The organism is Enterobacter sp. HSTU-ASh6, assembly GCF_026319105.1.
GTDB classification, from domain to species: Bacteria; Pseudomonadota; Gammaproteobacteria; order Enterobacterales; family Enterobacteriaceae; genus Enterobacter; species Enterobacter sichuanensis.
Genome location: NZ_WSPD01000012.1, coordinates 1 through 54,737 on the forward strand (window position 1 = coordinate 1; position 54,737 = coordinate 54,737).

Genomic DNA, 54,737 nt, shown 5'->3' on the forward strand with positions numbered 1-54,737 from the left:
GGGCAATTCGCGCCTTCCATGAAGCAGGGCTGTGGAACCATTTCCAGGACGTGGCGTTTGACCTTAGCAACGTTCTCTCCACGCACTCGCTGACCGGCACCCTGCTCGAAGGTATCTTCGGTTACCAGGAAACGCCGAGCGTCAGCGAAGTGGCGATGTACTTTATTTATCTGGTTCCGGCGCTGGTGCTGTTTGCTCTGCCGCCGCGCACCGGCACGCAGGCGTCACGCGTTACGCCATAATTTTAGTTTTAGTTACAACATACTTTTAAAGGGAAGAGTCATGGCAATTCAGTTCCGTCGTAGTGCGTTATGCGCAGGCATTGCCGCGCTGTTCGCTTCTGCATTCTCCGCCTGGGGCGCGGATGTTCCTCAGGTTAAAGTGACCGTCAATGACAAACAGTGTGAGCCGATGACGCTCACGGTGAATAGCGGCAAAACCCAGTTCATTATTCAGAACCACAGCCAGAAAGCGCTGGAGTGGGAGATCCTGAAAGGGGTTCTGGTGGTGGAAGAGCGCGAAAACATCGCCCCTGGCTTCAGCCAGAAAATGACCGCTAACCTGCAGCCGGGCGAATATGAGATGACCTGCGGCCTGCTGACCAACCCGAAAGGAAAGCTCATCGTCAAAGGTGAAGCAACGGCCGATGCGGCGAAAGGCGCTGCGGTGCTGAGCCTGGGTGAGGCCATTACCGCGTATAAAGCGTATGTCACAAAAGAGACGGCGGACCTGGCGGCAGCAACCAAAGCCTTTACCGATGCGGTGAAAGCCGGTGACATCGAAAAAGCGAAATCCCTCTATGCGCCGACCCGTCAGCACTACGAGCGTATCGAACCGATTGCCGAGCTGTTCTCCGATCTGGATGGCAGCATTGATGCCCGCGAAGATGATTTCGAGCAGAAAGCCGCCGATCCAAAATTCACCGGTTTCCACCGTCTTGAGAAAGCCCTGTTCGGCGATAACACCACCAAAGGGATGGAGAAGTATGCCGACCAGCTGAACAGTGACGTGCTGGAGCTGCAAAAGCGCATCAGCGAGCTGGCCTTCCCACCGTCAAAAGTGGTGGGTGGCGCGGCCGGTCTGATTGAAGAAGTGGCCGCGAGCAAAATCAGCGGTGAAGAGGATCGCTACAGCCATACCGATCTGTGGGACTTCCAGGCTAACGTCGACGGCGCGCAGAAAATTGTTAACCTGCTGCGTCCTCAGCTGCAGAAAGAGAACGGCGAACTGCTGGCGAAAGTGGACGCCAACTTCAAAAAGGTCGACACCATTCTGGCGAAGTACCGTACCAAAGACGGCTTTGAAACCTACGACAAGCTGACCGATGCCGACCGTAACGCGCTGAAAGGCCCGATTACCGCCCTGGCGGAAGATCTCTCCCTGCTGCGCGGCGTACTGGGTCTGGACTAAGCACCATGAATAAGCATAACGAGAACGACGTGGCTGAGCCTTCCCGTCGTCGGTTGTTAAAAGGGGTCGGGGCGCTGGGTGGCGCCTTTGCCCTGGCAGGCGGCTGTCCGGTGGCGCATGCGGCGAAACCGCAAAGCGCGCCCGGCACGCTGCCACCCAATGCCCGCATGGAGACGCAGCCGTTTTATGGCGAGCATCAGGCTGGCATTCTGACTCCACAGCAGGCTTCCATGATGCTGGTGGCCTTTGATTCGCTGGCCAGCGATAAAGCTGACCTGGAGCGTCTGTTCCGCCTGCTGACCACGCGCATCGCGTTTCTCACGGCGGGGGGACCGGCTCCCGACACGCCGAACCCGCGGCTGCCGCCCATGGACTCCGGTATTCTGGGGCCGTTTATCGCCCCGGATAACCTGACCATTACCGTTTCGCTCGGGGAATCGCTGTTTGATGCGCGCTACGGGCTGGCAAAACAGAAGCCGAAAGCGCTGCAAAAAATGACGCGTTTCCCTAATGACTCGCTCGATGCCGCCCTCTGTCACGGCGATCTGCTCCTGCAGATCTGCGCCAATACGCAGGACACGGTGATCCACGCCCTGCGCGACATCATCAAGCACACGCCGGATCTGCTCAGCGTGCGCTGGAAGCGGGAAGGGTTTATCTCAGACCATGCCGCCCGCAGCAAAGGCAAGGAGACGCCTGTCAACCTGCTGGGCTTTAAGGACGGCACGGCTAACCCGGACAGCCAAAATGGTGCGCTGATGAAAGAGGTGGTGTGGGTGACTGCCGATCAGGGCGAGCCGGCATGGGCGGTCGGCGGAAGTTACCAGGCGGTGCGAATTATTCAGTTCCACGTTGAGTTCTGGGACCGTACGCCTCTCAAAGAGCAGCAGACGATCTTTGGTCGTGATAAGCAAAGCGGCGCACCGCTCGGCATGAAGAATGAGCATGACGTGCCCGACTACGCCAGCGATCCGAATGGCGATGTGATTGCGCTCGACAGCCATATTCGTCTGGCCAACCCGCGCACCAAAGAGACGCAGTCCAGCCTGATGATGCGCCGGGGATACAGCTACTCGCTCGGGGTGACCAACTCCGGTCAGCTCGATATGGGGCTGCTGTTCGTCTGCTACCAGCACGATCTCGAGAAGGGGTTCCTGACGGTACAGAAGCGCTTAAACGGCGAAGCGCTGGAAGAGTACATTAAACCTATCGGCGGCGGCTATTTCTTTGCTCTGCCAGGCGTGCGCGACCGCAACGCGTACCTCGCTCAGGGTCTGATTGAAGCCTGATAATTGTCCCCGCAACCGTTCGCGGGGACATTATTTTTTCATATGACTATCCTGCTGTTATATTTCTGTAATATTTCTGTATGAGACTGATTTCCACTGTAGGGACAGTCCTAAAAGTTGCATTCAGGTAAAATAAATGTTGCATTTATGATAACTCCTGATGTACTTAAGATAAGACAGCGGTAGTTCCCGGCAGTGATGCTGTATCACTATGGAGATCGCGAATGGTTGCGTCCTGTACTGGACAAGGTAAACATAACAACCGCAGCACCCGGCGCGGAGGCTCAGACTCCGGCAGCGATTTCCTCACCACTAAATTCTCCCCCATCCCTCAAGAATCTGATTCGACCGACGTGCAGAACGGTGCGCGTAGCTGTTCCGTATCGTCATCCGATAAAGCAAGCAATGGCTTACAAGGAAGCCAACCCTCTGATGTTCGTGCGCATAATCGTGCCGAAGCTGGCGCGTGTGATGAATACCAACAACTCAAGGTGCTATCCATGGGAAGACAAAAAGCAGTGATCAAAGCTCGTCGCGAAGCAAAACGTGTGCTGAGACGGGATTCACGTAGCCATAAACAGCGTGAAGAAGAATCGGTCACCTCGCTTGTGCAGATGAGTGGCGTAGAAGCAATTGGCATGGCCCGTGACAGCCGTGATAATTCTCCAATTGTGGCGCGCAATGAGGCTCAGGCGCACTACCTGAATGCTATCGAGAGTAAACAGCTCATCTTTGCAACCGGTGAAGCCGGATGCGGGAAAACCTGGATCAGTGCGGCCAAAGCGGCGGAAGCGCTGATCCATAAGGACGTGGAAAGAATCATTGTGACCCGTCCGGTACTGCAGGCTGATGAAGATCTCGGTTTCTTACCCGGAGATATTTCGGAGAAGTTTGCCCCGTACTTCAGGCCCGTCTATGACGTGCTGGTGAAACGTCTGGGCGCATCCTTTATGCAGTACTGCCTGCGACCAGAGATTGGCAAGGTGGAAATCGCGCCGTTCGCCTATATGCGCGGACGTACATTTGAAAATGCGGTCGTCATTCTTGACGAGGCTCAGAACGTGACCGCTGCGCAAATGAAGATGTTTTTAACGCGCCTCGGGGAGAACGTGACGGTTATCGTTAACGGCGATATTACCCAGTGTGACCTGCCGTCCGGCGTGAAATCCGGACTGAGCGACGCCATGTCACGTTTTGAGGAAGATGAAATGATTGGGGTGGTACGCTTTACCAAAGAGGATTGCGTGCGCTCGGCGCTCTGTCAGCGGACGCTGCAAGCGTATTACTGAATTTGCTGTTGTGTTCAAGGCCCGGGAAACCGGGCTTTGTTTTTTGTGCATTTATTCCCTCTCCCTTGGGGAGAGGGCCAGGGTGAGGGGCTCAGACCGCACCGAGCTGCATCTGGCTCCGGGGGGGATTGACTCGCTGCGCTCGCCCTGCGGGCAGCCTGTTCGCTGCGCTCTCAGTCTGTCCAACTGGCTGTCGCCAGTTGTCGAACCCCGGTCAGGGGTTCTCATCCCCCCAGAGGTGTGCAACATGCGAAAAAAAAGCCCGCATTTTCATGCGAGCTCTTCTTTAAAGATGGCGGTGAGGGGGGGATTCGAACCCCCGATACGTTGCCGTATACACACTTTCCAGGCGTGCTCCTTCAGCCACTCGGACACCTCACCATATTGTTTTGCTGCCTGACCGCTTGGGGGGCAACGGGGCGCTACTATAGGGAGTTGCGCTAACACGGTCAAGCAGATTTTCAGCTTTACAGCCTGTTCGGTTAAGCAATAATCAGCTCCACGGTTTTTACGCCGTGGAGCAGGGGATTAACGCTGTGAATCGAGCACTTCGCTGTTTTTAACCACTTCCTGTGCTTTGCCGTAGCTTTCGATCAGCAACTGATACGCCGGGAAGATATGGGTATACACTTCCGCCCACTCCGCTGCATCTTCGCGGTTCCATGTCCGCTGGATCTCTGAAGCTACCGCCGCCGTGTCCATCGGCACCACGCCAGCCTGTACCACACGCGCCAGGGTGATCTCTTGCGCCATTTTGCTGTAGGTACCGGAGGCATCAATTACCGCAAACACTTTATACCCGTCGGCAACCGCGCTGATTGACGGGAACGCCATGCAGACGCTGGTGATCGTGCCTGCAATAATCAACGTCTTGCGTCCCGTCGCTTTTACCGCCGCCACGAATTCCGGGTTATCCCAGGCGTTGATCTCACCTTTACGGGCAACATACTGCGCATGCGGCGCGTTGGCGTGGATCTCCGGGATCAGCGGCCCGTTCGGCCCTTGTGGGACAGACGCCGTGGTAATCACCGGGATCTTCGCCAGGGTAGCGATTTTTGCCAGCGCTGCCGCACGTGCACGCAGTTCCGGCATTGGCATATCCCCGACGGTCTGGAACAGACCACTCTGGTGGTCAATAAGCAACATCACCGCATCGTTAACATCAATGACCGGACGAGCGCCATTAAAATTGGCAGGTGTAGACATGTTCTTCTCCTATATTACGATCGGATCTGGCCGAAGCGGCCGGAATTGAAATCACGAATGGCTTCGTTGATTTCGGTTTTACTGTTCATCACAAACGGGCCATAGCCCACGATAGGTTCATTCAGTGGCTCACCCGCCATCAGCAGCACTTTGGCATCGCTGCTGGCTTCCAGGTGCAGCTTGTCGCCTTCCTGACTCAACACGACCAGCCGGGCTTCACCCGCCTGAGCGGTACCGTTCACCGAGATACTGCCTTCAAGTACGACCAGCGCTGTGCTCCAGCCTTCCGGCTGAGTGAACGTGACGTGACTGCCCTGATTCAGGGTGATGTCCCAGACGTTCAGCGGCGAAAAGGTGTGCGCCGGGCCGGTCACGTCGTTGTAATGACCGGCAATAACCCGCAGCGAGCCGCTGTTTTCGGGCAGCGTCACCACCGGAATATCGGCGTTGGTGATGCTCTGATAGCCTGGTGCGGCCATTTTGTCTTTCGCCGGCAGGTTGACCCAAAGCTGCATCATTTTCAGTTCCCCGCCTTTCTGCGCGAATGCGCTGGAGTGGAACTCCTCGTGCAGAATGCCTGCGCCTGCAGTCATCCACTGCACGTCGCCGGGGCCAATAACGCCGCCTTTCCCGGTGGAGTCGCGGTGCTCTACTTCGCCGGAATAGACGATGGTGACCGTTTCAAAACCCCGGTGTGGGTGCTGGCCGACGCCGCGCTTTGCGCCATCTGCCGGGAAGGTGTACGGGCCCGCGTAATCCAGCAGCAGGAACGGGCTGAGGGGCTCGCCGTGCGTTTGATAAGAGAACATTGAACGGACCGGGAAACCGTCGCCAACCCAGTGCTGACGAGGAGCGGTATAAACGCCTGTTACGTTTTTCATGATTTACTCCTGATGTTCTGTTGATGTAATTAGCTTATATTCAGCGTTAATATCCCGGTAGATAGTGAAAATGGCATTCACTGTTCTGAAATTGGAACGATGAGGATTTATGCAGGATCTCAATGACTTCGTCTGGTTTGTGAAAGTGGTCGACTACGGTGGCTTTGCGGCGGCGGGACGGGCGCTCGACCTGCCCAAGTCCAGGCTAAGCCGCCGGATAGCGCAGCTTGAAGAGCGGCTGGGCGTGCGGCTTATCCATCGCACAACCCGGCAGTTTACGGTGACCGAGGTCGGACAGACCTTCTATCAGCACTGTAAAGCGATGATGGTGGAGGCGGAGGCAGCGGAGGAAGCCGTGGCGGCGCTGCAGGCAGAACCGCGCGGTATCGTCAGGCTTACCTGTCCCGTCACCTTATTGCATGTGCATGTTGGCCCAATGCTGGCAAGATTTATGGCGCGCTATCCGGGGATCAACCTCCAGCTGGAAGCGACAAATCGGCGGGTCGATCTGGTAGGAGAGGGAATTGATGTGGCGATCCGCGTGCGTCCACGGCCGTTTGATGACAGCGATCTGGTGTTAAGGGTGCTGGCCGACAGGGGACATTGCCTGGTGGCAAGCCCGGCGCTGATTGCACGGCTGGGGAAACCGTCCATGCCGTCTGAACTCAGCGCCTGGCCTGGTTTAAGTATGGGTGAGGGTAAACACATCCATAAATGGACACTCTCCGGACCCGACGGGGCGAAAGCGGAGGTCCATTATTATCCCCGGTTGATCACCACGGACATGCTCGCGCTCCGTGAAGCCGCGATGGCAGGCATTGGCGTGGTGCAGTTGCCGATTTTGATGGTGAAGGATCAGCTGGCGTCCGGGGAGCTGGTTCGGGTACTTGAGGCATGGGAACCGCGACGGGAAGTGATTCATGCTGTTTATCCTTCCAGACGCGGGTTGCTGCCGTCTGTCAGGGCGCTGGTGGATTTTCTTACCGAAGAGTATGCGAAGATGGCGGAAGAGTAGCTTATTGTAGGTCGGGTAAGCGCAGCGCCACCCGACAAAAAGCGCGCAGGGAATTTCAAGGTTCGAATCCCCCCGTGGGGTGCAACATGCGAAAAAAAAGCCCGCATTTACATGCGAGCTCTTCTTTAAATATGGCGGTGAGGGGGGGATTCGAACCCCCGATACGTTGCCGTATACACACTTTCCAGGCGTGCTCCTTCAGCCACTCGGACACCTCACCATATTGTCATCCCGTTGTTGTCGGGACGGGCGCTAATGTAAGGAAAAGCTGAACTGCCGTCAACTCACTTTTTCAGTAATTTAGCGCGTTTAGACAAACTTCAGGCAACATGATTCTTAAATGTGCTGAAAGCGTCTTTTTTATCAGCAACACCCTCGTGCAATAAATTTGTTATGCTGACACTCCAGTTAAAAAGCAAAATAAATCAGCGCAATAAAAGGCAGGAATCACTATGGATATACTCTTTTATCACCCTACTTTTGATACGGCTTACTGGATCAAGGCGCTCACGGCGGCGATCCCCGGCGCACGCGTTCGCGAGTGGAAGCGGGGTGATAACGAACATGCAGACTATGCGCTGGTCTGGCATCCGCCGGTAGAAATGCTTCAGGGACGTAACCTGAAGGCCGTTTTTGCCCTGGGTGCCGGGGTGGATTCCATCCTGAGCAAACTGAAAGCGCACCCTGAAATGCTGCCGGAAGCCACACCTCTGTTCCGCCTGGAAGATACCGGAATGGGCCAGCAAATGCAGGAATACGCCGTGAGCCAGGTGCTGCACTGGTTCCGCCGCTTTGATGATTATCAGGTGTTTAAACAGCAAGCCCACTGGGAGCCGCTGCCGGAGTATCAGCGCGAGGATTTCACCATCGGCATTCTCGGTGCCGGTGTGCTGGGATCCAGAGTGGCTGAAGCCCTCGCCCCGTGGGGGTTCCCACTACGCTGCTGGAGCCGCAGCCGCAAGGATTATCCCGGCGTAGCGAGCTTTGCCGGAACCGATGAGCTCCCGGCTTTCCTGAAAGGCACACGAGTGCTCATCAATCTGCTGCCAAACACGGCGGAAACGGCAGGGATCATCAATGAAGCCTTGCTCAACCAGTTAGCTGATGAGAGCTACCTGATGAACCTGGCGCGCGGAGTGCATCTGGTCGAGCCGGATCTGCTGAAGGCGCTGGACAGCGGCAAGCTAAAAGGTGCCATGCTGGATGTCTACAGCCGTGAGCCGCTGCCGAAGGAGAGCCCGCTGTGGGCACATCCGCGTGTGGCGATGACCCCGCACGTGGCGGCCGTGACGCGCCCGGCTGAAGCGGTGGCCTATATATCCCATACCATCAGCGAACTGGAAAAAGGCAACGCGGTCACCGGCCAGGTCGACAGACAGCGTGGTTACTGAGAGAAACCCGGCGTTTGCCGGGTTTTTGCTAATATTCGCTGCTGATAACTGCTATCCTTTGGAAAAACCGCAGAGGAGAGAGAGATGTATCCCGTTGACCTGCATATGCACACCGTCGCCAGTACCCACGCGTATAGCAACCTCCATGATTATATCGCCCAGGCGAAGCTCAAAGGCATCACGCTTTTTGCGATCACCGATCATGGCCCGGATATGGCGGATGCGCCGCACTACTGGCATTTTGTGAATATGCGGATCTGGCCACGTCTGGTGGACGGCATCGGAATACTGCGCGGCATTGAGGCAAACATCAAAAACATCAACGGTGAAATCGACTGCACCGGCCCGATGCTGACCTCGCTTGATCTTATCCTTGCTGGTTTCCATGAACCGGTTTTTGCGCCTCAGGATAAAGAGACCAACACCGCGGCGATGATTGCCACCATTGCCAGCGGCAATGTGCATATTATCAGCCACCCGGGCAACCCGAAGTACCCGATTGATATTCAGGCTGTCGCACAGGCGGCAGCAGAACACCGCGTGGCGCTGGAAATTAACAACTCCTCCTTTGTTCACTCCCGTAAGGGCAGTGAAGCTAACTGTCGCGAAGTGGCGGCCGCCGTCCGTGATGCAGGTGGCATGGTGGCACTGGGTTCAGATTCCCATACCGCGTTCACGCTCGGTGACTTTAGCGAGTGCCTGAAAGTGCTGAATGACGTTGACTTCCCGGAAGCGCAAATCCTGAACGTCACCCCACGCCGCATGCTCGATTTCCTCGAGTCGCGCGGAATGCAGCCGATTGCCGAATTTGCCGATCTTTAATTGTGTAATGGAATAAAAAAATGAATGAGTTTTCCATCCTCTGCCGCGTGCTGGGTACGCTGTATTACCGTCAGCCACAAGACCCGCTGCTGGTTCCGCTCTTTACATTGATTCGTGAAGGGAAACTGGCGCAGAACTGGCCGCTGGAACAGGATGATCTACTGGAGCGTCTGCAAAAAAGCTGCGACATGCAGCAGATTGCGACGGATTATAATGCCCTTTTTGTGGGGGATGAGTGCCGCGTTTCGCCATACCGTTCTGCCTGGCAGGAAGGGGCAACGGAAGCGGAAGTCCGTGCTTTTCTCTCCACGCGTGGGATGCCTCTGACCGATACCCCTGCGGACCATATTGGTACGCTGCTGCTGGCCGCGTCCTGGATCGAGGACAACGCGGGGGATGATGAGAACGAAGCCATCGAAACCTTGTTCGAAACGTACCTGTTGCCGTGGGTCGGGACTTTCCTGGGTAAAGTCGAAGCGCATGCAACCTCGCCATTCTGGAGAGCGTTGGCACCGCTGACCCGCGATGCCATCGCGGCGATGTGGGATGAGCTGGAAGAAGAGAACGAAGAGTGATGCTCGTCACATAAATTCTGCAACTCTACATTTCAATTTGCACGTAATGTGCGGATGATCTCATTTCCATGGTGCGCTTCTGCTAAGATGCGCGCTATGAACATATTACTTTGTATCGCATTAACGACAGGCATTCTCTCCGGGCTGTGGGGGTGGGTGGCCGTGTCTCTCGGATTGCTCAGCTGGGCCGGGTTCCTCGGCTGTACGGCCTATTTCGCCTGCCCGCAGGGGGGCATAAAAGGGCTCTTTATCTCAGGTTGCACGCTGATGAGCGGTGTTATCTGGGCGTTGGTGATCATTAAAGGCAGCGCGCTGGCGCCGCATCTGGAGCTGCTGGGGTATATCATGACGGGTGTTGTCGCCTTCCTGATGTGCATCCAGGCTAAGCATCTGCTGCTTTCGTTCGTGCCGGGCACCTTTATGGGAGCGTGCGCGACGTTTGCAGGGCAGGGCGACTGGAAGCTGGTGGTCCCTTCGCTGCTGCTGGGGTTGCTGTTTGGCTATGCCATGAAAAACAGCGGACTTTGGCTGGCATCGAGGCGGGAAAAAGCGCAAAACGTCGCGACGGTGAGTGAATAAAAAAAGGCGAGATAATCATCTCGCCTTTTTTATTCGCTTCCTGTCAGGATTCCGGAGGTACTGACATATCGCGGTATTTCACCAGTATCGGGTTCTGGACGTCCGCTTTATTTTGCAGATCCCACAATCCGCGATCGATACCGTCGTTGATTAAGAAGATCACGCCGGTTTCAATGGCTGACATCAGGCACATCATGACCGGTTCGTTAGAGGTGTAGCCAATTTCACCTTCCAGCAAACGCTGGTAATCGATGAAGCGGAATACCCCTGCCTGCACTTCATAGGACAGGATGGTTTTGCTGGTATTCACCGAAGAGAGCACTTCACCCGTACTGACGTTGACCACACGCAGGTTAACGGCGATTTGGTCGAGCTGATACTGAGTATCCGCGCCGATACCGAAGTAACGCGCACCCGCACCACCTGATTTAACGTTACTTTCGTAACCAATAATCGATCCTTCAATCATTACGTTTGCCGCCGCCAGCGATTGCAGAGGCATACGGTTATTGTCCGCGACGGTGCCATTTTCCTGTGCGGCACGGATAATTTTGCGTTCATTTAACAGGTTCTGTAGCCCCTGGCGTTCCAGAGGAATAAACCAGTGTGAATCCTTGAGTGCGGTTACCAGCATCGCGGTGGCGCTTTGCGGCACAGCCGTGGAGAAGTTACTTGCCGGGTAAGGCTTGAACTGTCCGGTTTCATCCTGAATATTATATACGGAGACAAATATTTTCCCCGTCGGAGAAGGTAAATGCGTTAAATCACGATAACTCTGGGCCCGAGGCATTAAAGTGGGTTTTGCAGCTTCTTTAGGGGGAGCAGTTAAACAACCGCTCAATAAGCACACTGCAACAAATATCAGGAAGCGCTGCATGATCGTTGTCCTTATTTAGCTGTTGTTTAGAAGTCAGTTGAATTAGTTTGTAGACCGGAAACCTGAATGGTTGAGGTTTTACCGGTTTTACGATCGGTCACGTTCAACTGGAGCTGTCCATCCCTGTTCGCGATGTCGACAATAAAGTCGTTGGTCACCATTCGGCCGGGTTTGCCGGTATTGATGTTTGTCAGCAACCCGCCCAAAATCTGCGACTGGATAGCCTGCGTGAAGTTGTCCAGTGCGGACGGGGTATCCACGCCAAGATCCTTAAAGCTGGGATCTTTATAAGAGTTTTGCGCCTGAGCTTCATTCAACATGAACGCGCCGTTGTTAGGGTTACCCCCAAAGTTAGGGTTCCGGAACTGGAATGTCATGTTCCCGGCCCAGCTTAAGGGTGTTATTAGCATTATCGAAACAACTGCATATGCAATACGCATGACAGCCTCCGCATATCGGTTCGCTAGAACTCGTCTTTTGCTAAATCGCGGGTGCTTAATAGGGCTTTATCTATTTGCAGGCGATTAATAGCGTCTTCTGATTGGGCCAGCGCTAAGGCGACGTTTTTATCGAAGTCTATTTTCGTGGGGAATAAAAACGTTTGATAGATAACGGTCTGGTTCGCCGTTATTGTTATCCAACTTCCCCATCGTGCACTGGGCCGCTCGTTGATTGTTATATTTCCGGTGTAGGTACTGTCCCATTTATCACTGAAGGCGCGATAAAAATTGTGCCCGACAGAGGAAACAGTGTGGTCTGTTAACAATCCGGGAACTTCGACCTCGACGGCCTGAAGGTTCCCTGCAGCGAGGAGAAAGCCCGCTGCGGCAATCCAACTCACGGTGCGTTTCATGTGATTAACGCCTGAGGTTATCGTTTGCCCACGAAACAGCCTGAGTTCGGTTTTTAACAGCTATCTTCTTGAAAAGATTATAAAGGTGCGTCTTTACTGTATTTTCGCTGATAAATAACGAACGGGCGATTTCAATATTTGAAGCACCAATGCGTAATTTGTTCAGGATCTCTTTCTCACGGTGTGTGAGCAGTGCGGACTCTGAGCTGTTATAGCGATAATTGCCGGAATGCGTGATGAGATAGCTGGCAAGTTTTTGCGAAAAATAACATTCTCCGCGCAAAATACCCTGCAAGCCCTCTACCACCCGATCTTCTTCTTCAGTGACGTAGAACACGCCATTGATATGCGGCCAGCTTTCTATATCTCTGAAAGGATATTCATCAGGCGTATTCAACAATAGCACGCGGATATTGTTGTTTTTCCTGCTTAAAACATCCTGCCAGTAATGGATGAGCTTTTTATCAGCTTCCATCATATCAAACAGAATAATGCTGCCAGGGGCAATATCATCAAAAGAACGTTGAATATTATGCAATTTCCCGTTCAGTGATAACGATTGCTTTAAATGTTGTAATAACGCTGTCGCTTGCAAAGAAGGTTTTGTGATCAACAGTAATGTATGACCATGTAAACTATGGACTTCATTAAACATGATGAAACCCCGCTTTTTTTTTGGCACCTGGCAGCTGTCCTCCTGATTAAAAGAGGACTCCAGAAGTACTGACAGATGTTGCACTGCTGTGTGTAGAATCAAACCATAACCTCCACAGGGAGGTAAATATAAAACCAATTTCGTACATCTAATTTCAATCTAGCTTTTACGAAGTTTAAAGCAAGTGTTAAACGTGTAACAAAATGTAAAAATCAATATTAATTTGTTAAATCAGGATGTGTGAAATGATTCGATTTGATACAAAAGTTGTACATGTGAATATGGCTGCACAGATTTTAAAAATCATACAAATATTTTTATCTCATTGAATTTAGTCGTTATCTTTTATTTTTTGAATGCTGAGTTCAGGTATGAGTGACGGGATGTTTCTAATCCTTTAAATGAATGACTTTCCGACTTAAGAAAACACGTGTCGTGTCACGCACTATGACAAAATGTTCTTTTGCCGTTGCGTTTAAACAATGCGGGGGGCAGTGTGGAGAGCCTTCCTGCCGTTGTTCAATCGCCTCTGTAAAGGGAGTGAATAAAAAAATAAGCTGGCCTGTTTAAAGTGTTTTTTGCCGGAAATTACAACTTTGTGGTGATCTGATAAATAAAAATAAGCCGCGCGGGTGAGATATTTAAAATGTTTCAGCGGACATACTCTTCACCGTAACGACGCGTTAACACAAAACGAGTCGCTTTAACAAATATCCATGTTACATGGTTATGAAATGATTTAATAACCAGGTCCAGGGTGACAACATGAAAAACACATCGTTATTTATGATGTTTACATTACTGGGTGCGCCTGGATTTGTAACCGCAGCAAATTCAGATTTAGCCAGGGCTGAATATAACTTTGCGGTTAATGAATTAAGCCTTTCATCATTAAATCAGGCAGCCATTATTGGTCAGCGGGGCGTATCAAATGACGCTCAGGTTCGCCAGGACGGTTCAAAATTACTGTCCATTGTTTCCCAGGAAGGGGGAGGTAACAGGGCGCGGGTTGATCAATCAGGGACTTATAATTTTGCGTATATCGCTCAGAGCGGCTTCGCGAATGATGCTGATATTACGCAAGACGGATATGGTAATAGTGCGAAAATTATCCAGAAAGGGTCGGGTAATAGAGCAAGCATCACGCAGTACGGTACACAGAAAACCGCAGTTGTAGTGCAAAAACAGTCGCAAATGGCCATTCGCGTTATTCAACGTTAGTTATTCGCGGCGACTTAAATCAATCCGATGGGGGTTTTACCATGAAATTTATCAAAGTGGCAGCTCTTGCAGCAATCGTAGTTTCTGGTAGTGCTATGGCTGGTCTTATTGATCAAGGTGGCTGGGGTCACGGACACGGTCATGGTCACGGCGGTTATGGCCCAAATTCAACCCTGAATATTTACCAGAGCGGTGGCGGTAACTCAGCGGTCGCCTTGCAGACTAATGCCAGAAATTCAACTCTGTCTATTAGCCAGAGTGGTGGCGGTAATGGCGCGGATGTTGGACAAGGCTCTGACGACAGCACCATTTCCCTGACCCAGAATGGTTTTGCCAACAGCGCAACGCTTGATCAGTGGAACAGTCACGACTCAACAATGAATGTTAGCCAGTACGGTGGATTTAACGGCGCGCTTGTTGATCAGACTGCCTCTAATTCTACCGTCAATGTTACCCAGATTGGTTTAGGTAACCACGCATCAGCTTATCAGTATTAATACTGAAATCTGTGCTACAAAAAAACAGGGCGTGCGCCCTGTTTTTTTTCGGGAGTTCATCATGAATACCTTAATTCTTCTTGCCGCGCTTTCCAGCCAGATAACCTTTAAAACGTCTTTGCAGGACAATATGACCACCATTATTCCGCAGGTCATGCTGACGGAGTCGTGTGATTGTCAGGTTCAGATTATCGCCGTGCGGGAAGGGCAGGGGGGTCAGAGTACTTCCCGGCAGCAAAATACACTTTTTATACCCGCTAATCAGACGATTGATTTAACGCGGTTGAGTTTAAATATTAACGCAGGAGACACGGTCAACATTGTAGTCACCGTTTCTGATGGTAAATCGATTCATCTATCGCAGCAGTGGTCTCCCCCGGGGAGCGCGCTTTAATTATTTATAAAATCAATGCGTTGTGAATGTGGCGGGGCTGTGCCGTTGAGCTATGCTGATATCAGGAACCTGGCCGTTATGTTCCGTAACGTGAAACTTCGTTTGCCCTAACGAAGCGCGTTTGCCCCTCAAGGACGATTTTCATTGAGGAGTATTTATAATGCACAACGCTTTCGCTCAACTCGCGACAGGTCTGGGCCTGATCGTCTCTGCTTTTAGTCTTCCGGCTTATTCGACCACTATTGTTGATGGCGGTGTCATTCATTTTCGCGGGGCCATTGTGGCAGACCCCTGTGAAGTTACAGCGCAGCAGCGTCAATTTGCCATGTCATGTCCGGATAATAACCGGATGCAAACCCGGATGGTCAGCTATGAAGAGGCGCTTAATGGCAAGGTGGCCGATTCAAATCTGGCGACGCTCCATATGAAATACCTTAACCCTGAAAAAACGCTCGCCGTTGTTGAAATCCAGTATCGCTAATGCCTGCTATTTCGCTTTACCGCGAAAGAGGATTTTTTCTGATAGTTTTTTCTCCCGGACGCCTCTGCGATACACTTAAGAAAAAGGCGGGTTGCAGAGGGGCTTTATGAAACCGCAAATAGACGTTATTCATGGCGATATCACGACAATGCATGTCGATGTCATCGTCAATGCGGCCAACCCCTCCCTGATGGGGGGAGGCGGTGTGGACGGGGCTATCCACCGGGCTGCCGGACCGCAGTTACTGGAAGCCTGTAAAATCGTGCGGCAGCAGCAGGGCGAATGTCCTCCCGGCCATGCGGTCATCACCCTCGCGGGCAATCTGCCTGCCAGAGCGGTGATTCACGCGGTTGGGCCTGTCTGGCACGGTGGTGACCAGCACGAAGCGAGTATTCTGGAAGAGGCTTACCGAAACTGTCTGCGGCTGGCCGCCGACAACGGCTATAAAACCATGGCGTTCCCGGCCATCAGTACCGGTGTGTATGGCTATCCGAAAGCTGCCGCTGCGACTATCGCCGTCGAAACCGTTTATCGCTATCTGTCGCTTAAGCCGATGCCTGAGAAAGTGTTCTTTGTCTGTTTCGATGAAGAAACCACGCACCTGTATCAACGGTTGCTGACCCAGCGCGGGCAGGAACTGGACACCTGAAACACACGCGGCGCACTCAGTGCGCCGCGTGTGTTTATGCCGCTTTCGTCTGCGGTTTTCCGGAAAAGAGGAAACGCAGGAGCGGGATCCGCAGGTGAATTTCGTAGAGCACAATCGCAATCCCCACCACAAAGACCAGCCCGGTAAAGAAGCCCAGCGTGTTGGACGCGATATGCGGTGTGATATAAGCCCCGAAGAACAGCGTTAAGGGGTGATGCACCAGATAGATAAACAGTGACGCGTTGACAAAGTAGGTTACGCGGCTGGACTTGAAGTTCAGCAAACGGTGTCCCAGCGCGAAGACCACGTTTACCATCCACAGGCCCAGCAGCATAGTGATGACGCTCTCCGTCTCATACATCCAGGCGTCGCCGCTACCGTAGCGCTGGTTCAGCAGATAGGCCACGAACGCGAGGGCGGACCCCAGCGCACACCACGGTGATGGGGTGGTAAACAGCAATTTAAGTTTCGGATGAATAAAGGCAAGTGCGCCGATTAAAAAGAACGGTATGTAGAACAGCGATTGCATCACCACAAAATTAAATAACCCGTCACTCAGAATTGGCGGATAGACGATAAACAGGGTACGTCTTACCGCGGCATAGGCGATCCCCAACAGCAAAAAGAGCACGGACAGTTTGCCCATGGTCAGGTTGGCGAAAAAGGTGTCGGCTTTATGGCTCAAATGATGGCGCAGGCGGCTGAAAATAACCAGACTGACCGTTGTGAGTACCACCAGGACCAGCAGGAACCACAGGTGAGAGACCAGCTCCCAGACCAGCGTATTGTACTTCTCATACAGTGACAGATTCGGCCAGTTCTCCGCCTTGCCTTTGACGTATTGCAACATGATGAACTGCGGCAGCGTCAGCAGCGGGATGGCGGTCAGCATGGGTATCCCCACGCGCTCCACGCGCACTTTCCACCAGCGCTTGAGCGGATATCGCAGAAACAGCATGTAAGAGAAATAGCCGGAAATGACAAAAAACACCTGCATACGGAAGGCGTGAATAAAGTCATTAAACAGCGTCAGCCACCAGGAGGGCATTGGGCTATTAACATGCCAGGTGTGGCTGGAGTAAATCAGTGAAATGTGAAAAGGGATCCCCAATAGCATCAGCCATGCCCGGATCGAGTCGAGGAAATATTCACGTTCTGTAGGTGTTGTGCTCATATAACGTTGTGCATTCTCAGACTTTTCGTCTTATCCCTAAGACTCATAATGGTTACATTCGAAGCCAACCCTACACCAAGACCGACACCCTGTCTCCAGGATAAGCACGCAAAGTGAATAGAGGGTTCTTTCATTGCTTAATCCATGAGCCAGCAGCTGAACAAAGCAGTGATAATGTTGTCGGATTGCCTGAGTTTCCATTAAAATGGATCGGATCGATATAAGCACACAAAGGGGGAAGTGCTTACTTATTATGAAACATAAACCACAGATGATGAAAATGCGTTGGTTAGGTGCTGCAGTGGTGTTATCACTGTATACCTCATCGGCACTGGCCTTTAACATCGACGATGTCGCAAAACAGGCAAAATCGATGGCAGGCAAGAGCTACGAAGCGCCGAAAAGTAACTTGCCCTCCGTTTTCCGCGACATGAAGTATGCGGACTATCAGCAGATCCAGTTCAATCACGACAAAGCGTACTGGAGCAATATTAAAACCCCGTTCAAGCTTGAATTTTATCATCAGGGTATGTACTTCGACACGCCTGTTGCCATCAATGAAGTGACGGCGACAGCGGTACGTAAGATCAAATACAGCCCGGATTACTTCAATTTTGGCAATGTGCAACACGACAAAGATACGGTGAAAGACCTGGGCTTCGCAGGCTTCAAGGTGCTTTACCCGATCAACAGCAAAGATAAAAACGACGAAATCGTCAGCATGCTTGGCGCCAGCTATTTCCGCGTGATTGGCGCGGGGCAGGTGTACGGGCTTTCTGCGCGCGGCCTGGCCATTGATACCGCGCTGCCATCAGGTGAAGAATTCCCGCGTTTCCGTGAGTTCTGGATTGAACGTCCAAAACCAACGGACAAACGTCTGACCATCTATGCGCTGCTGGATTCCCCACGTGCAACCGGGGCTTATCGCTTTGTGATTATGCCGGGCCGTGACACGGTGGTTGACGTTCAGTCTAAAGTTTACCTGCGCGATAAAGTGGGCAAACTGGGCGTTGCGCCGCTGACCAGTATGTTCCTGTTTGGGCCGAACCAGCCGTCGCCGGCAACCAACTTCCGCCCGGAACTGCACGACTCCAACGGTCTGTCTATTCATGCCGGTAACGGTGAGTGGATTTGGCGTCCGCTGAACAACCCGAAACATCTGGCCGTGAGCAGCTACGCGATGGAAAACCCGCAAGGTTTTGGCCTGCTGCAGCGTGGTCGTCAGTTCTCCCGCTTTGAAGATTTGGACGATCGCTACGATCAGCGTCCAAGCGCCTGGGTCACGCCAAACGGTGACTGGGGTAAAGGTAAGGTTGAGCTGGTTGAGATTCCAACCAACGACGAAACCAACGATAACATCGTGGCTTACTGGACGCCGGATCAACTGCCGGAAGCCGGTAAAGAGATGAACTTCAAGTACACCATCACCTTCAGCCGCGACGAAGATAAGCTGCATGCGCCGGATAACGCGTATGTGATGCAGACTCGCCGTTCAACGGGTGACGTGAAGCAGTCTAATCTTATTCGCCAACCTGACGGTACCGTGGCCTTCGTCGTGGACTTCACAGGCCAGGATATGAAGAAACTGTCGCCGGATACCGCCGTTGCCGCTCAGGCCAGCATCGGTGATAACGGTGAAATCGTTGAGAACACCGTGCGTTACAACCCGGTAACGAAAGGCTGGCGTCTGACCCTGCGCGTGAAAGTGAAAGATCCGAAACAGACCACTGAAATGCGTGCTGCGCTGGTCAGTAACGATCAGCCGCTGAGTGAAACCTGGAGCTATCAGCTACCTGCCAATGAATAATACATCTGAATATATTGATGCCATGCCGCTGACGGATATTGAGAAAGCGGCACTGCCTGAGAGCAACATTCGCGCGGTTCACGCCGCGCTGGATGGTGAACATCGTCAGTTTTCCCGTGATGATGATACGCCGCTGGGGTCAGTAAAGGCGCGTCTGGAGCAGGCATGGCCAGACTCGCTGGCAGAAGGGCAGTTGATTAAAGACGACGAAGGACGCGATCAGCTTCAGGCAATGCCGAAGGCGACCCGTTCCTCGATGTTCCCTGATCCCTGGCGCACCAACCCGGTTGGCCGCTTCTGGGATCGCCTGCGCGGGCGTGATGTCACGCCGCGCTATCTGTCACGCCTGACGAAAGAAGAGCAGGCGTCCGAACAGAAATGGCGTACCGTGGGGACTATCCGTCGCTATATCCTGCTGCTGCTGACGCTGGCACAGACGGTCGTCGCGACCTGGTATATGAAAACCATCCTGCCTTACCAGGGCTGGGCGTTTATCAACCCGACGGACATGATGGGCCAGGATCTCTGGGTCTCCTTCATGCAGCTGCTGCCGTACATCCTGCAGAGCGGCATCCTCCTGCTGTTCGCCGTCCTCTTCTGCTGGGTCTCGGCCGGTTTCTGGACCGCACTGATGGGCTTCCTGCAACTGCTGATGGGGCGTGACAAATACAGCATTTCGGCGTCAACGGTCGGGGATGAACCCCTCAATCCTGAGCACCGTACTGCGCTGATTATGCCTATCTGTAACGAAGACGTTGACCGCGTGTTTGCGGGCCTGCGTGCTACCTGGGAGTCCGTAAAGGCGACCGGCAACGCGGAGCATTTCGACGTTTACATCCTGAGCGACAGCTACAACCCGGATATCTGCGTGGCAGAACAAAAAGCGTGGATGGAGCTGATTGCGGAAGTGCAGGGCGAAGGTCAAATCTTCTACCGTCGTCGCCGTCGTCGTGTGAAGCGTAAAAGCGGTAACATCGATGACTTCTGCCGCCGCTGGGGTAACCAGTACAGCTACATGGTGGTGCTGGATGCGGACTCCGTCATGAGCGGCGACTGCCTGAGCGGGCTGGTGCGCCTGATGGAAGCCAACCCGAACGCGGGTATCATTCAGTCTTCGCCAAAAGCGTCAGGTATGGACACGCTGTATGCGCGCTGTCAGCAGTTTGCGACGCGTGTTTATGGACCGTTGTTCACGGCGGGTCTGCACTTCTGGCAGCTGGGTGAATCCCACTACTGGGGTCACAACGCCATTATCCGCGTGAAGCCGTTCATCGAACACTGTGCGCTGGCGCCGCTGCCGGGTGAGGGGTCGTTTGCCGGCTCTATCCTGTCGCACGACTTCGTGGAAGCGGCGCTGATGCGTCGTGCTGGCTGGGGCGTCTGGATTGCCTACGACCTGCCGGGATCCTACGAAGAGCTGCCGCCGAACCTGCTGGACGAGCTCAAGCGTGACCGCCGCTGGTGTCATGGTAACCTGATGAACTTCCGTCTGTTCCTGGTTAAAGGGATGCACCCGGTTCACCGTGCGGTGTTCCTGACGGGCGTGATGTCTTATCTCTCGGCACCGCTGTGGTTCATGTTCCTTGCGCTGTCGACTGCGCTGCAGGTCGTTCATGCCCTGACGGAGCCGCAATACTTCCTGCAACCGCGCCAGCTGTTCCCGGTGTGGCCGCAGTGGCGTCCGGAGCTGGCGATTGCGCTGTTTGCCTCCACCATGGTGCTGCTGTTCCTGCCTAAGCTGCTCAGTATCATTCTGATCTGGTGCAAAGGCTCGAAAGAGTACGGCGGTTTCTTCCGCGTGACCCTTTCACTGCTGCTGGAAGTGCTGTTCTCCGTGCTGCTGGCACCGGTGCGTATGCTGTTCCACACCGTGTTTGTGGTCAGCGCGTTCCTGGGGTGGGAAGTGGTCTGGAATTCACCGCAGCGTGATGACGACTCCACGCCGTGGAGTGAAGCCTTTATGCGTCACGGTTCTCAGCTGCTGCTGGGGCTGGTATGGGCGGCCGGGATGGCCTGGCTGGATCTGCGCTTCCTGTTCTGGCTGGCGCCGATCGTCTTCTCGCTGATCCTGTCGCCGTTTGTGTCCGTCATCTCCAGCCGTGCAACGGTGGGGCTGCGTACTAAACGCTGGAAACTGTTCCTGATCCCGGAAGAGTATTCCCCGCCGCAGGTGCTGGTGGATACCGACACCTATCTGGAGCAGAACCGCAACCGCTCGCTGGATGACGGCTTCATGCACGCTGTGTTTAACCCGTCATTCAACGCCCTGGCCACGGCAATGGCGACCGCGCGTCACCGCGCCAGCAAGGTGCTGGAGATTGCCCGCGATCGTCACGTTGAGCAAGCACTGAACGAGACCCCGGAAAAACTCAACCGCGACCGTCGTCTGGTGCTGTTGAGCGACCCGGTCACGATGGCGCGTCTTCACTATCGGGTGTGGTCTGCTCCGGAGAGATACTCTTCGTGGGTAAACTACTATAAAGAACTGAAACTGAACCCGCTGGCGTTGAAGGCGAAGTAAGTTGTTAACCAGGGCGGGTAAGCGAAGCGTCGCCCGCCAGATAAAATACCGGCTTAATCGCCGGTATTTTTTTAGAGGTCGCCCATGAGAATCATTATCGTCGTCATGATGGCATGCCTGCTTAGTGGCTGCGGCAGTATCATCAGCCGCACCATCCCAGGGCAAGGTCACGGCAATCAGTATTACCCGGGCGTGAAATGGGATCTTCGTGATTCCGCATGGCGCTACCTCACTGTGCTCGATCTGCCGTTTTCGCTGATTTTCGACACGCTGTTGCTGCCCATCGATGCCAGCCACGGCCCTTATGAGTAGCGTAAATTAACGCTCGTCCCATTCGTCAGCCGCGGTTTGTCCTTCTTCCGTATCCAGCGGCGGTTCGAGCTGAAATTCGCCCTCATCCCATTCATGCAGGGTGTTTTCTTCCAGCCATTCCTGCCGTAACTCGATTTCATCGTAGTCGCCATCAAAGACGGCCTGCGCACCTTCACCGCTCAGGACTGGCAAACATTCCCCTTCTTCACCTTCATCGGCAAAAAATTCGGCCTGCCACATAATATCCCCATCCTGCAGAACGTATTTTTGGATATTAAGTTGTTGCACGTCAGCATCTTCTTCCTCAACGCCGGGATTGTCGGCGAGGAACTCTTCGCGAGCGGCATCAATAGCTTCTTCCAGCGTGGCGTACATGGTCATTGGTGTCTCCCTGTTTTCCTGAAGGTTTAAGGGAAAGAATAGCTGAATATCAGATTCTGCAAGTATGAATGCAAAAATAAGCTGTCAGGCGTTCGTCTTATTCCGTTGCGGGCCGTAACGCACGGGATAAACTGAACCATGAATAGATCGCATTAAACAGCACCACGCCTGCCGTGACGATAAAGACGGCGCGAAAACCGAAGCTGGCGGAGATCCCTGCCCCGAGAAGCGGTCCGGTGACATTACCGATGTCGCGGAAGGACTGGTTATAGCTGAATATCCGCCCGGCAATCTGGTTTGTGGAGTTGTAGACCAGCAGGGTCTGGACGGCGGGCAGCAACGCCCCGTCGGCGGCACCCAGCAAAAAGCGCAGCACGCCCAGCTGCCAGGGGGATTGCACCATCGACATGGGGATAAGCAGCAGCACGGAAATCACGAGCGCACAGATCAGGATTTTCTCCGGACCGACGCGGTCCCCGAGTTTCCCTAACCGCGGGGCGCTAAGCAGCGCTGCCACGCCGGGCACGGAGGCAATCAGTCCACTGATAAAGGCGATGTTACTGACGTTGCCCGCGAGATCGCGGACGTACAGCGTCAGAATCGGGGCTATTGAACCGGTTGCCACCTGAATAATCAGGGTCGTCACGAACAGGCTCAGCACCAGTCTGGGGTTTTTAAGCGAGGCCAGCACGTCTCTGGCGTGAAGCATCTCTTTTTTGGCGACGGGTGTGAAATTTTCACGGATACAGAGCAGGGTGACAACAAAGCACAGGAACAGCACGCTGGCGGTGATAAAGAACACCGGTCGCAGGCCGTAGCTATCGGCCAGTAACCCACCGGCCAGAGGCCCCAGCAGGGCACCACTCACGCCGCCGGTTGAGAGCGTTCCCAGCGCCCAGCCGCTCTTATGGCGAGGAATTTGCGTGGCGATGAGAGCATTCGCGTTAGGAATAAATCCGCCCAGCAAACCCAGCAATGCGCGCAGGATCAGGAACTGCCAGACGTTTTGCGCCACGCCCATCAGCGCCATGATCATCGCCATCCCCAGCGCTGAACGGAGCAGCATAATTTTACGTCCCTTGCGGTCGGCAAGGCCGCCCCAGAAGGGCGAGGCAATCGCGGAAAAGAGGAACGTGATGCTGAACACCAGGCCAGACCACATATTCAGCGCACTGTGACCCGTCACGCCCAGCTGTTCGACGTAGAGCGGGAGGAAAGGCATGACCAGGCTAAACGCCGCGCCAGTGAGAAAACAGCCAAGCCACGCAACCGCGAGGTTACGCTTCCAGTTTATGGGGGCATCTGAGGGTGACATAACAATCCGCATAGTGAGGTGCAGAGCACCTGAGGCATAAAGTAATAAGCCTGCTAATTATGCGCCTGAGTTATGATTGCCGCAATGAAGGTGAGCTTTTAAAGCTAAAACAGCAGGCGGCCCTGAGAGCCGCATGATGAACTAATAGCGGGATGGTGTCCCTTTTGGCCGCGTTTTAAAGCGGCGGTGCAGCCACATATACTGCTCTGGCGCGAGCAGGATGCACTTCTCGACAATGCCGTTCATCCAGCGGGCGGTTGTCTCGGCGTCATCCAGCGGCGGCGCAAGTTCCGGCTCCAGCATAATCAGCTCGTAGCCTGAACCATCCGGCTTGCGGCGGGGAACAAAGGGCACGATGGCGGCTTTGGACATGCGCGCCAGCATCCAGGTGCCGGTCGTTGTGGCGGCCTCTTCAACGGCGAAGAAGGGAACAAATACGCTGGATTGCGGACCATAGTCGTGGTCGGGGGCATACCAGACCACTTCACCGGATTTCAGCGCGCGGATCATGCCCTTCAGATCCTTACGGTCGATCATGCTTTTATTGGAGCGCATGCGCCCGTTGGTCTGGATTAAATCGATGACCGGGTTATCGTTAGGACGATAAACGCCAATGCCAGGTGCCTGCATGCCAAACATCCGCGCGCCGATCTCCAGCGTCAAAAAATGGACGCCGATCAGCAGAACGCCCGTCTGGCTGGACTGAAGCGTATGCACAGGCTCCATGCCGGTTCCCGTCACTTCGCTCCAGCGAGCCATGCGTTTATCCGGCCAGAACCACGCCATACCGGTTTCCATCAGCCCCATCCCAACGGATTCGAAATTTTTCGTGACCAGCTGGTGACGCTCTGCTTCACTCATCTGCGGGAAGCACAGCTCAAGGTTGCGGTACGCAATCCTGGCGCGGCGCTTCATCACCTTTTGCGCGAGACGGCCCAAAGCGTTACCCAACCGGAAAATAACAGGGTAGGGAAGCTGTACCAGTAGCCATAAAAAGCCGATGCCAAGCCAGGTCAACCAATAGCGGGGATGCAAAAGGGCGGCAGTAAATTTTGGTAACTGGGTCATGTCTTTCCTGTGTTTAAACGTCCTGTTCCGCTAGTGTCTCACTTTTTGAGACGTAGCCAAAATATCTGCTTTCGAAACGTGCACGAATACAGCAATTGTTAACCCTGATTAATCAGGGAGTGTGAAATGTAGCGTAAATTGTGTGGATGTAAATTGGTTTTGTTTGCTATATGATGCCGACCGATTTTTTCATTCTCTCTGACGAACCCAGGACTGTACACCATGCCAGTGTTACACAACCGCGTATCGAATGAGATGTTAAAAGCGCGTATGTTGGCTGAAACCGAACCGCGCACGACCATCTCCTTCTACAAATACTTCACGATCAACGATCCGCAGGCGACCCGCGATGCGCTTTATCAGGCATTCACGGCGCTGAACGTCTTCGGACGCGTCTATCTTGCCCGCGAAGGTATCAACGCGCAGATTAGCGTACCGGAAAGCAAAGTGAGCGCTTTCCGCGAGTGTCTTTATCAGTTTGATCCGGCCCTTGACGGCTTACGTCTGAATATTGCGCTGGACGATGACGGGAAATCCTTCTGGGTGCTGCGCATGAAAGTGCGCGAACGCATCGTGGCGGATGGCATTGACGATCCTGAGTTTAACCCGGCCGATGTCGGTGAATATCTGAAGGCTGCAGAAGTGAATGCGATGCTGGACGATCCGGATGCCGTATTCATTGATATGCGTAACCACTATGAGTATGAGGTGGGGCATTTCGAGAACGCCATGGAAATCCCGGCCGATACCTTCCGCGAGCAACTGCCCAAAGCGGTTGAGATGATGCAGGAACATAAAGATAAAAAAATCGTGATGTACTGCACCGGCGGTATCCGCTGCGAGAAAGCCAGCGCGTGGATGAAGCACAACGGCTTCAATAAGGTCTGGCACATTGAAGGCGGCATTATCGAGTACGCCCGTCGCGCCCGTGAGCAGGGTTTACCGGTACGTTTTATCGGCAAAAACTTTGTCTTTGACGAACGTATGGGGGAACGTATTTCTGAGGACGTGATTGCCCATTGCCATCAGTGCGGCGCACCGTGCGATACCCATACCAACTGCAAAAACGACGGATGTCATCTGCTGTTCATACAGTGCCCGGCCTGCGCCGAGAAGTTTAACGGCTGCTGTAGCGAACTGTGCAGTGAAGAGAGCATGCTGCCGGAAGAAGAGCAGCGCCGTCGTCGCGCAGGTCGTGAAAACGGCAATAAGATTTTCAATAAATCCCGTGGCCGTCTGAATACCAAACTGGGGATCCCAGACCCGGAATAATGATAACGCCCGGCAGCGTAAAAACCTGCCGGGCGTATTTATCACGATTTCTGCTGAACCCCTTCAACGGAAATAATCAGCTCCACGTCCTGAGAGGCCGGGCCCAAATCCGTTGTGATATTAAAATCTTTCAGGTGGATTTTCCCCGCCGCTTCAAAGCCCGCGCGTTTACCGCCCCACGGATCGTCTCCCTGACCCAGTAATTTTGCTTCAAGGGTGACAGGTTTCGTGACGCCATTGAGCGTCAGGTTGCCGGTAATATCCAGCTTATCGCCCGCTTTCTTTACTTCCGTCGACGTAAAGGTTGCCTGCGGGAATTTCGAGACATTCAGGAATTCAGCACTACGCAAATGTTTATCGCGCTCTGCATGATTCGTGTCGACGCTGTTGGTATTAATCGTCACATTGACTTTATCGGCGGCAGGGTTTTTATCGTCAAACGTGAACGTGCCGTCAAAATCTTTAAAGGTTCCGTACAGCCAGCTATATCCCAGATGCTGAATACGGAAATTGACGAAAGCATGCTGGCCCTCTTTATCAATTTTATAATCAGCCGCCACGGCGGAACCGGCGGTCAATAACAGAGAACCCAGTGCGATACCCAGCAGGTGTTTTTTCATTTTATGCTCCAGAGTCAATGGACGAGCGTCCAAGCATGCGCTTGAGCGTATCGTCTTTATCAATAAAGTGGTGTTTGAGGGCGGCAAGCCCGTGCAGTACAGACAGGATCACCACGCTCCAGGCAAGCCAGAGATGAATGACCCCAGCTGTGTCTGCCTGAGATCCGGCATCGCTGATCGTTGCCGGAACATCGAAAAGACCAAAGACGCTAATCGGCTTACCGTCCGCTGTCGAGATCAGGTAGCCGCTAATCAGGATGGCGAAGAGCAGCGCGTAGAGCGCAATATGTGCCGCGACGGCACTTACGCGGGTCATTTTACCGTGGCTTTCCGGCGCCGAGGGCGGCGGGGAAATATGTCGCCAGACCACGCGAAAGACCAGCCCCAGCATCAGCAGAACGCCAATGCTTTTATGTAACTCCGGCGCCTGGTGATACCAGCCATCGTAATAGCTGAGCGTGACCATCCAGAGGCCAAGACCAAACATACCGTAGACGGCAAGAGCAAATATCCAGTGCAAAGCTATGGATATTATTCCGTAGCGTCGGGAGGAGTTACGCAATTGCATCAGAATGTCCATTTTCAAATTAACCGAAGAGTAAAAATGAACGGGGCGGCATAATATTGCAACTGAAAAAATGGTATATTGATTTTTATTTTTCTTATTTCAGCAATTTTGACAAGAAACGCTAAAGTTAATTCAATTGCTTCGTGCAAGTAGAAATAGTGAATTTCAAAAAAGATAAATTAATGTCAATTACTGTCAGTGCGGGCTTTCAATAAAATACAATGTACACGAAATCGATAATAGCCAGCAGCGCCCACAATAAGAGGTAGAGCATAAAATGCTCACGAATATTATTGATGAGGAAGTTAACAATCCTGCGCATATCGCTCCGCAATTCAGTGTGAATGAAACGGGCTCCGGGAAGTCCGAAGCCCGCGAGGGATTATCCGTTAAAACGCGAGAGTGAGAAGGGCGTCAGATCAAACTGCGGCGTGATACCCTGGGCAAACTGCGCGGCAATTTCCCCCAACACGGAGGCAAACTTAAATCCGTGACCGCTCAGCCCGGTGATAAGCAGGGTGTTGTCATGGCCTGGCAACGTATCAATGATAAAGTCTTCATCCGGCGTGTTGTCATAGGTACAGGCTGCGCCATACAGCAAGCCGCCGACACCGGGAAGGATGTTACGCAGGAACGAGAAGGCTTCTGAACCATCCTGCGGGAAGGCGCCGAAGGGTTTGCGCTCTTCAGGGGAGGCGATCGGCTGGCCTCCGTTGTGTTTACCGATTTTCAGCGCGTCTTTCTCGGAAGGGAAACCGTAGAACTGGTCGCCATTCGGCAGTTCACCGGTAAAGGCCGGGAATTTATTCTGTGCGCTGAAACGACCATCTGACTGGAACCAGGAGAAGACCTTACGCACCGGCTGAATGGGCAGGTCTGGCATCAGACGGGTGACCCAGGTTCCCGCGCTGACCAGCAGGCGGGACGCGGAATATTCGCCGTCGAGGGTCTTCACGGTGACGCCGTCAGCGTCATGGGTGATGGCGTCCACCGGGCAGTTAAACAGCTGCCCACAACCCGCTTTCGCGGCAAGATCGATCCAGGTTTTGATCGCGGTTTCGCAATGCAATACCCCGGAATTGGCTTCAAAGAGACCAATATAATCGTCCGGGACGGTAATTTCAGGCCAGCGCGCGGTAACGGCCGCCGCGTCCAGCTTCTCAACGTTAAGATTAAAGGCTTTCGCGCTGCGTTCGACATTAGCGAGAAATTCCGAACGGGCCGGACCAAGGTTGATAACCCCGGTACGCTCGAAAATGCGATCTTCGGTCTGTTTCGCCAGTTCATCCCACAGCGTCTGGGCGCGAAGCACCAGAGGAACATAGCGTTCGCCTTCCCCGTAGGCATGGCGCATGAGGCGGGTGTCTCCATGATGGCTACCCTCCGCATGAGGCGGAAGATGGGCATCAATCATCAGAACGTTCAGACCCGCCTGCGTCGCGTAATAACCGGCGGCCGAACCTACGGAGCCGCTACCAATAATGATTAGGTCGTATCTCATATCTTTCTCGTAAACTGATGTTTTGTTAGCAGAGTAATTAACAACGCGGGGTTAGACAAGGGAGAAATAAATAAGGCACCGCGAGGGTGCCTGTTGAGTGAAAAGTGGGCATACGGTTAGTGCCGTTTATACTCATTTTCCTGATAGTCGCCAGATTCTATTTTGGCAATACCTGCCTCCAGAATAGAAATAAACTGACGAGCGACGTCTGTTGTTAGCCACAGCGTCTGTCCAACTTCCGCTTCTTCACGGTTGAGTTGATTCGGGGTCTGGTAGTGCAAACGCAGCATCAGCGCATCGTAGCTATCTACGGTACTGATATCCCAGCCAACAAGTGGGTGGGTCTGGATGACTTCACTATTCTTTTCCATTATAACCCCCTTAATGCGTGTTAGAAGACAACGACTCTGAGGTTCAATGCATGTTTTTCTGAAAGCATCTTCAGTATACCAAGTAATAAGGGTTCCAACGGGAAAAATAAACAGGTGGCAACACATTTTTCTGCTTTTTAGGATTGTTCGAACAATAAAACACCATCTCGTTCACGATTTTTAAAGAAGATGCCGAATTAATTTGAACTTCCAGAATGTTCAGACGAAAAAAAGCCGGGGCGACCCGGCAAAAAACACAATGAGGGAGCAGTGTTAATCTGTGATGAACCAGTCGTCGGCGCTTTCCCACGTTTCCTGCAGGATTTCGCTGATGCGACCTTTATCTTCTTTCGCGCCGCCAATGACGGAGAGATTGTTCGCTGAGGCGTAACGCACCGTTACGGCACCCGCGTTGTCGGGAAAGGTATTATTAATACGACGGGACAATTCGCCTGCCAGTGCATCAAGCGCGCCGGCAGGCAGAACGGTCGTTTTGGCTATGGTGACTTCAATACGCATAAAGGCCCCCTGTGTAATATACTGTTTATTTATACAGGTATATTCTCGGTTTGACAACAAGGGGGCATTGATTTTTTAACGTTTTACCGTCCAGTTTACGGTTTCACCCGCCAGGAATGGGATCAGCGTGTCATCCGTCAGCGCGATGGACTCCTCAACGTGGTGCGTTTTACGCTCCAGTTCGATGAAGGTCTCGTTCACCGGCAGGCCATAGAAACGCGGGCCGTTGAGAGAGCAGAACGCTTCGAAATGCTCCAGCGCGTTCATCTCTTCAAACACGGTCGCGTAGCTGGCAAGCGCAGTTGGCGCGTTGAAACAGCCTGCGCAACCGCAGCTTGCCTCTTTACGATGGCGGGCGTGAGGGGCGGAATCGGTGCCCAGGAACGCACGGGAGAACCCGCTGGCTACCAGCTCGCGCAGCGCCTGCTGATGGATATTGCGCTTAAGAATAGGCAGGCAGTACAGGTGAGGGCGCACCCCGCCGACCAGCATGTGGTTGCGGTTAAACATCAGGTGCTGTGGCGTAATGGTCGCGGCGATAAGTTCGTTGCCGTCACGCACGTACTCTGCTGCGTCTTTGGTGGTGATATGCTCGAAGACCACTTTCAGCGCCGGCAGGCGCTGGCGCAGAGGCTCCATGACGGTCTCAATAAAACGGGCTTCACGGTCGAAGATGTCAATCTCGGCATGCGTCACTTCCCCATGAACCAGCAGTGGCATGCCCAGTTTCTGCATGCGTTCCAGCACCGGCATGATGGCATCAATACTGGTGACCCCGTGGCTGGAGTTGGTGGTGGCATTCGCCGGATAGAGTTTCGCCGCCGTAAATACGCCTTCGTTGAACCCGCGCTCCACTTCGTTCGGATCCAGGGAATCGGTCAGATAGCAGGTCATCAGCGGGGTAAAATCATGTCCCGCGGGAACGGCATCAAGGATGCGCTGGCGGTAGGCCATCGCCGCATCGACGGTGGTGACTGGTGGCACCAGGTTAGGCATGACAATCGCGCGGCCATAAATTTCGCTGGTATAAGGCACGACGGTTTTCAGCATATCGCCATCACGCAGATGGATATGCCAGTCGTCAGGGCGGCGGATTTTAAGAACCTGGGGTTGTGCAGTCATGGAAGCTCCGGCTTGTCAGGGATCAGTCATAAGGATGGCTGTTTTTGCCGGACACAAATCATAAGCGGAAACGTTTTCCTTTGCACACTTTTCCGTAAAAAAAAGGGCGCCGCGGCGCCCCTTCAGGTTAATCGGTGAAAGGAATAATAATTTCTCCTGGTTTCACCTCTATGCCTTTAGCATATTTTTTCGCCAGGGCTTCCCCTTTGCTTTTGTCTTCACTTAAGACGTACGCGGGCTGCTGGTTAAAGTAATTACGCAGTGACTGATTCAGATAAGGCATCAGGGTTTGCAGAACCGGCGCCATCTTGTCCGGGGAAACCTTCGCATCGACGACTTCCATCTCCTGCAGGAAAATCGCCCCTTTCTCCTTGTTGAAAACGGGCAGTGCCTTCAGCTTGAGCTTGATGTTGGCTTTCTGATTGCCAAAAAGGGATGACATATCGAGGTCTGCATCCCCTGACAGGGTGACTTTGTTTGGCTCTTCACGTCCGATCTGACTGGTCAGATTCGAGAGCACGATATGCGCGTCCGCAAGCCCCGGCACACCAATGTCTTTAGAAAAATTATTATGTTTTTCCAGCGCCTGATTAATTTCCTGTTCACTGACGGTATATTGCGTGAGCTGGTTACAGCCAACCAGCAGACCGCTGACAATGAATGCAGCAGCAAAGACAATCTTCTTCATAGTGTTCCTCAACGAAAAATCGGCGCTTCTGTCCTGTTACGCCAGTATGTCAGTGTGAAATGGCAGAAACCAGCAGAAAAAACTGAGAAATGGGGCGGGAAGGACTCCCGCCCGAGGGAAAGGCTACGCGCCGGGTTCGAGCATGCCGCTCGCGCTGCGTTTCTGGCTGAACTGCCACCACAGGGCAAGGAGCGTCATAAAGCCCACCACGCCGAGCATCATCCAGGGAAGCTCAGGTTGCTGTAACGCTTTGCCGGCATCAAACAGCCAGCCGCCGCCGGTGTATCCCAACGCGCCGCCAAGGGCCAGCCCCAGGCGGCTGAACCCCATATAGCTGCCGCGTGCGCGCGCATCCGCGAGCGAGGCGCTCAGCGTTTCACGGGCAGGTTCGGCGATGATGGAGCCGATATAGAACGTGCAAATCAGCGTAAACAACTGCTGAAGCGAGTTCACCAGACCAATAGGCATCATGCTCAGGGTCATCAGGAACAGCCCGGCCATCAGGCGATGTTCCAGACGAAAACGCCGTTCGCTCCAGCGGGCAATCGGATAGAGCAGCGTCAGAGAAAGCGCGGCTTCAATGGCGTACATCCATTTAACGGCAGCAGGGGTGCCCGCAATGTCATTCACCATGATCGGCAGCATCAGCATCACCTGCACGGCAAGCATGTAATACCCCGTCAGGGTCAACACATAGGTGACAAAGCGTTTGTCATGCAGGACGCGCCCCAGCCCTTCCCGGACCGGCGCTTTGACCGTCGACAGCTTCCACGCTGGCAGGAACAGGCCATTAAACAGCGCGCACAGAACAAAGAGCACCGCACCCGCCGCGCAGACCAGACGGAAGTCATACTGCAGAAGCCAGCTTCCCAGCAGTGCGCCGACAACCGCTCCGGCACTGTCCTGCATCATCAGAATTGAGAAAAAACGACCGCGGTGCTGCGGACGAATGAGCTTCACCACCAACGCGGTGCGCGGCGGATCGAACAGGGTCCCCCCGATACCGGAGAGGAAGCAGGAGAACCAGAGCAGCCAGGGCTCGTGGGCGATGGCCATCGTGGCAAAGCCTGCCGCGCGGAGCAGCATGCCGGTCACGATCATTGGTTTAGCGCCAAAACGGTCAGCGATGGCACCGCCAAATACGCCGAGACCTTGCTGCACAAACTGGCGTAACCCCAGCGCGATGCCGACCATCAGCGCTGCCCAGCCCATTTGATCGACGAAGCGAATCGAGATGAGGGGGAATACGACAAAAAAGCCGAGCACGACGAGCATGTTATCGACCAGCAGGAAATATTTACCCAGGCTCCTGGCCTGTGATACGCGGGACATTTTCCCTCCAGGGAAAATAAGATGGTGAGCACGCTAACATTCTGCGGTGTCGCTGCGTTTTTGCCCACCCCTGGGCGTGACAATATTTTTTTATCAAAAGCGCGCTTTGATAGAGAGTTCTCATCGAAAAAGAGGAAAAGGAAGCAAAATGGTATGTCACTGTTTTCACAGACGGCAGCGGCGCAGGTATAGTAAAGCTAATGGGTAAGCAGAAGTGACGGGAAGGAGTGGTATCGATGTTTTGCTATCGCAGTAATGTGCCAAAAGTGCGTCTGACAACGGACAGGCTGGTCGTTCGTCTGGTGCATGAGCGTGATGCCTGGCGTCTGGCGGATTATTACGCCGAGAATCGCCAGTTTTTAAAACCCTGGGAACCCGTTCGGGATGAGAGTCATTGTTACCCTTCCGGCTGGCAGGCGCGCCTCAGCATGATCACCGAATTTCACAAGCAGGGCAGCGCGTTTTATTTCGCCCTGCTGGATCCTGAAGAGAAAGAGATTATCGGGATCGCCAATTTTTCAAACGTGGTGCGGGGATCGTTCCACGCCTGTTACCTAGGCTACTCCATTGGCCAGAAATGGCAGGGGCAGGGGCTGATGTACGAGGCGCTGACGGTGGCTATCCGCTATATGCAACGCACGCAACATATCCATCGCATTATGGCGAACTACATGCCGCATAATCAGCGCAGCGGGAATTTGCTGGCGCGGTTAGGGTTCGAGAAAGAAGGCTATGCCAAAGACTATCTGTTGATAGACGGAGAGTGGCGCGACCACGTTCTGACGGCATTAACCACCCGGGACTGGACTGCAGGTCGTTAAGGAGAAAAGATGAAGTATCAGCTAAACGCTACAGAAGCGCGCGTGATTGGGTGCTTGCTCGAAAAACAGGTCACCACCCCGGAGCAGTATCCGCTCTCCGTCAACGCCGTGACCATGGCCTGCAACCAGAAGACGAACCGCGAGCCGGTCATGAACCTCAGCGAGCATGAGGTTCAGGACGTGCTGGATGCGCTGGTAAAACGCCATTATCTGCGCACCGTCAGCGGTTTTGGTAATCGCGTGACCAAATACGAACAGCGCTTTTGTAACTCTGAATTTGGCGACCTGAAGCTGAGCAGTGCGGAAGTGGCGGTCATCACCACGCTGCTGCTGCGCGGGGCGCAAACGCCGGGTGAACTGCGCACGCGTGCCTCCCGTATGCATGAGTTCGCGGATATGCAGGAAGTTGAACAGGTCCTGGAAGGGCTGGCCTCACGTGAAGATGGCCCTTACGTGGTGCGTCTGGCACGCGAGCCGGGTAAACGTGAAAGCCGCTATATGCACCTCTTCAGTGGTGAAATTGATATTTCAGATAAATCGATTACCCCCGATATCACTGTGGGTGACGACGATTTGGTGGCCCGCGTGGCGGCGCTGGAAGACGAGGTCGCAGGACTGAAACAGCGTCTGGATGCACTACTGGCACATCTGGGAGATTAACGGTGAAAAAATTACGTATAGGCGTGGTGGGGTTGGGCGGTATCGCGCAAAAGGCCTGGCTTCCGGTATTAGGCGCGGGGACGGACTGGACTCTGCAAGGGGCGTGGTCACCCAGCCGGGAAAAGGCAGAACGTATCTGCGAAACCTGGCGCATGCCGTATGCAAACTCTCTTTTGGATCTGGCCCGCGAGTGCGATGCGGTCTTTGTTCACACCTCAACGGCAACCCATTATCAGGTCGTGAGTGAGCTCCTTAATGCAGGCGTCCATGTCTGCGTGGATAAACCGCTCGCTGAAAATGTGCAGGACGCCGAACGGCTGATTGAGCTGGCAGCGCGTAAAAACCTGACGCTGATGGTCGGTTTCAACCGCCGTTTCGCCCCGCTTTACCAGCAATTAAAGGCGCAGTCCGGCAGCTTCGCTTCGCTGCGCATGGATAAACACCGCACCGACAGCATTGGGCCAAACGATTTGCGCTTTACGCTGCTGGATGACTATCTGCACGTGGTGGACACGGCGCTGTGGCTCGCCGGTAGCCAGGCGCAACTGCAAAGTGGGACGCTCCTGACGAACGAACAGGGTGAGATGGTCTATGCCGAGCATCATTTCGCGATTGAGCATCTACAGATAACGACCAGCATGCACCGTCGTGCGGGCAGCCAGCGCGAGAGCGTTCAGGCCGTCACCGACGGCGCACTGTACGACGTTACCGACATGCGTGAATGGCGGGAAGAGAAGGGCCGCGGCGTGGTGATGCAGCCGGTACCGGGCTGGCAGAGTACCCTGGAGCAGCGCGGTTTCGCCGGTTGTGCCCGCCACTTTATCACCTGCGTGCAAAATCAGACGGTTCCTGAAACCGCCGGCGAACAGGCCATTATGGCGCAGCGCATTGTGGAACGGCTGTGGCGCGAAGCCATGAGTGAATAACTCGCGGTAACATCTGCGGATAGTAATTCGTTGAAATCCGGTTAGACTAAGCGCCGCTTGTTGGCTTTGCCGGGTGGCGCTTACGCTTACCCGGCCTACACATCCGTATGGTTCTGGAAATTCACGTTAATGAACTTATTAAAATCGCTGGCAGCCGTCAGCTCGATGACCATGTTCTCACGCGTACTCGGTTTTGCACGTGATGCGATTGTAGCAAGGGTCTTTGGTGCAGGGATGGCAACGGACGCCTTTTTCGTCGCGTTTAAATTGCCGAACCTGCTGCGTCGTATTTTTGCTGAAGGGGCATTTTCCCAGGCGTTCGTTCCCATCCTGGCGGAATATAAAAGCAAACAGGGTGAAGATGCGACGCGCGTATTTGTGTCGTATGTCTCCGGACTGCTGACGCTGGCCCTCGCCGTGGTGACCGTGCTCGGGATGCTGGCCGCGCCCTGGGTAATAATGGTGACCGCACCTGGTTTTGCCGACACGGCCGATAAATTTGCCCTGACCACGCAGCTTCTGCGTATTACCTTCCCCTATATTTTATTGATCTCGCTGGCCTCGCTGGTGGGGGCGATCCTGAACACCTGGAACCGCTTCTCCGTTCCGGCGTTTGCGCCGACGTTTCTTAACGTCAGCATGATCGGTTTTGCCCTGTTCGCCGCGCCGCATTTCAACCCGCCGGTGCTGGCGCTGGCGTGGGCGGTTACCGTGGGTGGCGTGCTGCAGCTGGCGTATCAGCTGCCGCATCTGAAAAAAATTGGCATGCTGGTGCTGCCGCGCATCAATCTTAAAGATGCCGGGGCGATGCGCGTCATTAAGCAGATGGGGCCCGCCATTCTTGGCGTCTCCGTCAGCCAGATCTCGCTTATCATCAACACCATTTTTGCCTCTTTCCTGGTCTCCGGCTCGGTTTCCTGGATGTACTACGCGGACCGGCTGATGGAGTTTCCGTCCGGAGTGCTGGGCGTGGCGCTGGGGACAATTCTTCTGCCGTCGCTGTCGAAGAGTTTTGCCAGCGGTAATCATGATGAATACTGCCGCCTGATGGACTGGGGGTTACGTCTCTGTTTCCTGCTGGCCCTGCCAAGCGCAGTGGCGCTGGGTATTCTGGCCAAACCGCTCACGGTGTCGCTCTTCCAGTACGGGAAATTCACCGCGTTTGACGCCGCTATGACCCAGCGGGCACTGATTGCCTATTCGGTCGGATTGATGGGGCTTATCGTCGTCAAGGTACTGGCGCCGGGCTTCTATTCGCGTCAGGACATCAAAACGCCGGTGAAAATTGCCATCGTGACGCTGATCATGACGCAGCTGATGAACCTGGCGTTTATTGGTCCCCTGAAGCATGCAGGTCTGTCATTATCGATTGGTCTGGCAGCCTGTCTGAATGCCGGGTTGTTGTACTGGCAGTTGCGCAAGCAGGATATTTTCACGCCGCAGCCGGGCTGGGCGAGTTTCCTTGTGCGTCTGATCGTTGCGGTACTGGTGATGTCTGCTGCGTTACTGGGCATGATGTCCATCATGCCGGAGTGGTCCCTGGGCACCATGCCTTACCGTCTGATGCGGCTGATGGCCGTGGTTGGCGTTGGGGTGGTGGCTTACTTTGCCACGCTCGCCGTGTTGGGTTTCAAAGTGAAAGAGTTTGCCCGCCGTACGGCATAAACGCCAAAAGGGGAGTTCACCTTAGGGTGCTCCCCATTGCATGATTTGTCGCTTATGCTTCAAATCGAAATCTTTTTAACACCCGCAATACGCGCCGTCGCCGTCTGACCATCCGCACCGTACAATCCGGTCTCTTTATGCGGTTTCAGCACCTCAAGCGCCTGCTGGTTACGCTCAATCTGACCTTCCAGCAGCCAGCCGTTATGCTGATTAAGATCGCGCAGATGCTGGGTTTTTTCTGTAATGGTCTGCCAGCGCTCAACAATATCGTCATTGGCGCTGCGCTTAGGATCTTGCTCAGCGCGGCGTTGTTGCTCCAGATAATCCAGCGTCGCCAGAAGCGAACTTTTATCTTCAGTAATACGCTGCAACGCGCTGCCGTTGATGTGACCGGAAGAGAGATGCTGTTGCTCAGCGTCCATTACCGTTTTCAGGTCGTTCAGGACAACCGTCATTTGATCCAGTATTTCTGACAGTCGACTCATACGGTTAGTTACTCTGTAAGAAACTCTGTGCTTCCTGAATCAGGGCATCAGCGATTTTGCTGGTGTCCATTTTCAGTTCACCGTTACGAATAGCCGTTTTCAGCGCTTCAACACGTTCCATATTGATGTCGTTGCTGCCTGGCTGCATCAGTTTTGCCTGTGCATCGCTCAGGGTTACGCTGGTGCTGTTGGAGGTTGACGGTTTTTCCAGACGCGTTTTCTGAGGGGACGCGTCATTCGTTTCGCGAGGTTGTACAGCGCTTACCGGCTTCAGGGCTGATGTACGATCAATGCTCATAGTGTTGTCCTCATCGAGGGTTCGCGGCGTTTGCGCCTGACATCATCATTAGTTGAATATTTATCGGCACGCGCAGCGAAATCTTTAAAAAGATTATAGGTTAATCAGAATATTCCCATCAGAATCGACGGTTCCGCTAACCACCTGGCCTGAGGACATTCTGACGCGGGCGTTTTGCGCTACCGCGGCATTGTTCAACGCTTTGCCTTCGCTGTTGATACGAAAGCCATCTCCGTTGGCCACGACCATGACCTGTTGACCGGCTTTGACCCGCCATGCCTGACGCAGCATCGAGATCTGTATCGGCTGACCCGGGGCGACGTCGCGCAGGCTGACGGCGTCCTGTGCCTGGTTAATATCCAGCATGGTTCGTGGCGGCAGTTGATCCAGACGGCCACGTTTCAGCGTCACGCTGTTTGTTTGCAGTACGCTGCCGCGCGCAATGGGCACGGCGGCAACAACATAATTGCCCGTCGCCTGAACTGCAACCTGTAAATAGCGTTTTTCGTTGGCGCAACGTGCCAGTACGTTCACATTTCCCCACAGCTTTGTGAACCCCACCACGCTGAATGACGGCTGGTCACACGTCGGGTACAGATTCGGTGGCGTGCGCACGCTGACGGTGACGTCATCACTAAAGCCTGCCAGTTTTTCCGCAAAAAAAGCCGTGAGCCGATCCTGCAGACCGTCAGCCTGCACCAGGGGGCTTAAGAGCAAGAGAGTCGCCACCAGACCACGTTTTAACGTTTGCATCGTCAGTTCCACCGTTTCCAGAGTTGAACAAATTCTACCTGCAGTGGTTTTGCATCAACGGAATAAATAGCGACGCATTTTGCGCTTATTCCGTCGATAGGGGAGACCGGGTGAGATTTAAGCTGTGAACTGAAATTTTGCCATCAGCGGAGGAGACATGCTCGATAAACTCGACGCCGCGTTACGTTTTCAGCAGGAAGCGCTCAATTTACGCGCCCAGCGGCAGGAGATTTTAGCCGCCAACATCGCTAACGCCGATACCCCGGGGTACCAGGCGCGCGATATTGATTTTTCCAGTGAACTCAAAAAGGTGATGGAGCGTGGACGTGCCGAAGGAACGGGTGTTGCACTCGCCATGACTTCCTCTCGCCATATTCCTGCTCAGGCGATGACCGCGCCAACGACCGATTTACTTTATCGCATCCCCGATCAGCCTTCACTCGACGGTAACACCGTGGATATGGACCGGGAGCGCACGCAGTTTGCCGATAACAGCCTGAAATACCAGACGGGCCTGACCGTACTCGGCGGACAAATCAAAGGCATGATGAACGTCCTGCAGGGGGGTAACTGATAGATGGCGTTGCTGAATATTTTTGATATCGCCGGTTCGGCATTAACCGCTCAGTCCAAACGTCTGAACGTGGCCGCCAGTAACCTGGCGAATGCGGACAGTGTAACCGGACCTGACGGACAGCCTTATCGTGCCAAACAGGTTGTCTTTCAGGTCGATGCTGCGCCAGGCGCGGCGACGGGCGGCGTGAAGGTTGCTGATGTGGTCGAGAGCCAGGCGCCGGACAGGCTGGTATATGAGCCAGGTAACCCGCTCGCGGATGCCAACGGATACGTGAAAATGCCCAACGTGGATGTGGTGGGTGAGATGGTGAACTCCATGTCAGCTTCCCGTAGCTACCAGGCCAACGTCGAAGTGCTTAATACCGTGAAGAGCATGATGCTCAAAACACTCACTCTCGGCCAGTAAAGGAGACATGCATGTCCATCGCCGTAAATGTGAATGATCCTACGAACTCGGGTGTCAGTAACACCAAAAGTTCGACAGGTTCTAACTCCCTGACGGGGAGTAACGCCGCCGATCTTCAGGGCAGCTTTCTGACGCTGCTGGTGGCTCAGCTGAAGAACCAGGATCCCACTAACCCAATGCAGAACAACGAACTGACCACGCAGCTTGCGCAGATCAGTACCGTGAGCGGCATTGAGAAACTCAACACCACCCTTGGTTCCGTCTCCGGACAGATTAACAGCGCCCAGTCTCTGCAGGCGGCAAGCCTGATTGGGCATGGGGTAATGATCCCGGGAACCACGATCCTGGCGGGCACCAGCACCACCGATGGCAACGCCACAACGACGACCACGCCGTTTGGCGTTGAGCTGCAGCAGCCGGCTGACAAGGTGACCGCGACGATCACCGACGCAACCGGTGCCGTGGTTCGCACCATCGACATTGGTGAACTGAAGGCGGGCGTTCACACCTTTACCTGGGATGGCACCCTCACCGACGGCACCAAAGCGCCAAACGGTTCCTACAAAGTGGCAATCAGCGCCAGCAAAGGGACAACCCAGCTGGTGGCGCAGCCGCTGCAGTTCGCGCTGGTCCAGGGCGTGATTAAGGGGAGCGACGGCAACAAACTGGATTTGGGTACCTCTGGTACCACCACACTCGACGAAGTTCGGCAGATTATCTAAGCCTTAACACTTATCAGGAGTAAGTCATGGCCTTTTCTCAAGCGGTCAGCGGCCTGAATGCTGCGGCCACCAACCTGGATGTCATTGGCAACAACATCGCCAACTCCGCGACCTATGGTTTTAAATCCGGTTCTGCTTCCTTTGCAGATATGTTTGCCGGTTCTAAAGTAGGCCTGGGCGTTAAAGTGGCGGGCATCACTCAGGACTTTACAGACGGTACCACCACCAACACCGGTCGTGGTCTGGACGTTGCTATCAGCCAGAACGGTTTCTTCCGTATGGTTGATTCCAACGGTTCGGTGTTCTACAGCCGTAACGGTCAGTTCAAGCTGGACGAAAACCGTACGCTGGTCAACATGCAGGGCATGCAGGTGACAGGCTACCCGGCAGCGGGTACCCCACCGACGATTCAGACAGGTGCGAACCCTCAGGCTATCACCATTCCGAATACGCTGATGTCGGCGAAAGCCACCACTACCGCCTCACAGCAGATCAACCTCAACTCCACCGATCCTGTGCAAACTGCCCCGTTCGATGCGACCAACCCGGATACCTATAACAAAAAAGGGACCGTGACCGTCTTCGACAGCCAGGGTAACGCCCATAACATGTATGTCTACTACGTGAAGACAGCCAACAACAAATGGGATCTTTACACGCAGGACGGCAGCGTAGCGGGTTCTACCGCGACGAAAGCAGCACAGATGAACTTCGATGCCAACGGTAACCTGGCGGGCGTTTACAACTACAACGCTGCGGGTGTACTGAGCGCCACGCCAAACACCACGCCAGCCATTAACATCACCACCGGCTCTGTCGGCGGGGCGACGGCGGCGACCTTCTCCCTGAGTTTCCAGAACTCCATGCAGCAGAACACCGGCGCCAACAGCGTGGTGGCAACCAATCAGAACGGCTACAAGCCGGGTGACCTGGTGAGCTATCAGATCAACGACGATGGCACCGTGGTCGGTAACTACTCCAATGAACAGACTCAGGTTCTGGGTCAGATCGTGCTGGCTAACTTCGCCAACAACGAAGGTCTGAAATCTGAAGGCGATAACGTCTGGTCGGCTACCCAGTCCTCCGGTGTGGCGCTGCTGGGTACGGCAGGCACCGGTAACTTCGGCAAGCTGACCAACGGCGCGCTGGAAGCATCCAACGTGGATATGAGTAAAGAACTGGTGAACATGATTGTCGCGCAGCGTAACTATCAGTCGAACGCGCAGACCATCAAAACCCAGGACCAGATCCTCAACACGCTGGTTAACCTGCGTTAAGCGGCTAACAGGAAAGCGCAATGGATCACGCAATATATACCGCGATGGGCGCGGCAAGTCAGACGCTCAATCAGCAGGCTGTTACCGCCAGCAACCTGGCAAACGCCTCTACGCCGGGTTTTCGCGCGCAGCTCAATGCGCTGCGCGCGGTGCCGGTGGAAGGATTGTCTCTGCCGACCCGTACGCTGGTCACGGCCTCTACTCCTGGCGCCGATATGACGCCAGGGCAGATGGACTACACCTCGCGCCCGCTGGACGTTGCCCTGCAGCAGGACGGCTGGCTGGCGGTGCAAACGGCGGACGGCGGCGAAGGCTATACCCGTAACGGGAATATCCAGGTGAGCGCGACGGGGCAGTTGACGATTCAGGGGCATCCGGTGATGGGGGAAGCGGGTCCGCTGACCGTGCCGGAAGGTTCTGAGCTGACCATCGCCGCGGACGGCACCATTTCGGCGCTGAACCCGGGCGATCCGGCCAATACCGTTGCACCTGTCGGACGTCTGAAACTGGTTAAAGCGGAAGGCAAAGAGGTGCAGCGTGGCGACGACGGCATGTTCCGTCTGACCCAGGCGGCGCAGGCGACGCGTGGTGCCACGTTACAGGCCGACCCGAGCATCCGCGTGATGTCCGGCGTTCTGGAAGGCAGTAACGTCAAGCCGGTTGAGGCCATGACCGACATGATCGCCAGCGCCCGTCGTTTTGAAATGCAGATGAAAATCATCAGCAGCGTGGATGAAAACGCGGGCAAGGCTAACCAACTTCTGGCTATGAGTTAACAGGACTCCTTATGATCAGTTCTTTATGGATCGCGAAAACTGGCCTCGACGCCCAGCAAACCAATATGGACGTGATTGCCAACAACCTGGCAAACGTGAGCACCAATGGTTTCAAGCGTCAGCGCGCCGTTTTCGAAGATTTGCTTTATCAAACCATCCGCCAGCCGGGTGCGCAGTCTTCTGAACAGACGACGCTGCCATCGGGTCTGCAGATCGGTACCGGTGTTCGTCCAGTGGCCACCGAGCGTCTGCACAGCCAGGGCAACCTGTCTCAGACCAACAACAGTAAAGATGTGGCGATCAAAGGCCAGGGCTTCTTCCAGGTACAGCTGCCTGACGGGACCTCTGCCTATACTCGCGACGGCTCGTTCCAGGTCGATCAGAACGGTCAGTTGGTCACGGCGGGCGGTTTCCAGGTTCAGCCTGCGATTACCATCCCGGCAAACGCCCTGAGCATCACCATCGGCCGTGACGGCGTGGTCAGCGTGACCCAGCAGGGACAGGCCGCGCCTGTTCAGGTGGGACAACTCAACCTGACCACCTTCATGAACGATACCGGCCTGGAAAGCATTGGTGAGAACCTCTACACCGAAACGCAATCCTCCGGTACGCCGAATGAGAGCACTCCTGGTCTGAACGGCGCGGGCCTGCTCTACCAGGGTTATGTAGAAACGTCCAACGTGAACGTGGCGGAAGAGCTGGTGAATATGATCCAGGTCCAGCGCGCGTATGAAATTAACAGTAAAGCAGTGTCGACGACCGACCAGATGCTGCAGAAACTGACGCAACTCTAAGGTGTAGCCCGGTGCGGTAAACGCCGCACCGGCTCCCTGTTTTCGAAGATGAAGGCAATGCAAAAAAACGCGGCGTTTCGTTATCCGATTCTGACTGTTCTGGCCGTCTCCCTTAGCGGATGTGCCTGGATCCCGTCTAAACCATTGGTCCAGGGTGCGACGACTGCCCAACCCGTTCCTGGCCCCGCGCCAGTTGTCAACGGCTCTATTTTCCAGACCGCGCAGCCGATTAATTACGGTTATCAGCCGCTGTTTGAAGATCGCCGCCCGCGTAACGTCGGCGATACCCTGACCATTGTGCTGCAGGAAAACGTCAGCGCGAGCAAGAGCTCGTCGGCGAATGCCAGCCGCGATGGCAAAACGAATTTTGGCTTCGATACTGTCCCGCGCTACCTGCAGGGACTGTTCGGCAACGCGCGAGCAGATGTCGATGCCTCTGGCGGCAATACCTTTAACGGTAAAGGTGGCGCGAATGCCAGCAACACCTTCAGCGGCACGCTGACGGTCACGGTTGACCAGGTGCTGGTTAACGGCAACTTACACGTTGTGGGTGAAAAACAGATCGCCATTAACCAGGGCACTGAATTCATTCGTTTCTCAGGCGTGGTTAACCCTCGCACCATCAGCGGCAGCAACACCGTTCCGTCCACCCAGGTGGCCGATGCGCGCATTGAGTACGTCGGTAACGGCTATATCAATGAAGCGCAAAATATGGGTTGGCTGCAGCGCTTCTTCCTTAACTTATCGCCAATGTAAGCGAGGTGACCCATGTTTAAATCGATCTTCGCCGTGGCGCTGGCGCTGGTGGCTACGTTTGCCCAGGCTGACCGTATTCGCGATCTCACCAGTGTCCAGGGCGTGCGCGAAAACTCGCTGATTGGCTATGGCCTGGTGGTCGGTCTGGATGGTACCGGTGACCAGACAACTCAGACGCCATTCACTACCCAAAGCCTGAACAACATGCTTTCCCAGCTCGGCATTACCGTGCCGGCGGGAACCAACATGCAGCTGAAAAACGTGGCTGCGGTAATGGTCACCGCCTCCTACCCGGCGTTTGCGCGTCAGGGGCAGACCATTGACGTGGTCGTCTCCTCCATGGGTAACGCCAAAAGCCTGCGCGGCGGTACGCTGCTGATGACCCCGCTGAAGGGTGTTGACAGCCAGGTCTATGCGCTCGCGCAGGGCAATATTCTCGTCGGCGGTGCAGGGGCATCCGCAGGGGGAAGCAGCGTGCAGGTGAACCAGCTGAACGGTGGGCGTATCACCAACGGTGCGATCATTGAGCGTGAATTGCCTACCCAGTTTGGCTCGGGCAACACCATCAACCTGCAGCTTAATAATGAAGACTTCACGATGGCGCAGCAAATTGCCGATACCATTAACCGCAACCGCGGTTACGGCAATGCAACGGCTCTCGATGCGCGTACCGTGCAGATCCGTACCTCTACGGGCAACAGCAACCAGGTGCGCATGCTGGCCGATATCCAGAATATGGAAGTCAACGTTCCGGTACAGGATGCGAAGGTGATCATCAACTCCCGTACGGGCTCGGTGGTGATGAACCGGGAAGTGTCGCTGGACAGTTGCGCCGTTGCCCAGGGTAACCTCTCTGTGACGGTCAACCGCTCGGCAAACGTCAGCCAGCCTGATACGCCATTTGGCGGTGGTCAGACGGTGGTAACACCGCAAACGCAGATTGATATGCGTCAGAGCGGTGGATCGCTGCAGAGCGTTCGCTCCAGCGCCAACCTGAACAGCGTGGTCCGCGCCCTGAACGCCCTGGGGGCAACGCCGATGGATCTGATGTCCATTCTGCAATCCATGCAAAGCGCGGGCTGCCTGCGCGCCAAACTGGAAATCATCTGATGCTGACCGATAGCAAACTGTTGACCAGTGCCGCCTGGGATGCCCAGTCGCTTAACGAACTGAAAACCAAAGCAGGGAAAGACCCGGCGGCGAATATCCGCCCGGTCGCCCGCCAGGTGGAAGGGATGTTTGTCCAGATGATGCTGAAAAGCATGCGTGAAACCCTGCCGAAAGACGGGATGTTCAGCAGTGATTCAACGCGTCTGTACACCAGCATGTATGACCAGCAGATTGCGCAGCAGATGACCGCCGGTAAAGGCCTCGGTCTGGCTGACATGATTGTGAAACAGACCGAAGCCGCGCAGGGCATTCAGCCTGAGGAGCAGCCGCAGCAGGTGCCGATGAAGTTCGACCTGCAAACGGTGACCAGCTATCAGAACCAGGCCCTGACGCAAATGGTGCGCAAGGCCATACCCAAAGCCACGAGCAGTAATGATGAGCCGCTCTCCGGTGACAGCAAAGACTTCCTGGCGCAGCTTTCGCTGCCTGCGCGTCTTGCCAGTGAACAGAGCGGCGTGCCGCATCACCTGATTCTGGCTCAGGCCGCGCTGGAGTCGGGCTGGGGGCAGCGCCAGATCCGAAAGGAAAACGGTGACCCAAGCTTCAACATCTTTGGTGTCAAAGCCACCGCCAGCTGGAAGGGGCCGACAACGGAGATCACGACTACCGAATACGAGAACGGCGCCGCGGTGAAGGTCAAAGCAAAATTCCGCGTCTACAGCTCGTATCTGGAAGCCTTGTCCGATTACGTGGGGCTGCTGAGCCGAAATCCGCGCTATACCGCTGTGACGCAGGCGGCGACGGCGGAGCAGGGGGCGCAGGCCTTACAAAACGCTGGCTACGCGACCGATCCGAACTATGCCCGTAAGCTCACCAGCATGATCCAGCAGCTGAAATCCATGGGCGAGAAGGTCAGCAAAGCCTATAGCACAGATATTGAAAATCTGTTCTGAAAGTTCTCAAGTCCCGGTGGAGGTTGCCGATAACCTTCATCAGGACTTGTGTCTGAACGTATAAAAGGAACCCCCATGTCCAGTTTGATTAACAGCGCCATGAGTGGCCTCAGTGCTGCACAGGCGGCACTCAATACCGTCAGTAATAATATTTCAAGCTATAACGTGGCTGGCTATACCCGCCAGACCACGGTGCTGGGCGCATCTAACAGCACGCTGACCGGCGGTGGCTGGGTGGGTAACGGGGTTTATGTCTCCGGTGTCCAGCGTGAGTATGACGCTTTCATTACCAACCAGCTGCGCGCCGCACAGACGCAAAGCAGCGGTCTGACGACGCGCTATCAGCAGATGTCAAAAATCGACGATGTGCTCTCCGATACGACCAACTCGCTCTCCACCACGTTGCAGGACTTCTTCAAGAGCCTGCAAACGCTGGTGAGCAACGCGGAAGACCCGGCGGCACGTCAGACGGTGCTGGGTAAAGCGGGTGGTCTGGTGAATCAGTTCAAAACCAACGATCAGTATCTCCGCGACCAGGATGCGCAGGTAAATACCGCCATCTCAAGCAGCGTTTCACAGATCAATAACTACGCGGCACAGATTGCCAATCTGAACGATCAGATTTCTCGTCTGACCGGCGTAGGCGCGGGCGCGTCCCCTAACGACCTGCTTGACCAGCGCGACCAGCTCGTGACTGAGCTCAACAAAATCGTGGGCGTGGAAGTCTCGGTACAGGATAGTGGTACGTTTAATATCTCTCTCGGCAACGGGTACACCCTGGTGCAGGGGAGCAAAGCGAGCCAGCTGGCGGCCGTGAAGTCCAGCGCCGATCCGGCGCGTACCACCATCGCCTATGTCGATGACGTGGCCGGGAATATTGAGATCCCGGAAAAGTTTATCACCAACGGCTCTTTAGGCGGTTTGCTGACCTTCCGCGCGGAAGATCTGGATAAAGCCCGTAACAGTCTGAACCAGATGGCGCTGGCCTTTGCCGATGCGATGAACACCCAGCATGAAGCCGGTTTTGATGCTAACGGTGATGCTGGCGGCAAGCTGTTCGACTTCGGTTCTCCGGCTGTGCTGTCCAATAGCAAAAACGGCGGTTCCGCCGTTGTCACGGCGTCTGTGACGGACAGTAAACAAGTCCAGGCGACTGATTATACCCTGCAGTTTAATGGCACTGACTGGACGGTCACCCGCACATCAGACAAAACCAGCTTTACGATGAGCCCGGACGCCAGCGGTAATCTGGCGTTTGATGGACTTAAGGTCAATGTGAGCGGCACGGCAAACACCAAAGACAGCTTTACCGTGAAGCCTGTTGCCAACGTCATTATGAACATGGATCTGGCCATCAGCGACGAGTCCAAACTGGCCATGGCTGCGGTGCAGAATGGCGGTGAGAGCGACAACCGTAATGGCCAAAAAATGCTTGATCTGCAAAACGGCAAAGTGGTCGGTGGCAACAAAACCTTCAACGATGCGTATGCCTCTCTCGTCAGTACCGTAGGGAGCACGACGGCGTCACTGAAGGTGAGCAGCCAGACGAAAGCCAATGTGGAAACTCAGTTAATCAAGCAGCAGCAGACCATCTCTGGGGTAAACCTCGACGAAGAGTATGGCAATTTGCAGCGTTATCAGCAGTATTACCTGGCCAATGCCCAGGTGTTACAGACTGCCAGTACGCTCTTTGATGCAATTATCAACATTCGTTAAGGTTGAGGTGAAAAATGCGTATTAGCACCCAGATGATGTACGAGCAGAACATGCGTGGGATCACCGATTCCCAGAGCAGATGGCTGAGCTACGGTGAGCAGATGTCCACCGGAAAGCGTGTGAATCGTCCGTCGGACGATCCCATCGCGGCGTCGCAGGCTATCGTTCTGTCTCAGTCTCAATCCCAGAACAGCCAGTTTGCCTTAGCGCGTACCTTTGCAACGCAAAAGGTGTCGCTGGAAGATAGCGTGTTAACGCAGGTGAACACCGCGATCTCCAGCGTACGCGAGAAACTGGTTTACGCGTCGAACGGGACGTTAAGCGATGACGATCGTCTTTCTCTGGCGACCGATATTCAGGGGATCCGCGATCAGCTTATGAACCTGGCCAACACGACGGATGGTAACGGTCGCTTTATCTTCGCGGGATACAAAACCGAGAGTGCACCGTTTGATGCGGCAACCGGCGATTACAACGGTGGCACTGAGGCGATTACCCAGCAGGTTGATACGGCGCGAACGATGGCCATCAGCCATACCGGACAGCAGATTTTCAACAGCATCACCAGCAATGCTGAAGAGCTGCCGGGCGGTGGATATGGCGAAACAAATATGTTCAAAATCCTTGATTCTGCTATTGCATCGCTGAAGACACCGATTGAGAACGATCCGGCAGCCGCCGCGGCGCAAAGCCAGGTGATTGCCAACACGCAGATCGGCATTAAAAACGCCCAGAACAACATCCTGACGGTCGTGGCGGATGTGGGTACCAAGATGAACGAGCTGGAAAAACTCGATACGCTGGGTGATGACCGCGCGCTGGGTCAGACAAAGCAGATGAGTGATCTGGTTGACGTTGACTGGAACGAAGCGATCTCCTCCTACACCATGCAGCAGGCAGCCCTGCAGGCATCGTATAAAGCGTTTAGCGATATGCAGGGCATGTCTCTGTTCCAGCTGAACAAATAACATCTTGACCTCTTGAAACATGTCTTGAAACTGGGCATGTTTTACTGCCCAATCCGTCTGGATTGGGCATTTTTTTTATGCTGCTTCTGCCGCAGCGGAGGCGATACGTGCACTTTCCATCAGGCGAATCACCAGCGCAATGATGCCGCAGATGGTCGCCAGAGCGACTACCCCCGTCCAGCCAGCCAGCGAATAGATGTTACTGCCTAACGCCGAACCCAACGCCATTCCGATAAACACCATCGTGAAGAGCAGCGCATTAAGACGACCGCGTGCCTGCGGTTCAAGGCTGTAGACCAGGTTCTGGTGGGCGACCAGACTGGACTGCAGACCCAGATCGAAACCGACGGCAGAGAGGGCGATAAGCATCAACTGCCCATGAACACCCAGTACGGGCATCAGGAACATCAGGGCGAAGGAGACCGTCACCAGAACAGCACCAAGCTGCGTGACTTTTCCTGCGCCCAGCTTGTCCGCCAGACCCCCTGCCAGCGGGGCCGCTAACGCACCGGCGGCACCGGCAATACCAAAACCGCCCGCGACGGCACTGCCCAGGTGATAACGTTCCAGCAGCATGACTGCCAGCGTAGACCAGAAGGCGCTAAAGGCAATCGACAGAAAACCCTGAGCCAGCGCGGCACGGCGCAGCGCCGGATAGCGACGCCACAGGTGCTCCATTGAACGCATCAGCGCGGGGTAGCTCAGCGTGGAGTGAATGGCAAAACGGGGAAGTACAAACCACATCATTACCCCGATAAACGCAATGCTCGCAGCCGCCAGCTGGTACATGACGCGCCAGCCGAACGCTTCGCCCACCACGCCGCTCACGGTCCTTGATAATAAGATACCCAGCAGCAGCCCGGTCATTACCGTTCCTACGGTTTTACCCTGTTTGCCTTCCGGGGCGAGGATCGCCGCGGCGGGGACAATATCCTGTGCCATGGTGGCGGCCATACCGATAAGCAGGCTTGCTACCAGCAGAGAGTGGAGCTGTCCGGTCAGGCTACAGCCGAGGAGAAACAGGGCCAGTGCCGCGCTTTTGATCAGGATTAACGTCCGGCGGTCATGACGATCGCCAAGCGGAAGCAGGAACAGGATACCTAGCGCGTAGCCAGCCTGCGTCAATGTGGGAACCAGCCCCATACCTTCAATTGTGAGATGAAGATCGGCACCCATCAGCGGCAGAAGAGGCTGGGCGTAGTAGATCGATGCCACGCTGAAGCCAGCCCCGAGGGCCAGCATGAAAATCACCCAGCGGCTTGCAGCATGGGGCATTGTAGTTGTGTTCATAGGTTGTTCCTCATTCGTCGTGTGAAGCTATTTTTCATCAGCAGGCGTTGCGTGGGTAGCCAGCCCAGTGGTAAAACGCTTATACGTTTAGCGTATAGGCCAAAAGGCAATGAAAAGAACTGAGCGTATAGACAGGGTGGAGGTAATGCGGACGTTTGTCCGCATTGTTGAGGCGGGTTCACTCTCTGCGGCGGCACGGCAGCTGGCAACAACCCAGGCCACGGTGAGCCGACGTTTACAGTCGCTTGAGACAATGCTGGGCGTGCGCCTGCTGCTGCGCACCACCCACACGACGCGGCTGACGGATGACGGCGAACGCTGCTATCAACACGCTCGTCGGGTGATTGACAGCTGGCTGGCGCTGGAAGATGAGGTGGGGCAGTCGGAAGATGAACCGGTAGGCGTGCTGCGGGTACGGGCCCCGCACGCCTTTGGGCAGGATCAGCTTCTGAAGCCGGTAACCGAATTTTTGCAACGTTATCCGCAGCTTTCTATTGAGTGGATGCTTAACGATCGGTCAGCTGATTTTCTCGGCGACAACCTTGACTGTGCGATTCGGGTGGGCGTGGAAGTCGATCCGGCGACCGTCTCCGTGCTGCTGGCTGAAGTGCCGCGCTCGGTGGTGGCTTCTCCGGCACTGCTGGCCCGTTTCCCGACGGTTAACACCCCGGAGGATTTGCAACAGTTCCCCTGGATAGCCATCAGCTCGTTCTACCAGCGTCATGTGGAGCTTTTTCACGAGGCATCACCCGCCACCGCGCGAGTGGCGATTACCCCCCGCCTCAGCACTGACAGTCTGTATGTCGCGCGCAATACGGCCCTCACCGGGCTTGGCGTCGCGGTCGTATCCAGCTGGACGGTACAGGATGATATTCGGGAGGGGCGGCTGGTGCATTTACTGCCAGAGTGGCAGCCGGCGGCATTACCGGTGCATCTGGTATACCCCTGGTCCCGTTATTATCCAGCGCGCTTGCGGCGCTTTCTGGAGCTGATGCGGCAGGTCATGCCGGAGGTCACCGGGATGAGAAAGCCCGTACAGCAGCCATAAAAAAAGCCGACCCGGAGGTCGGCTTTTTACGTTCAGCGTCGTTATTCGACAGACTGTGGACGCGTTGCCGGGGCGGTCGCCTGGTGCGTTGCACTGTGGCCACCTGCAGCGCCTTTACCGTCGAAGTTGAACGCCGGGCGTACCCAGTCACTGTGACGCGGGGCTTCAGGCACGTATTCCGGCGCTGGCGCGCGCGTCATCGGTGCTGTCGCCACGTGGGCAGCGGCTGGCGCAGAAACAACCGGCTCTGGTTTCACCTCAGGCGCTTTCGCTTCTTCGGCTTCACGAACAGGTTCCACGGCAATCTCTACGTCCTGAACCACTTCTTCAGTGACGGTTTCGACCACAACCTCTGCGGCTTCTTCAACCGCGGCGGCAGGCTGTGCTTCTTCCACAACGCTTTCAGCCACGGCGGTGTCTTCTTCAGCAATCAGCTGTGGTGCGGCATCAACCGGCGCGGCAATCACTTCAGGATGCGTGGTTTCCACTTCTACCGCCTGCGGAGCTTCAGCTTCAACAGCCTGCGGTTCCACCACGGTAGCAGCTTCAGCCACCACTTCTTCAGCGACAGCGACAGGTGCAATCACCTCTTCGGTTACCGGCTGTTCTTCAACAATCTGCTCCGGACGAGCAACCGGGTAGCGGATCCAGACCTTACCGGAGGCCATTTCTGGCGATGCACAGGCAATGGTCAGCGGCATTGGCGACTGGGTCGGGTAACGCTCGTCACGATAGCGACGACGGCGCTGACCGCTGACGCGCAGATGACGTGGGGAACGACGCGAACGACGTGGCATGCCGGCGTTATCACGGTTTTCACCGTTTTCATCCTGCTCTACGTTGTTGTCCACGACCGCTGGCAGGTCAACTTTTGCCAGCTGCGTACCGGCTGCGCTCTCGTTTGTTTCCGCAGCGATTGCTGGCGCTTCGGTGGCTTCGGAAGCGAAACGCACTTTTTGGGTAAGCTGGCGCTGCTTACGACGCGGCATTACCTGAGTGCGTTCTTCCTGCTCGCCGTCCTGCTGTTCAACAGCCTCTTCGCGGTTCAGGTTTTTGACTTCCTGCTGCGCCTGACGCTTCTCGTCGTTACGACGACGGTTACGTTCACGGCGTGGCTGCTGGTCGTCACGCTGTTTGCTCTTCTCAGACTCATCGCCCGCCTGCTGGCGAATTTCACGATCGTCAACGTTCTGCTGTTGTTTCTCGCGACGGTTACGACGGTTGTCTTCGCGTTGCTCACGGCCTTCGTTATTCTCAGCGCGGTTGTCACGACGTTCGCTACGGTCGTTACGGTCGCTGCGGTCATTACGATCGCGGCGGTTGTTCTGACGCTTGCGGCGGTCCTGCTGACGCTCAGGTTTAGCGGCTTTCGGCTCTTCTTTCGGCTGCTCTGGCTGAACTTCCTCGCCGGCAAACATTTTCTTCAGCGCACCGAAGAAGCGGCTCAGCAGGCCAGGCTGCGCAGGCTGGGCTTTCGCCGCTGCGGCCTCTGGTTTCTGCGTTGCGGCTTTCGCTGCCGGTTTTTCCAGCGCCGTTTCTGGCGGAGCTTCAGGCATGATAAAGGTGGCTAACGCAGGCTGCTCTGGCAGTTTGCGCTCGGCCGGCTCTTCATCGGAAGGCAGAGCCATCTCTTCTTCATGCAGCTTCGGCAGCAGGTAGCTGAGGGTCGTTGTCTCTTCGCCTTTACGGACGCGCAGCACGTGATAGTGCGGGGTTTCCATCTGATCGTTTGGCACGATGATGCAGCGAACGCCACCCTGACGCGCTTCAATGGCACTGACCGCGGCACGTTTTTCGTTCAGCAGGTAGGAGGCGATTGGCACAGGAACAATGGCGTGAACCTCTTTGGTATTCTCTTTCAGCGCTTCTTCTTCAATCAGACGCAGGATAGAGAGGGACAGAGATTCGTTATCACGCACGGTACCGGTGCCGGAGCAGCGCGGACAAACGTGATGGCTGGACTCACCCAGCGACGGGCTAAGGCGCTGACGGGACATCTCCAGCAGGCCGAAGCGAGAAATATGGCTAATCTGGATACGCGCACGATCCTGACGAACCGCTTCGCGCAGACGGTTTTCTACCGCGCGCTGGTGGCGAACAGGGGTCATGTCGATGAAGTCGATGACAATCAGACCACCCAGGTCGCGCAGGCGGAGCTGGCGGGCGATTTCATCAGCGGCTTCAAGGTTAGTGTTGAAGGCTGTCTCTTCGATGTCGCCACCACGCGTCGCACGCGCGGAGTTAATGTCGATAGCGGTCAGCGCTTCAGTGGTATCGATAACGATAGAACCGCCGGATGGCAGACGCACTTCACGCTGGAAGGCGGACTCAATCTGGGATTCGATCTGATAGTGGCTGAACAGCGGGATTTCACCGGTGTACAGTTTGATTTTGCTGGTGAAATCCGGACGGCCCAGCGCGGCGATGTGCTGGCGCGCCAGCTCAAGCACTTTCGGGTTATCGATCAGAATCTCACCGATATCCTGACGCAGGTAATCGCGGAAGGCACGCACGATGACGTTGCTTTCCTGGTGGATCAGGAACGGAGCAGGACGGCTTTCCGCCGCTTTCTGGATAGCTTCCCAGTGCTTCAGTCGGAAGCTCAGATCCCACTGCAACGCTTCGGCAGATTTACCTACGCCTGCGGTACGCACGATAAGCCCCATGCCATCAGGCAGTTCCAGGCTTGCCAGCGCTTCTTTCAGCTCGGTACGGTCATCACCTTCGATACGGCGAGAGATGCCACCCGCACGCGGGTTGTTAGGCATCAGAACCAGATAGCTCCCTGCCAGGCTGATAAAGGTGGTCAGTGCGGCACCTTTGTTGCCACGCTCTTCTTTATCAATCTGAACGATAACTTCCTGACCTTCACGCAGAACATCTTTGATGTTTGGGCGGCCATGGGCGTTGTAGTTTGCAGGGAAATATTCGCGGGCGATTTCTTTCAGAGGGAGGAAACCATGACGCTCAGCACCGTAATCGACAAATGCAGCTTCAAGGCTTGGTTCAATGCGGGTGATTTTACCTTTGTAAATGTTCGCTTTTTTCTGTTCGTGTCCAGGACTTTCGATATCCAGATCGTACAGGCGCTGCCCATCCACAAGGGCGACACGCAACTCTTCTTGCTGAGTTGCGTTGATTAACATTCTTTTCATCGTAACTTACTCGTTATTCTTACATTGACGACAAAGCTGCGGGCAAGGTGACGCTTTCCGGGGTATGAACCGATGGCCTCGTGTCTATTCACGTCGCCAACCTCACGGTTGTCGCTCGCTTAAGAGGCGCAGAGTGTCGGTTGCCTGTGTTTCATACGGAAACACAGCGCAATTATCAGGGGAATTGCCTGGGTAGAACTCTCCAGAGAACAATCCTTATACCGGGAAGTACTGCAACCCGCAGCCCGCTAACTGCCTGAAAGATCAATACGTCTTACGCCATTGCTGCGTGGATGATCGGTCAGACAAAATTGGTCATTCCGTCGAGATCCTTACAAAACCCGGATTTAACGCGGAAAACGGCTTCATTATTCCACTGCTAGCCGGGTTATAGCAAGATGACTTTTACCAATTATCACCCGGTTACTCACAGTTTCTTCACTTCAAGGTGGTGATTGGTTTAATAACCACCAAACCGATTGCGCGAAACAGGGGGCAGGCCGGATAAAAGTAAATATAAGCATAGAAAAATGAGTGGCGCTAATGGCTGACGATATTTAGAATCGCCCACCATGAAAACAGAGACTCCAGCCGTAAAAATGGTTGCCATCGCCGAAGACGAAGCGGGGCAACGTATCGATAACTTTTTGCGCACTCAGCTGAAAGGCGTGCCAAAGAGTATGATTTACCGCATCCTGCGCAAGGGCGAGGTGCGGGTTAACAAAAAACGCGTCAAGCCTGAGTACAAGCTCGAAGCCGGTGACGAAGTGCGCATTCCACCGGTGCGCGTTGCTGAACGCGAAGAAGAGGTTGTGTCGCCGAAGCTGCAGAAAGTGGCGGCCCTGAGTGATGTGATCCTCTACGAAGATGACCACATTCTGGTGCTCAATAAGCCGTCCGGAACGGCGGTGCATGGCGGGAGCGGTT

Annotated in this window: 59 protein-coding genes and 2 tRNA genes (1 of these 61 running past the window's edge); 35 read left to right on the plus strand and 26 right to left on the minus strand. The window is 54.7% G+C overall.

The annotated features are described in order from the left end of the window. From GM298_RS15200 to phoH, 4 genes are all read left to right on the plus strand, one after another. The coding region (locus tag GM298_RS15200; RefSeq protein ID WP_323138600.1) for an FTR1 family protein at positions 1–242 on the plus strand (242 nt) is incomplete at its 5' end. A gap of 40 nt (positions 243–282) precedes the next feature. Continuing rightward, positions 283–1,410, plus strand: a complete 1,128-nt coding sequence (efeO, locus tag GM298_RS15205) for an iron uptake system protein EfeO (protein WP_025755867.1) — start codon at positions 283–285, stop codon at positions 1,408–1,410. A gap of 5 nt (positions 1,411–1,415) precedes the next feature. Next, positions 1,416–2,699, plus strand: a complete 1,284-nt coding sequence (efeB, locus tag GM298_RS15210) for an iron uptake transporter deferrochelatase/peroxidase subunit (protein ID WP_266154398.1) — start codon at positions 1,416–1,418, stop codon at positions 2,697–2,699. A gap of 500 nt (positions 2,700–3,199) precedes the next feature. Next, a complete protein-coding gene (gene phoH, locus GM298_RS15215) occupies positions 3,200–3,988 on the plus strand; it encodes a phosphate starvation-inducible protein PhoH (protein ID WP_024908976.1) in 789 nt (262 codons plus the stop codon). Positions 3,989–4,281: 293 nt separating this feature from the next. Here phoH and GM298_RS15220 read toward each other — a convergent pair. The 3 genes from GM298_RS15220 to GM298_RS15230 all read right to left on the minus strand — a co-directional run bounded on the left by GM298_RS15220 (position 4,282) and on the right by GM298_RS15230 (position 6,075). Beyond that, positions 4,282–4,369, minus strand: a tRNA-Ser gene (locus GM298_RS15220). A 147-nt stretch (positions 4,370–4,516) separates the two neighbouring features. Beyond that, positions 4,517–5,194 carry an isochorismatase family protein gene (locus GM298_RS15225; RefSeq protein WP_025755865.1) on the minus strand — a complete coding sequence of 226 codons (678 nt, stop codon included), beginning with the start codon at positions 5,192–5,194 and terminating at the stop codon, positions 4,517–4,519. A gap of 14 nt (positions 5,195–5,208) precedes the next feature. Beyond that, a complete protein-coding gene (locus tag GM298_RS15230; protein WP_266154400.1) occupies positions 5,209–6,075 on the minus strand; it encodes a pirin family protein in 867 nt (288 codons plus the stop codon). A 109-nt stretch (positions 6,076–6,184) separates the two neighbouring features. Between GM298_RS15230 and GM298_RS15235 the strand changes: the two genes are divergently transcribed. Further along, positions 6,185–7,090: a LysR family transcriptional regulator gene (locus tag GM298_RS15235; RefSeq protein WP_266154403.1), complete on the plus strand. Its 906-nt coding sequence runs from the start codon at positions 6,185–6,187 to the stop codon at positions 7,088–7,090. Between the two features lie 132 nt (positions 7,091–7,222). On the opposite strand, the gene GM298_RS15240 is transcribed toward GM298_RS15235, so the two are convergent. Continuing rightward, positions 7,223–7,310, minus strand: a tRNA-Ser gene (locus GM298_RS15240). A gap of 232 nt (positions 7,311–7,542) precedes the next feature. Here GM298_RS15240 and ghrA point away from each other — a divergent pair. From ghrA to GM298_RS15260, 4 genes are all read left to right on the plus strand, one after another. Further along, a complete protein-coding gene (ghrA, locus tag GM298_RS15245) occupies positions 7,543–8,481 on the plus strand; it encodes a glyoxylate/hydroxypyruvate reductase GhrA (protein ID WP_266154405.1) in 939 nt (312 codons plus the stop codon). Positions 8,482–8,565: 84 nt separating this feature from the next. After that, positions 8,566–9,303, plus strand: a complete 738-nt coding sequence (locus GM298_RS15250; RefSeq protein ID WP_266154406.1) for a phosphatase — start codon at positions 8,566–8,568, stop codon at positions 9,301–9,303. A gap of 20 nt (positions 9,304–9,323) precedes the next feature. Continuing rightward, positions 9,324–9,878 (plus strand): TorD/DmsD family molecular chaperone, encoded by a 555-nt coding sequence (locus GM298_RS15255; protein WP_025755860.1) that lies wholly within the window; start codon positions 9,324–9,326, stop codon positions 9,876–9,878. Positions 9,879–9,974: 96 nt separating this feature from the next. Next, positions 9,975–10,457, plus strand: coding sequence for a DUF1097 domain-containing protein (locus tag GM298_RS15260; protein ID WP_266154409.1), 483 nt, complete (start codon positions 9,975–9,977; stop codon positions 10,455–10,457). 43 nt (positions 10,458–10,500) lie between these two features. On the opposite strand, the gene csgG is transcribed toward GM298_RS15260, so the two are convergent. Genes csgG through csgD form a run of 4 tightly spaced genes read right to left on the minus strand, consistent with a single transcriptional unit; the run spans position 10,501 to position 12,842 of the window. Continuing rightward, positions 10,501–11,334 carry a curli production assembly/transport protein CsgG gene (gene csgG / locus GM298_RS15265; protein WP_025755858.1) on the minus strand — a complete coding sequence of 278 codons (834 nt, stop codon included), beginning with the start codon at positions 11,332–11,334 and terminating at the stop codon, positions 10,501–10,503. A gap of 26 nt (positions 11,335–11,360) precedes the next feature. Further along, complete coding sequence (gene csgF, locus GM298_RS15270; protein ID WP_025755857.1) at positions 11,361–11,774, minus strand: curli production assembly/transport protein CsgF; 414 nt, start codon at positions 11,772–11,774, stop codon at positions 11,361–11,363. A gap of 23 nt (positions 11,775–11,797) precedes the next feature. After that, positions 11,798–12,187 (minus strand): curli production assembly/transport protein CsgE, encoded by a 390-nt coding sequence (gene csgE / locus GM298_RS15275; protein ID WP_025755856.1) that lies wholly within the window; start codon positions 12,185–12,187, stop codon positions 11,798–11,800. A 4-nt stretch (positions 12,188–12,191) separates the two neighbouring features. Next, on the minus strand, positions 12,192–12,842 hold the full coding sequence (csgD, locus tag GM298_RS15280) for a biofilm master transcriptional regulator CsgD (protein WP_045284619.1): 651 nt from the start codon (positions 12,840–12,842) through the stop codon (positions 12,192–12,194). 765 nt (positions 12,843–13,607) lie between these two features. Between csgD and csgB the strand changes: the two genes are divergently transcribed. From csgB to ymdB, 5 genes are all read left to right on the plus strand, one after another. Continuing rightward, positions 13,608–14,063: a curli minor subunit CsgB gene (gene csgB, locus GM298_RS15285; protein ID WP_025755854.1), complete on the plus strand. Its 456-nt coding sequence runs from the start codon at positions 13,608–13,610 to the stop codon at positions 14,061–14,063. A gap of 41 nt (positions 14,064–14,104) precedes the next feature. Further along, positions 14,105–14,560 (plus strand): curli major subunit CsgA, encoded by a 456-nt coding sequence (gene csgA / locus GM298_RS15290; RefSeq protein ID WP_025755853.1) that lies wholly within the window; start codon positions 14,105–14,107, stop codon positions 14,558–14,560. Between the two features lie 61 nt (positions 14,561–14,621). Next, a complete protein-coding gene (gene csgC / locus GM298_RS15295; protein ID WP_266154415.1) occupies positions 14,622–14,954 on the plus strand; it encodes a curli assembly chaperone CsgC in 333 nt (110 codons plus the stop codon). Between the two features lie 160 nt (positions 14,955–15,114). Then, positions 15,115–15,435, plus strand: coding sequence for a type 1 fimbrial protein (locus tag GM298_RS15300; RefSeq protein ID WP_025755851.1), 321 nt, complete (start codon positions 15,115–15,117; stop codon positions 15,433–15,435). Positions 15,436–15,541: 106 nt separating this feature from the next. Then, positions 15,542–16,084 carry an O-acetyl-ADP-ribose deacetylase gene (gene ymdB / locus GM298_RS15305; RefSeq protein WP_025755850.1) on the plus strand — a complete coding sequence of 181 codons (543 nt, stop codon included), beginning with the start codon at positions 15,542–15,544 and terminating at the stop codon, positions 16,082–16,084. 34 nt (positions 16,085–16,118) lie between these two features. On the opposite strand, the gene mdoC is transcribed toward ymdB, so the two are convergent. Next, positions 16,119–17,258: a glucans biosynthesis protein MdoC gene (mdoC, locus tag GM298_RS15310; protein WP_045285016.1), complete on the minus strand. Its 1,140-nt coding sequence runs from the start codon at positions 17,256–17,258 to the stop codon at positions 16,119–16,121. A 253-nt stretch (positions 17,259–17,511) separates the two neighbouring features. Here mdoC and mdoG point away from each other — a divergent pair, with 253 nt between their 5' ends. From mdoG to GM298_RS15325, 3 genes are all read left to right on the plus strand, one after another. Beyond that, entirely contained in the window at positions 17,512–19,065 is a 1,554-nt protein-coding gene (mdoG, locus tag GM298_RS15315; protein ID WP_032672403.1) for a glucans biosynthesis protein MdoG, read from the plus strand. After that, positions 19,058–21,586, plus strand: a complete 2,529-nt coding sequence (mdoH, locus tag GM298_RS15320; protein WP_045285015.1) for a glucans biosynthesis glucosyltransferase MdoH — start codon at positions 19,058–19,060, stop codon at positions 21,584–21,586. The genes mdoG and mdoH overlap by 8 nt, the downstream gene beginning before the upstream one ends. An 84-nt stretch (positions 21,587–21,670) precedes the next feature. Beyond that, complete coding sequence (locus tag GM298_RS15325) at positions 21,671–21,898, plus strand: YceK/YidQ family lipoprotein (protein WP_024908995.1); 228 nt, start codon at positions 21,671–21,673, stop codon at positions 21,896–21,898. Positions 21,899–21,904: 6 nt separating this feature from the next. On the opposite strand, the gene GM298_RS15330 is transcribed toward GM298_RS15325, so the two are convergent. The 3 genes from GM298_RS15330 to GM298_RS15340 form a co-directional block, all read right to left on the minus strand. Continuing rightward, positions 21,905–22,279, minus strand: coding sequence for a MysB family protein (locus GM298_RS15330; protein WP_008500834.1), 375 nt, complete (start codon positions 22,277–22,279; stop codon positions 21,905–21,907). A gap of 97 nt (positions 22,280–22,376) precedes the next feature. Continuing rightward, positions 22,377–23,594, minus strand: coding sequence for a multidrug efflux MFS transporter MdtG (gene mdtG, locus GM298_RS15335; RefSeq protein WP_095441024.1), 1,218 nt, complete (start codon positions 23,592–23,594; stop codon positions 22,377–22,379). Between the two features lie 141 nt (positions 23,595–23,735). Then, positions 23,736–24,662, minus strand: coding sequence for a Kdo(2)-lipid IV(A) acyltransferase (locus GM298_RS15340; RefSeq protein ID WP_104556318.1), 927 nt, complete (start codon positions 24,660–24,662; stop codon positions 23,736–23,738). A 222-nt stretch (positions 24,663–24,884) separates the two neighbouring features. Between GM298_RS15340 and GM298_RS15345 the strand changes: the two genes are divergently transcribed. Then, positions 24,885–25,934: a rhodanese-related sulfurtransferase gene (locus GM298_RS15345; RefSeq protein WP_045285013.1), complete on the plus strand. Its 1,050-nt coding sequence runs from the start codon at positions 24,885–24,887 to the stop codon at positions 25,932–25,934. A 41-nt stretch (positions 25,935–25,975) separates the two neighbouring features. On the opposite strand, the gene GM298_RS15350 is transcribed toward GM298_RS15345, so the two are convergent. The 9 genes from GM298_RS15350 to mdtH all read right to left on the minus strand — a co-directional run bounded on the left by GM298_RS15350 (position 25,976) and on the right by mdtH (position 32,655). After that, positions 25,976–26,554 (minus strand): YceI family protein, encoded by a 579-nt coding sequence (locus GM298_RS15350; protein ID WP_045285012.1) that lies wholly within the window; start codon positions 26,552–26,554, stop codon positions 25,976–25,978. Between the two features lies 1 nt (position 26,555). Beyond that, complete coding sequence (locus tag GM298_RS15355; RefSeq protein WP_266154426.1) at positions 26,556–27,122, minus strand: cytochrome b; 567 nt, start codon at positions 27,120–27,122, stop codon at positions 26,556–26,558. A 208-nt stretch (positions 27,123–27,330) separates the two neighbouring features. Then, positions 27,331–27,444: a DUF2770 family protein gene (locus GM298_RS15360; RefSeq protein WP_032672401.1), complete on the minus strand. Its 114-nt coding sequence runs from the start codon at positions 27,442–27,444 to the stop codon at positions 27,331–27,333. A gap of 60 nt (positions 27,445–27,504) precedes the next feature. After that, positions 27,505–28,623 (minus strand): N-methyl-L-tryptophan oxidase, encoded by a 1,119-nt coding sequence (solA, locus tag GM298_RS15365; RefSeq protein WP_088244160.1) that lies wholly within the window; start codon positions 28,621–28,623, stop codon positions 27,505–27,507. Positions 28,624–28,739: 116 nt separating this feature from the next. Next, a complete protein-coding gene (gene bssS / locus GM298_RS15370) occupies positions 28,740–28,994 on the minus strand; it encodes a biofilm formation regulator BssS (RefSeq protein WP_008500827.1) in 255 nt (84 codons plus the stop codon). A 273-nt stretch (positions 28,995–29,267) separates the two neighbouring features. Beyond that, positions 29,268–29,513, minus strand: a complete 246-nt coding sequence (dinI, locus tag GM298_RS15375; RefSeq protein ID WP_266154429.1) for a DNA damage-inducible protein I — start codon at positions 29,511–29,513, stop codon at positions 29,268–29,270. Between the two features lie 75 nt (positions 29,514–29,588). Then, entirely contained in the window at positions 29,589–30,635 is a 1,047-nt protein-coding gene (gene pyrC, locus GM298_RS15380; RefSeq protein ID WP_262747448.1) for a dihydroorotase, read from the minus strand. Between the two features lie 127 nt (positions 30,636–30,762). Further along, entirely contained in the window at positions 30,763–31,323 is a 561-nt protein-coding gene (locus tag GM298_RS15385) for a lipoprotein (RefSeq protein ID WP_025755839.1), read from the minus strand. A 123-nt stretch (positions 31,324–31,446) separates the two neighbouring features. Beyond that, positions 31,447–32,655: a multidrug efflux MFS transporter MdtH gene (gene mdtH / locus GM298_RS15390; RefSeq protein ID WP_025755838.1), complete on the minus strand. Its 1,209-nt coding sequence runs from the start codon at positions 32,653–32,655 to the stop codon at positions 31,447–31,449. A gap of 236 nt (positions 32,656–32,891) precedes the next feature. Between mdtH and rimJ the strand changes: the two genes are divergently transcribed. From rimJ to murJ, 4 genes are all read left to right on the plus strand, one after another. Then, positions 32,892–33,476, plus strand: a complete 585-nt coding sequence (gene rimJ / locus GM298_RS15395; RefSeq protein WP_266154433.1) for a ribosomal protein S5-alanine N-acetyltransferase — start codon at positions 32,892–32,894, stop codon at positions 33,474–33,476. Positions 33,477–33,485: 9 nt separating this feature from the next. Then, a complete protein-coding gene (locus GM298_RS15400; protein ID WP_047958264.1) occupies positions 33,486–34,136 on the plus strand; it encodes a YceH family protein in 651 nt (216 codons plus the stop codon). Between the two features lie 2 nt (positions 34,137–34,138). After that, positions 34,139–35,062: a Gfo/Idh/MocA family protein gene (locus GM298_RS15405; protein WP_126800884.1), complete on the plus strand. Its 924-nt coding sequence runs from the start codon at positions 34,139–34,141 to the stop codon at positions 35,060–35,062. 129 nt (positions 35,063–35,191) lie between these two features. Then, on the plus strand, positions 35,192–36,727 hold the full coding sequence (gene murJ, locus GM298_RS15410) for a murein biosynthesis integral membrane protein MurJ (RefSeq protein ID WP_045285006.1): 1,536 nt from the start codon (positions 35,192–35,194) through the stop codon (positions 36,725–36,727). Positions 36,728–36,786: 59 nt separating this feature from the next. On the opposite strand, the gene flgN is transcribed toward murJ, so the two are convergent. The 3 genes from flgN to flgA form a co-directional block, all read right to left on the minus strand. Next, positions 36,787–37,212 carry a flagella biosynthesis chaperone FlgN gene (gene flgN / locus GM298_RS15415; RefSeq protein WP_025755834.1) on the minus strand — a complete coding sequence of 142 codons (426 nt, stop codon included), beginning with the start codon at positions 37,210–37,212 and terminating at the stop codon, positions 36,787–36,789. Between the two features lie 4 nt (positions 37,213–37,216). Then, positions 37,217–37,510 (minus strand): flagellar biosynthesis anti-sigma factor FlgM, encoded by a 294-nt coding sequence (gene flgM, locus GM298_RS15420; RefSeq protein WP_045285005.1) that lies wholly within the window; start codon positions 37,508–37,510, stop codon positions 37,217–37,219. A 93-nt stretch (positions 37,511–37,603) separates the two neighbouring features. Further along, positions 37,604–38,263, minus strand: a complete 660-nt coding sequence (flgA, locus tag GM298_RS15425) for a flagellar basal body P-ring formation chaperone FlgA (protein ID WP_059385705.1) — start codon at positions 38,261–38,263, stop codon at positions 37,604–37,606. A gap of 157 nt (positions 38,264–38,420) precedes the next feature. Between flgA and flgB the strand changes: the two genes are divergently transcribed. The 11 genes from flgB to flgL all read left to right on the plus strand — a co-directional run bounded on the left by flgB (position 38,421) and on the right by flgL (position 48,317). Then, positions 38,421–38,837, plus strand: a complete 417-nt coding sequence (flgB, locus tag GM298_RS15430) for a flagellar basal body rod protein FlgB (protein ID WP_025755831.1) — start codon at positions 38,421–38,423, stop codon at positions 38,835–38,837. A 3-nt stretch (positions 38,838–38,840) separates the two neighbouring features. After that, positions 38,841–39,245, plus strand: coding sequence for a flagellar basal body rod protein FlgC (flgC, locus tag GM298_RS15435; RefSeq protein ID WP_025755830.1), 405 nt, complete (start codon positions 38,841–38,843; stop codon positions 39,243–39,245). Positions 39,246–39,256: 11 nt separating this feature from the next. After that, on the plus strand, positions 39,257–39,967 hold the full coding sequence (gene flgD, locus GM298_RS15440; protein ID WP_025755829.1) for a flagellar hook assembly protein FlgD: 711 nt from the start codon (positions 39,257–39,259) through the stop codon (positions 39,965–39,967). Between the two features lie 26 nt (positions 39,968–39,993). Next, positions 39,994–41,244: a flagellar hook protein FlgE gene (gene flgE / locus GM298_RS15445; protein WP_045285003.1), complete on the plus strand. Its 1,251-nt coding sequence runs from the start codon at positions 39,994–39,996 to the stop codon at positions 41,242–41,244. A gap of 20 nt (positions 41,245–41,264) precedes the next feature. Continuing rightward, a complete protein-coding gene (locus GM298_RS15450) occupies positions 41,265–42,020 on the plus strand; it encodes a flagellar basal body rod protein FlgF (RefSeq protein WP_025755827.1) in 756 nt (251 codons plus the stop codon). An 11-nt stretch (positions 42,021–42,031) separates the two neighbouring features. Next, positions 42,032–42,814 carry a flagellar basal-body rod protein FlgG gene (gene flgG, locus GM298_RS15455; RefSeq protein WP_008500810.1) on the plus strand — a complete coding sequence of 261 codons (783 nt, stop codon included), beginning with the start codon at positions 42,032–42,034 and terminating at the stop codon, positions 42,812–42,814. 57 nt (positions 42,815–42,871) lie between these two features. Further along, the gene (gene flgH / locus GM298_RS15460) at positions 42,872–43,570 is read left to right on the plus strand and encodes a flagellar basal body L-ring protein FlgH (RefSeq protein ID WP_025755826.1); all 699 of its coding nucleotides are present in this window, start codon (positions 42,872–42,874) and stop codon (positions 43,568–43,570) included. Between the two features lie 12 nt (positions 43,571–43,582). Further along, positions 43,583–44,680, plus strand: coding sequence for a flagellar basal body P-ring protein FlgI (locus GM298_RS15465; RefSeq protein ID WP_025755825.1), 1,098 nt, complete (start codon positions 43,583–43,585; stop codon positions 44,678–44,680). Continuing rightward, positions 44,680–45,633 (plus strand): flagellar assembly peptidoglycan hydrolase FlgJ, encoded by a 954-nt coding sequence (flgJ, locus tag GM298_RS15470; RefSeq protein ID WP_045285001.1) that lies wholly within the window; start codon positions 44,680–44,682, stop codon positions 45,631–45,633. Before GM298_RS15465 ends, flgJ begins: the two co-directional genes overlap by 1 nt. Positions 45,634–45,708: 75 nt before the next feature. After that, positions 45,709–47,349 carry a flagellar hook-associated protein FlgK gene (gene flgK, locus GM298_RS15475; RefSeq protein ID WP_025755823.1) on the plus strand — a complete coding sequence of 547 codons (1,641 nt, stop codon included), beginning with the start codon at positions 45,709–45,711 and terminating at the stop codon, positions 47,347–47,349. 14 nt (positions 47,350–47,363) lie between these two features. Continuing rightward, complete coding sequence (gene flgL / locus GM298_RS15480) at positions 47,364–48,317, plus strand: flagellar hook-associated protein FlgL (RefSeq protein ID WP_025755822.1); 954 nt, start codon at positions 47,364–47,366, stop codon at positions 48,315–48,317. A 75-nt stretch (positions 48,318–48,392) separates the two neighbouring features. On the opposite strand, the gene GM298_RS15485 is transcribed toward flgL, so the two are convergent. Continuing rightward, on the minus strand, positions 48,393–49,607 hold the full coding sequence (locus GM298_RS15485; protein ID WP_045284999.1) for an MFS transporter: 1,215 nt from the start codon (positions 49,605–49,607) through the stop codon (positions 48,393–48,395). Between the two features lie 109 nt (positions 49,608–49,716). Here GM298_RS15485 and GM298_RS15490 point away from each other — a divergent pair, with 109 nt between their 5' ends. Then, positions 49,717–50,655, plus strand: coding sequence for a LysR family transcriptional regulator (locus GM298_RS15490; protein ID WP_266154441.1), 939 nt, complete (start codon positions 49,717–49,719; stop codon positions 50,653–50,655). Positions 50,656–50,696: 41 nt separating this feature from the next. Here the strand turns inward: GM298_RS15490 and rne are convergent, their stop codons facing one another. Next, on the minus strand, positions 50,697–53,810 hold the full coding sequence (rne, locus tag GM298_RS15495; RefSeq protein ID WP_266154442.1) for a ribonuclease E: 3,114 nt from the start codon (positions 53,808–53,810) through the stop codon (positions 50,697–50,699). 572 nt (positions 53,811–54,382) lie between these two features. Here rne and rluC point away from each other — a divergent pair. Next, positions 54,383–54,737 carry the 5' end (the start) of a 23S rRNA pseudouridine(955/2504/2580) synthase RluC gene (gene rluC, locus GM298_RS15500; protein WP_045284997.1) on the plus strand. 593 nt of this gene lie beyond the right edge of the window, so only the first 355 of its 948 coding nucleotides appear in the window; it begins with the start codon at positions 54,383–54,385; its stop codon lies beyond the right edge, outside the window.

Excerpts from the sequence above, each read along its gene's own strand:
- mdoC (WP_045285016.1), bottom strand. The coding sequence starts at position 17,258 with ATGAGCACAACACCTACAGAACGTGAATATTTCCTCGACTCGATCCGG.
- pyrC (WP_262747448.1), bottom strand. The coding sequence starts at position 30,635 with ATGACTGCACAACCCCAGGTTCTTAAAATCCGCCGCCCTGACGACTGG.
- dinI (WP_266154429.1), bottom strand. The coding sequence starts at position 29,513 with ATGCGTATTGAAGTCACCATAGCCAAAACGACCGTTCTGCCTGCCGGC.
- GM298_RS15250 (WP_266154406.1), top strand. The coding sequence starts at position 8,566 with ATGTATCCCGTTGACCTGCATATGCACACCGTCGCCAGTACCCACGCG.
- solA (WP_088244160.1), bottom strand. The coding sequence starts at position 28,623 with ATGAGATACGACCTAATCATTATTGGTAGCGGCTCCGTAGGTTCGGCC.
- GM298_RS15235 (WP_266154403.1), top strand. The coding sequence starts at position 6,185 with ATGCAGGATCTCAATGACTTCGTCTGGTTTGTGAAAGTGGTCGACTAC.
- mdoG (WP_032672403.1), top strand. The coding sequence starts at position 17,512 with ATGAAACATAAACCACAGATGATGAAAATGCGTTGGTTAGGTGCTGCA.
- GM298_RS15345 (WP_045285013.1), top strand. The coding sequence starts at position 24,885 with ATGCCAGTGTTACACAACCGCGTATCGAATGAGATGTTAAAAGCGCGT.
- csgA (WP_025755853.1), top strand. The coding sequence starts at position 14,105 with ATGAAATTTATCAAAGTGGCAGCTCTTGCAGCAATCGTAGTTTCTGGT.
- csgB (WP_025755854.1), top strand. The coding sequence starts at position 13,608 with ATGAAAAACACATCGTTATTTATGATGTTTACATTACTGGGTGCGCCT.
- flgM (WP_045285005.1), bottom strand. The coding sequence starts at position 37,510 with ATGAGCATTGATCGTACATCAGCCCTGAAGCCGGTAAGCGCTGTACAA.
- efeO (WP_025755867.1), top strand. The coding sequence starts at position 283 with ATGGCAATTCAGTTCCGTCGTAGTGCGTTATGCGCAGGCATTGCCGCG.
- flgG (WP_008500810.1), top strand. The coding sequence starts at position 42,032 with ATGATCAGTTCTTTATGGATCGCGAAAACTGGCCTCGACGCCCAGCAA.
- GM298_RS15325 (WP_024908995.1), top strand. The coding sequence starts at position 21,671 with ATGAGAATCATTATCGTCGTCATGATGGCATGCCTGCTTAGTGGCTGC.
- GM298_RS15485 (WP_045284999.1), bottom strand. The coding sequence starts at position 49,607 with ATGAACACAACTACAATGCCCCATGCTGCAAGCCGCTGGGTGATTTTC.
- GM298_RS15385 (WP_025755839.1), bottom strand. The coding sequence starts at position 31,323 with ATGAAGAAGATTGTCTTTGCTGCTGCATTCATTGTCAGCGGTCTGCTG.
- GM298_RS15255 (WP_025755860.1), top strand. The coding sequence starts at position 9,324 with ATGAATGAGTTTTCCATCCTCTGCCGCGTGCTGGGTACGCTGTATTAC.
- GM298_RS15340 (WP_104556318.1), bottom strand. The coding sequence starts at position 24,662 with ATGACCCAGTTACCAAAATTTACTGCCGCCCTTTTGCATCCCCGCTAT.
- flgB (WP_025755831.1), top strand. The coding sequence starts at position 38,421 with ATGCTCGATAAACTCGACGCCGCGTTACGTTTTCAGCAGGAAGCGCTC.
- ymdB (WP_025755850.1), top strand. The coding sequence starts at position 15,542 with ATGAAACCGCAAATAGACGTTATTCATGGCGATATCACGACAATGCAT.
- flgL (WP_025755822.1), top strand. The coding sequence starts at position 47,364 with ATGCGTATTAGCACCCAGATGATGTACGAGCAGAACATGCGTGGGATC.
- GM298_RS15465 (WP_025755825.1), top strand. The coding sequence starts at position 43,583 with ATGTTTAAATCGATCTTCGCCGTGGCGCTGGCGCTGGTGGCTACGTTT.
- GM298_RS15400 (WP_047958264.1), top strand. The coding sequence starts at position 33,486 with ATGAAGTATCAGCTAAACGCTACAGAAGCGCGCGTGATTGGGTGCTTG.
- GM298_RS15490 (WP_266154441.1), top strand. The coding sequence starts at position 49,717 with ATGAAAAGAACTGAGCGTATAGACAGGGTGGAGGTAATGCGGACGTTT.
- rne (WP_266154442.1), bottom strand. The coding sequence starts at position 53,810 with ATGAAAAGAATGTTAATCAACGCAACTCAGCAAGAAGAGTTGCGTGTC.
- phoH (WP_024908976.1), top strand. The coding sequence starts at position 3,200 with ATGGGAAGACAAAAAGCAGTGATCAAAGCTCGTCGCGAAGCAAAACGT.
- mdtG (WP_095441024.1), bottom strand. The coding sequence starts at position 23,594 with ATGTCACCCTCAGATGCCCCCATAAACTGGAAGCGTAACCTCGCGGTT.
- ghrA (WP_266154405.1), top strand. The coding sequence starts at position 7,543 with ATGGATATACTCTTTTATCACCCTACTTTTGATACGGCTTACTGGATC.
- GM298_RS15225 (WP_025755865.1), bottom strand. The coding sequence starts at position 5,194 with ATGTCTACACCTGCCAATTTTAATGGCGCTCGTCCGGTCATTGATGTT.
- mdoH (WP_045285015.1), top strand. The coding sequence starts at position 19,058 with ATGAATAATACATCTGAATATATTGATGCCATGCCGCTGACGGATATT.
- flgH (WP_025755826.1), top strand. The coding sequence starts at position 42,872 with ATGCAAAAAAACGCGGCGTTTCGTTATCCGATTCTGACTGTTCTGGCC.
- csgD (WP_045284619.1), bottom strand. The coding sequence starts at position 12,842 with ATGTTTAATGAAGTCCATAGTTTACATGGTCATACATTACTGTTGATC.
- efeB (WP_266154398.1), top strand. The coding sequence starts at position 1,416 with ATGAATAAGCATAACGAGAACGACGTGGCTGAGCCTTCCCGTCGTCGG.
- flgC (WP_025755830.1), top strand. The coding sequence starts at position 38,841 with ATGGCGTTGCTGAATATTTTTGATATCGCCGGTTCGGCATTAACCGCT.
- GM298_RS15300 (WP_025755851.1), top strand. The coding sequence starts at position 15,115 with ATGCACAACGCTTTCGCTCAACTCGCGACAGGTCTGGGCCTGATCGTC.
- csgE (WP_025755856.1), bottom strand. The coding sequence starts at position 12,187 with ATGAAACGCACCGTGAGTTGGATTGCCGCAGCGGGCTTTCTCCTCGCT.
- csgC (WP_266154415.1), top strand. The coding sequence starts at position 14,622 with ATGAATACCTTAATTCTTCTTGCCGCGCTTTCCAGCCAGATAACCTTT.
- csgG (WP_025755858.1), bottom strand. The coding sequence starts at position 11,334 with ATGCAGCGCTTCCTGATATTTGTTGCAGTGTGCTTATTGAGCGGTTGT.
- flgN (WP_025755834.1), bottom strand. The coding sequence starts at position 37,212 with ATGAGTCGACTGTCAGAAATACTGGATCAAATGACGGTTGTCCTGAAC.
- GM298_RS15230 (WP_266154400.1), bottom strand. The coding sequence starts at position 6,075 with ATGAAAAACGTAACAGGCGTTTATACCGCTCCTCGTCAGCACTGGGTT.
- flgK (WP_025755823.1), top strand. The coding sequence starts at position 45,709 with ATGTCCAGTTTGATTAACAGCGCCATGAGTGGCCTCAGTGCTGCACAG.
- rimJ (WP_266154433.1), top strand. The coding sequence starts at position 32,892 with ATGTTTTGCTATCGCAGTAATGTGCCAAAAGTGCGTCTGACAACGGAC.
- GM298_RS15360 (WP_032672401.1), bottom strand. The coding sequence starts at position 27,444 with ATGCGCAGGATTGTTAACTTCCTCATCAATAATATTCGTGAGCATTTT.
- flgE (WP_045285003.1), top strand. The coding sequence starts at position 39,994 with ATGGCCTTTTCTCAAGCGGTCAGCGGCCTGAATGCTGCGGCCACCAAC.
- GM298_RS15260 (WP_266154409.1), top strand. The coding sequence starts at position 9,975 with ATGAACATATTACTTTGTATCGCATTAACGACAGGCATTCTCTCCGGG.
- flgA (WP_059385705.1), bottom strand. The coding sequence starts at position 38,263 with ATGCAAACGTTAAAACGTGGTCTGGTGGCGACTCTCTTGCTCTTAAGC.
- GM298_RS15355 (WP_266154426.1), bottom strand. The coding sequence starts at position 27,122 with ATGCAATTGCGTAACTCCTCCCGACGCTACGGAATAATATCCATAGCT.
- murJ (WP_045285006.1), top strand. The coding sequence starts at position 35,192 with ATGAACTTATTAAAATCGCTGGCAGCCGTCAGCTCGATGACCATGTTC.
- GM298_RS15330 (WP_008500834.1), bottom strand. The coding sequence starts at position 22,279 with ATGACCATGTACGCCACGCTGGAAGAAGCTATTGATGCCGCTCGCGAA.
- flgJ (WP_045285001.1), top strand. The coding sequence starts at position 44,680 with ATGCTGACCGATAGCAAACTGTTGACCAGTGCCGCCTGGGATGCCCAG.
- csgF (WP_025755857.1), bottom strand. The coding sequence starts at position 11,774 with ATGCGTATTGCATATGCAGTTGTTTCGATAATGCTAATAACACCCTTA.
- mdtH (WP_025755838.1), bottom strand. The coding sequence starts at position 32,655 with ATGTCCCGCGTATCACAGGCCAGGAGCCTGGGTAAATATTTCCTGCTG.
- GM298_RS15350 (WP_045285012.1), bottom strand. The coding sequence starts at position 26,554 with ATGAAAAAACACCTGCTGGGTATCGCACTGGGTTCTCTGTTATTGACC.
- bssS (WP_008500827.1), bottom strand. The coding sequence starts at position 28,994 with ATGGAAAAGAATAGTGAAGTCATCCAGACCCACCCACTTGTTGGCTGG.
- GM298_RS15450 (WP_025755827.1), top strand. The coding sequence starts at position 41,265 with ATGGATCACGCAATATATACCGCGATGGGCGCGGCAAGTCAGACGCTC.
- flgD (WP_025755829.1), top strand. The coding sequence starts at position 39,257 with ATGTCCATCGCCGTAAATGTGAATGATCCTACGAACTCGGGTGTCAGT.